The organism is Solibacillus sp. iso_87, assembly GCF_056173085.1.
In genome coordinates, this window is sequence record NZ_CM149656.1 from 57,501 (window position 1) to 115,171 (window position 57,671).

General features: G+C 39.8%; 56 protein-coding genes, 2 tRNA genes and 4 rRNA genes (2 of these 62 cut by a window edge). 57 read left to right on the forward strand and 5 right to left on the reverse strand.

Annotation, left to right across the window (positions count from 1 at the left end; genetic code table 11):
• The 13 genes from AC0VXV_RS00250 to rsmI form a co-directional block, all read left to right on the forward strand.
• Window positions 1–37 (forward strand): 16S ribosomal RNA (locus AC0VXV_RS00250); it begins 1,520 nt to the left of the window's first position.
• Window positions 38–270: 233 nt separating this feature from the next.
• Window positions 271–3,199, forward strand: a 23S ribosomal RNA gene (locus tag AC0VXV_RS00255).
• 186 nt (window positions 3,200–3,385) lie between these two features.
• Window positions 3,386–3,501: ribosomal RNA gene (rrf, locus tag AC0VXV_RS00260) — 5S ribosomal RNA — on the forward strand.
• The 16S, 23S and 5S rRNA genes sit together here, the layout of an rRNA operon.
• Window positions 3,502–3,813: 312 nt before the next feature.
• A complete protein-coding gene (locus AC0VXV_RS00265; protein WP_475529867.1) occupies window positions 3,814–5,235 on the forward strand; it encodes an aminotransferase class I/II-fold pyridoxal phosphate-dependent enzyme in 1,422 nt (473 codons plus the stop codon).
• Between the two features lie 20 nt (window positions 5,236–5,255).
• Entirely contained in the window at window positions 5,256–5,885 is a 630-nt protein-coding gene (gene tmk / locus AC0VXV_RS00270) for a dTMP kinase (RefSeq protein ID WP_475529868.1), read from the forward strand.
• A gap of 69 nt (window positions 5,886–5,954) precedes the next feature.
• Window positions 5,955–6,284, forward strand: a complete 330-nt coding sequence (locus AC0VXV_RS00275) for a cyclic-di-AMP receptor (protein ID WP_079523149.1) — start codon at window positions 5,955–5,957, stop codon at window positions 6,282–6,284.
• Between the two features lie 135 nt (window positions 6,285–6,419).
• Entirely contained in the window at window positions 6,420–6,860 is a 441-nt protein-coding gene (locus AC0VXV_RS00280; protein WP_475529869.1) for a YaaR family protein, read from the forward strand.
• A 104-nt stretch (window positions 6,861–6,964) separates the two neighbouring features.
• A complete protein-coding gene (holB, locus tag AC0VXV_RS00285; RefSeq protein WP_475529870.1) occupies window positions 6,965–7,987 on the forward strand; it encodes a DNA polymerase III subunit delta' in 1,023 nt (340 codons plus the stop codon).
• Window positions 7,980–8,795, forward strand: a complete 816-nt coding sequence (locus tag AC0VXV_RS00290) for a PSP1 domain-containing protein (RefSeq protein WP_008408311.1) — start codon at window positions 7,980–7,982, stop codon at window positions 8,793–8,795. Before holB ends, AC0VXV_RS00290 begins: the two co-directional genes overlap by 8 nt.
• Window positions 8,796–8,818: 23 nt before the next feature.
• On the forward strand, window positions 8,819–9,178 hold the full coding sequence (gene yabA / locus AC0VXV_RS00295; RefSeq protein WP_079523146.1) for a DNA replication initiation control protein YabA: 360 nt from the start codon (window positions 8,819–8,821) through the stop codon (window positions 9,176–9,178).
• An 88-nt stretch (window positions 9,179–9,266) separates the two neighbouring features.
• Window positions 9,267–10,016, forward strand: coding sequence for a tRNA1(Val) (adenine(37)-N6)-methyltransferase (locus AC0VXV_RS00300; RefSeq protein WP_475529871.1), 750 nt, complete (start codon window positions 9,267–9,269; stop codon window positions 10,014–10,016).
• Window positions 10,000–10,278 carry a GIY-YIG nuclease family protein gene (locus AC0VXV_RS00305; RefSeq protein ID WP_475529872.1) on the forward strand — a complete coding sequence of 93 codons (279 nt, stop codon included), beginning with the start codon at window positions 10,000–10,002 and terminating at the stop codon, window positions 10,276–10,278. The genes AC0VXV_RS00300 and AC0VXV_RS00305 overlap by 17 nt, the downstream gene beginning before the upstream one ends.
• Window positions 10,259–11,131, forward strand: coding sequence for a 16S rRNA (cytidine(1402)-2'-O)-methyltransferase (gene rsmI / locus AC0VXV_RS00310; RefSeq protein ID WP_475529873.1), 873 nt, complete (start codon window positions 10,259–10,261; stop codon window positions 11,129–11,131). The genes AC0VXV_RS00305 and rsmI overlap by 20 nt, the downstream gene beginning before the upstream one ends.
• Window positions 11,132–11,246: 115 nt before the next feature.
• On the opposite strand, the gene AC0VXV_RS00315 is transcribed toward rsmI, so the two are convergent.
• Window positions 11,247–11,525: an AbrB/MazE/SpoVT family DNA-binding domain-containing protein gene (locus AC0VXV_RS00315; protein ID WP_285848974.1), complete on the reverse strand. Its 279-nt coding sequence runs from the start codon at window positions 11,523–11,525 to the stop codon at window positions 11,247–11,249.
• Window positions 11,526–11,867: 342 nt separating this feature from the next.
• Between AC0VXV_RS00315 and metG the strand changes: the two genes are divergently transcribed.
• The 18 genes from metG (at window position 11,868) to mfd (ending at window position 31,146) form a co-directional block, all read left to right on the forward strand.
• Complete coding sequence (gene metG / locus AC0VXV_RS00320; protein ID WP_475529874.1) at window positions 11,868–13,829, forward strand: methionine--tRNA ligase; 1,962 nt, start codon at window positions 11,868–11,870, stop codon at window positions 13,827–13,829.
• A gap of 250 nt (window positions 13,830–14,079) precedes the next feature.
• The gene (locus AC0VXV_RS00325; RefSeq protein WP_475529875.1) at window positions 14,080–14,853 is read left to right on the forward strand and encodes a TatD family hydrolase; all 774 of its coding nucleotides are present in this window, start codon (window positions 14,080–14,082) and stop codon (window positions 14,851–14,853) included.
• A 213-nt stretch (window positions 14,854–15,066) separates the two neighbouring features.
• Entirely contained in the window at window positions 15,067–16,266 is a 1,200-nt protein-coding gene (locus tag AC0VXV_RS00330) for a ubiquitin-like domain-containing protein (RefSeq protein ID WP_475529876.1), read from the forward strand.
• A gap of 406 nt (window positions 16,267–16,672) precedes the next feature.
• Window positions 16,673–17,236, forward strand: a complete 564-nt coding sequence (gene rnmV / locus AC0VXV_RS00335) for a ribonuclease M5 (RefSeq protein WP_475529877.1) — start codon at window positions 16,673–16,675, stop codon at window positions 17,234–17,236.
• Window positions 17,229–18,116 carry a 16S rRNA (adenine(1518)-N(6)/adenine(1519)-N(6))-dimethyltransferase RsmA gene (gene rsmA, locus AC0VXV_RS00340; RefSeq protein ID WP_475529878.1) on the forward strand — a complete coding sequence of 296 codons (888 nt, stop codon included), beginning with the start codon at window positions 17,229–17,231 and terminating at the stop codon, window positions 18,114–18,116. Before rnmV ends, rsmA begins: the two co-directional genes overlap by 8 nt.
• A gap of 139 nt (window positions 18,117–18,255) precedes the next feature.
• Window positions 18,256–18,513 (forward strand): biofilm formation stimulator Veg, encoded by a 258-nt coding sequence (gene veg / locus AC0VXV_RS00345; protein ID WP_008408296.1) that lies wholly within the window; start codon window positions 18,256–18,258, stop codon window positions 18,511–18,513.
• A gap of 107 nt (window positions 18,514–18,620) precedes the next feature.
• Window positions 18,621–18,809, forward strand: a complete 189-nt coding sequence (locus AC0VXV_RS00350) for a small, acid-soluble spore protein, alpha/beta type (protein WP_079523137.1) — start codon at window positions 18,621–18,623, stop codon at window positions 18,807–18,809.
• Window positions 18,810–19,064: 255 nt separating this feature from the next.
• Window positions 19,065–19,931 carry a 4-(cytidine 5'-diphospho)-2-C-methyl-D-erythritol kinase gene (gene ispE, locus AC0VXV_RS00355; protein WP_475529879.1) on the forward strand — a complete coding sequence of 289 codons (867 nt, stop codon included), beginning with the start codon at window positions 19,065–19,067 and terminating at the stop codon, window positions 19,929–19,931.
• A gap of 71 nt (window positions 19,932–20,002) precedes the next feature.
• Entirely contained in the window at window positions 20,003–20,830 is an 828-nt protein-coding gene (gene purR / locus AC0VXV_RS00360; protein ID WP_079523135.1) for a pur operon repressor, read from the forward strand.
• A gap of 1 nt (window position 20,831) precedes the next feature.
• A complete protein-coding gene (locus AC0VXV_RS00365; RefSeq protein ID WP_251691549.1) occupies window positions 20,832–21,206 on the forward strand; it encodes a RidA family protein in 375 nt (124 codons plus the stop codon).
• Window positions 21,207–21,526: 320 nt separating this feature from the next.
• Window positions 21,527–21,826, forward strand: coding sequence for a septation regulator SpoVG (gene spoVG, locus AC0VXV_RS00370; protein WP_475529880.1), 300 nt, complete (start codon window positions 21,527–21,529; stop codon window positions 21,824–21,826).
• A 284-nt stretch (window positions 21,827–22,110) separates the two neighbouring features.
• Window positions 22,111–23,481 carry a bifunctional UDP-N-acetylglucosamine diphosphorylase/glucosamine-1-phosphate N-acetyltransferase GlmU gene (gene glmU / locus AC0VXV_RS00375; RefSeq protein WP_475529881.1) on the forward strand — a complete coding sequence of 457 codons (1,371 nt, stop codon included), beginning with the start codon at window positions 22,111–22,113 and terminating at the stop codon, window positions 23,479–23,481.
• Between the two features lie 26 nt (window positions 23,482–23,507).
• The gene (locus AC0VXV_RS00380; RefSeq protein ID WP_079523132.1) at window positions 23,508–24,467 is read left to right on the forward strand and encodes a ribose-phosphate diphosphokinase; all 960 of its coding nucleotides are present in this window, start codon (window positions 23,508–23,510) and stop codon (window positions 24,465–24,467) included.
• A gap of 166 nt (window positions 24,468–24,633) precedes the next feature.
• Window positions 24,634–25,287 (forward strand): 50S ribosomal protein L25/general stress protein Ctc, encoded by a 654-nt coding sequence (locus tag AC0VXV_RS00385; RefSeq protein WP_413080035.1) that lies wholly within the window; start codon window positions 24,634–24,636, stop codon window positions 25,285–25,287.
• Window positions 25,288–25,414: 127 nt separating this feature from the next.
• Window positions 25,415–26,626, forward strand: a complete 1,212-nt coding sequence (locus tag AC0VXV_RS00390) for an MFS transporter (protein ID WP_475529882.1) — start codon at window positions 25,415–25,417, stop codon at window positions 26,624–26,626.
• A gap of 72 nt (window positions 26,627–26,698) precedes the next feature.
• A complete protein-coding gene (gene pth / locus AC0VXV_RS00395) occupies window positions 26,699–27,262 on the forward strand; it encodes an aminoacyl-tRNA hydrolase (protein WP_039967424.1) in 564 nt (187 codons plus the stop codon).
• A 59-nt stretch (window positions 27,263–27,321) separates the two neighbouring features.
• Window positions 27,322–27,549, forward strand: coding sequence for an anti-sigma-F factor Fin family protein (locus tag AC0VXV_RS00400; protein ID WP_079523129.1), 228 nt, complete (start codon window positions 27,322–27,324; stop codon window positions 27,547–27,549).
• Window positions 27,550–27,633: 84 nt separating this feature from the next.
• Window positions 27,634–31,146 carry a transcription-repair coupling factor gene (gene mfd / locus AC0VXV_RS00405; protein ID WP_475529883.1) on the forward strand — a complete coding sequence of 1,171 codons (3,513 nt, stop codon included), beginning with the start codon at window positions 27,634–27,636 and terminating at the stop codon, window positions 31,144–31,146.
• A gap of 73 nt (window positions 31,147–31,219) precedes the next feature.
• On the opposite strand, the gene AC0VXV_RS00410 is transcribed toward mfd, so the two are convergent.
• Complete coding sequence (locus tag AC0VXV_RS00410) at window positions 31,220–31,531, reverse strand: hypothetical protein (protein WP_475529884.1); 312 nt, start codon at window positions 31,529–31,531, stop codon at window positions 31,220–31,222.
• A gap of 246 nt (window positions 31,532–31,777) precedes the next feature.
• Here AC0VXV_RS00410 and spoVT point away from each other — a divergent pair, with 246 nt between their 5' ends.
• From spoVT to AC0VXV_RS00450, 8 genes are all read left to right on the forward strand, one after another.
• Entirely contained in the window at window positions 31,778–32,314 is a 537-nt protein-coding gene (spoVT, locus tag AC0VXV_RS00415) for a stage V sporulation protein T (protein ID WP_079523126.1), read from the forward strand.
• A 114-nt stretch (window positions 32,315–32,428) separates the two neighbouring features.
• Complete coding sequence (locus AC0VXV_RS00420) at window positions 32,429–34,033, forward strand: putative polysaccharide biosynthesis protein (RefSeq protein ID WP_475529885.1); 1,605 nt, start codon at window positions 32,429–32,431, stop codon at window positions 34,031–34,033.
• Window positions 34,034–34,042: 9 nt separating this feature from the next.
• Window positions 34,043–35,509, forward strand: coding sequence for a bifunctional methyltransferase/pyrophosphohydrolase YabN (gene yabN / locus AC0VXV_RS00425; protein WP_475529886.1), 1,467 nt, complete (start codon window positions 34,043–34,045; stop codon window positions 35,507–35,509).
• 5 nt (window positions 35,510–35,514) lie between these two features.
• Window positions 35,515–35,805 carry an RNA-binding S4 domain-containing protein gene (locus AC0VXV_RS00430; RefSeq protein ID WP_475529887.1) on the forward strand — a complete coding sequence of 97 codons (291 nt, stop codon included), beginning with the start codon at window positions 35,515–35,517 and terminating at the stop codon, window positions 35,803–35,805.
• A gap of 44 nt (window positions 35,806–35,849) precedes the next feature.
• Complete coding sequence (gene yabP, locus AC0VXV_RS00435) at window positions 35,850–36,191, forward strand: sporulation protein YabP (RefSeq protein ID WP_051032350.1); 342 nt, start codon at window positions 35,850–35,852, stop codon at window positions 36,189–36,191.
• Entirely contained in the window at window positions 36,188–36,649 is a 462-nt protein-coding gene (yabQ, locus tag AC0VXV_RS00440) for a spore cortex biosynthesis protein YabQ (RefSeq protein WP_079523122.1), read from the forward strand. The genes yabP and yabQ overlap by 4 nt, the downstream gene beginning before the upstream one ends.
• 46 nt (window positions 36,650–36,695) lie before the next feature.
• Window positions 36,696–37,130: an FtsB family cell division protein gene (locus AC0VXV_RS00445; RefSeq protein WP_475529888.1), complete on the forward strand. Its 435-nt coding sequence runs from the start codon at window positions 36,696–36,698 to the stop codon at window positions 37,128–37,130.
• Window positions 37,131–37,369: 239 nt separating this feature from the next.
• Window positions 37,370–37,798 carry a S1 domain-containing RNA-binding protein gene (locus tag AC0VXV_RS00450; protein WP_008408265.1) on the forward strand — a complete coding sequence of 143 codons (429 nt, stop codon included), beginning with the start codon at window positions 37,370–37,372 and terminating at the stop codon, window positions 37,796–37,798.
• 122 nt (window positions 37,799–37,920) lie between these two features.
• Here the strand turns inward: AC0VXV_RS00450 and AC0VXV_RS00455 are convergent, their stop codons facing one another.
• The 3 genes from AC0VXV_RS00455 to AC0VXV_RS00465 form a co-directional block, all read right to left on the reverse strand.
• Window positions 37,921–38,109 carry a sodium:potassium antiporter gene (locus AC0VXV_RS00455; RefSeq protein ID WP_475529889.1) on the reverse strand — a complete coding sequence of 63 codons (189 nt, stop codon included), beginning with the start codon at window positions 38,107–38,109 and terminating at the stop codon, window positions 37,921–37,923.
• A gap of 132 nt (window positions 38,110–38,241) precedes the next feature.
• Window positions 38,242–38,313 (reverse strand) — tRNA-Glu (locus tag AC0VXV_RS00460).
• Between the two features lie 6 nt (window positions 38,314–38,319).
• Window positions 38,320–38,396: transfer RNA gene (locus AC0VXV_RS00465), tRNA-Met, on the reverse strand.
• 255 nt (window positions 38,397–38,651) lie between these two features.
• Between AC0VXV_RS00465 and AC0VXV_RS00470 the strand changes: the two genes are divergently transcribed.
• The 18 genes from AC0VXV_RS00470 to AC0VXV_RS00555 form a co-directional block, all read left to right on the forward strand.
• Window positions 38,652–41,006: a SpoIIE family protein phosphatase gene (locus AC0VXV_RS00470; protein WP_475529890.1), complete on the forward strand. Its 2,355-nt coding sequence runs from the start codon at window positions 38,652–38,654 to the stop codon at window positions 41,004–41,006.
• A gap of 21 nt (window positions 41,007–41,027) precedes the next feature.
• On the forward strand, window positions 41,028–42,434 hold the full coding sequence (gene tilS, locus AC0VXV_RS00475) for a tRNA lysidine(34) synthetase TilS (RefSeq protein WP_475529891.1): 1,407 nt from the start codon (window positions 41,028–41,030) through the stop codon (window positions 42,432–42,434).
• A 32-nt stretch (window positions 42,435–42,466) separates the two neighbouring features.
• Complete coding sequence (gene hpt, locus AC0VXV_RS00480) at window positions 42,467–43,009, forward strand: hypoxanthine phosphoribosyltransferase (RefSeq protein WP_251691524.1); 543 nt, start codon at window positions 42,467–42,469, stop codon at window positions 43,007–43,009.
• A 185-nt stretch (window positions 43,010–43,194) separates the two neighbouring features.
• Window positions 43,195–45,231, forward strand: a complete 2,037-nt coding sequence (ftsH, locus tag AC0VXV_RS00485) for an ATP-dependent zinc metalloprotease FtsH (RefSeq protein WP_475529892.1) — start codon at window positions 43,195–43,197, stop codon at window positions 45,229–45,231.
• A 251-nt stretch (window positions 45,232–45,482) separates the two neighbouring features.
• Window positions 45,483–46,250, forward strand: coding sequence for a type III pantothenate kinase (locus AC0VXV_RS00490; RefSeq protein WP_079523115.1), 768 nt, complete (start codon window positions 45,483–45,485; stop codon window positions 46,248–46,250).
• Between the two features lie 17 nt (window positions 46,251–46,267).
• Complete coding sequence (gene hslO / locus AC0VXV_RS00495; protein WP_475529893.1) at window positions 46,268–47,149, forward strand: Hsp33 family molecular chaperone HslO; 882 nt, start codon at window positions 46,268–46,270, stop codon at window positions 47,147–47,149.
• Complete coding sequence (locus AC0VXV_RS00500) at window positions 47,133–48,110, forward strand: peptidyl-prolyl cis-trans isomerase (RefSeq protein WP_475529894.1); 978 nt, start codon at window positions 47,133–47,135, stop codon at window positions 48,108–48,110. The genes hslO and AC0VXV_RS00500 overlap by 17 nt, the downstream gene beginning before the upstream one ends.
• Before the next feature lie 385 nt (window positions 48,111–48,495).
• On the forward strand, window positions 48,496–49,431 hold the full coding sequence (gene cysK / locus AC0VXV_RS00505; protein ID WP_475529895.1) for a cysteine synthase A: 936 nt from the start codon (window positions 48,496–48,498) through the stop codon (window positions 49,429–49,431).
• A gap of 149 nt (window positions 49,432–49,580) precedes the next feature.
• Window positions 49,581–50,990 carry an anthranilate synthase component I family protein gene (locus AC0VXV_RS00510; protein WP_475529896.1) on the forward strand — a complete coding sequence of 470 codons (1,410 nt, stop codon included), beginning with the start codon at window positions 49,581–49,583 and terminating at the stop codon, window positions 50,988–50,990.
• The gene (pabA, locus tag AC0VXV_RS00515; protein WP_475529897.1) at window positions 50,987–51,556 is read left to right on the forward strand and encodes an aminodeoxychorismate/anthranilate synthase component II; all 570 of its coding nucleotides are present in this window, start codon (window positions 50,987–50,989) and stop codon (window positions 51,554–51,556) included. The genes AC0VXV_RS00510 and pabA overlap by 4 nt, the downstream gene beginning before the upstream one ends.
• 12 nt (window positions 51,557–51,568) lie before the next feature.
• Window positions 51,569–52,432 carry an aminodeoxychorismate lyase gene (pabC, locus tag AC0VXV_RS00520; protein WP_475529898.1) on the forward strand — a complete coding sequence of 288 codons (864 nt, stop codon included), beginning with the start codon at window positions 51,569–51,571 and terminating at the stop codon, window positions 52,430–52,432.
• Window positions 52,416–53,276: a dihydropteroate synthase gene (folP, locus tag AC0VXV_RS00525; RefSeq protein WP_475529899.1), complete on the forward strand. Its 861-nt coding sequence runs from the start codon at window positions 52,416–52,418 to the stop codon at window positions 53,274–53,276. The genes pabC and folP overlap by 17 nt, the downstream gene beginning before the upstream one ends.
• Before the next feature lie 10 nt (window positions 53,277–53,286).
• Complete coding sequence (folB, locus tag AC0VXV_RS00530; protein WP_475529900.1) at window positions 53,287–53,655, forward strand: dihydroneopterin aldolase; 369 nt, start codon at window positions 53,287–53,289, stop codon at window positions 53,653–53,655.
• The gene (gene folK / locus AC0VXV_RS00535) at window positions 53,652–54,176 is read left to right on the forward strand and encodes a 2-amino-4-hydroxy-6-hydroxymethyldihydropteridine diphosphokinase (protein WP_475529901.1); all 525 of its coding nucleotides are present in this window, start codon (window positions 53,652–53,654) and stop codon (window positions 54,174–54,176) included. The genes folB and folK overlap by 4 nt, the downstream gene beginning before the upstream one ends.
• On the forward strand, window positions 54,128–54,331 hold the full coding sequence (locus AC0VXV_RS00540; protein ID WP_475529902.1) for a helix-turn-helix domain-containing protein: 204 nt from the start codon (window positions 54,128–54,130) through the stop codon (window positions 54,329–54,331). Before folK ends, AC0VXV_RS00540 begins: the two co-directional genes overlap by 49 nt.
• A gap of 21 nt (window positions 54,332–54,352) precedes the next feature.
• Entirely contained in the window at window positions 54,353–55,363 is a 1,011-nt protein-coding gene (gene dusB / locus AC0VXV_RS00545) for a tRNA dihydrouridine synthase DusB (protein ID WP_475529903.1), read from the forward strand.
• Window positions 55,364–55,538: 175 nt separating this feature from the next.
• Window positions 55,539–57,041 carry a lysine--tRNA ligase gene (gene lysS, locus AC0VXV_RS00550; protein ID WP_413080052.1) on the forward strand — a complete coding sequence of 501 codons (1,503 nt, stop codon included), beginning with the start codon at window positions 55,539–55,541 and terminating at the stop codon, window positions 57,039–57,041.
• A 565-nt stretch (window positions 57,042–57,606) separates the two neighbouring features.
• Window positions 57,607–57,671 (forward strand): 16S ribosomal RNA (locus AC0VXV_RS00555); it runs 1,492 nt beyond the window's last position.

Sequence of the window (57,671 nt, forward strand, 5' to 3'; positions counted from 1 at the left end):
TAGCCGTATCGGAAGGTGCGGCTGGATCACCTCCTTTCTAAGGATTTTTCGGAATCATTCCCTTGGGGAATGAAACATTAACGGTTGCTGTTCAGTTTTGAAGGTTCATTCTTAAATGAATGGAACACTTCAAAACACTCGTTCTTTGAAAACTGGATAAAACGACATTGAAAGCAATAAATCAAATTTCTATTTTATAGATTTTTAAACAAGTCAAGCAATTGACGTGTAAACTTAAATCTTAGATCTCTGATCTAAGTGTTAACTTTTGGTTAAGTTAATAAGGGCGCACGGTGGATGCCTTGGCACTAGGAGTCGATGAAGGACGGCACTAACACCGATATGCCTCGGGGAGCTGTAAGTAAGCTTTGATCCGGGGATTTCCGAATGGGGGAACCCACTATCTTTAATCGGATAGTATCTTCACGTGAATTCATAGCGTGTTGAAGACAGACGCAGGGAACTGAAACATCTAAGTACCTGCAGGAACAGAAAGAAAATTCGATTCCCTGAGTAGCGGCGAGCGAAACGGGAAGAGCCCAAACCAAAGAGCTTGCTCTTTGGGGTTGTAGGACACTCTATACGGAGTTACAAAAGAATGAACTAGACGAAGCGACTTGGAAAGGTCCGCGAAACGAGGTAAAAGCCCTGTAGTCAAAAGTTCATTCCCTCCAGAGTGGATCCTGAGTACGGCGGAACACGTGAAATTCCGTCGGAATCCGGGAGGACCATCTCCCAAGGCTAAATACTACCTAGTGACCGATAGTGAACCAGTACCGTGAGGGAAAGGTGAAAAGCACCCCGGAAGGGGAGTGAAATAGATCCTGAAACCGTGTGCCTACAAGTAGTTAGAGCCCGTTAATGGGTGATAGCGTGCCTTTTGTAGAATGAACCGGCGAGTTACGATTACGTGCGAGGTTAAGTTGAGAAGACGGAGCCGCAGCGAAAGCGAGTCTGAATAGGGCGAATTAGTACGTGGTCGTAGACCCGAAACCAGGTGATCTACCCATGTCCAGGGTGAAGGTGAGGTAACACTCACTGGAGGCCCGAACCCACGCACGTTGAAAAGTGCGGGGATGAGGTGTGGGTAGCGGAGAAATTCCAATCGAACCTGGAGATAGCTGGTTCTCTCCGAAATAGCTTTAGGGCTAGCCTCGTGATTGAGAATACCGGAGGTAGAGCACTGTTTGGACTAGGGGGGCATCTCGCTTTACCGAATTCAGACAAACTCCGAATGCCGGATATTTATACACGGGAGTCAGACTGCGAGTGATAAGATCCGTAGTCAAGAGGGAAACAGCCCAGACCACCAGCTAAGGTCCCCAAGTAATCGTTAAGTGGAAAAGGATGTGGCGTTGCTTAGACAACCAGGATGTTGGCTTAGAAGCAGCCATCATTTAAAGAGTGCGTAATAGCTCACTGGTCGAGTGACGCTGCGCCGAAAATGTATCGGGGCTAAACGATTCACCGAAGCTGTGGATGCATACTTTGAGTATGCGTGGTAGGAGAGCGTTCTAACAGCGTTGAAGTCAGACCGGAAGGACTGGTGGAGCGGTTAGAAGTGAGAATGCCGGTATGAGTAGCGAAACATGGGTGAGAATCCCATGCACCGTATGACTAAGGTTTCCTGAGGAAGGCTCGTCCGCTCAGGGTTAGTCGGGACCTAAGCCGAGGCCGATAGGCGTAGGCGATGGACAACAGGTTGATATTCCTGTACCACCTCCTCACCGTTTGAGAAATGGGGGGACGCAGTAGGATAGGGTAAGCACGCCGTTGGTTGCGCGTGTTCAAGCAGTAAGGCGTGTATGTAGGCAAATCCGCATACTTTAACGTTGAGCTGTGATGACGAGCTCGTATGAGCGAAGTTCCTGATTTCACACTGCCAAGAAAAGCCTCTATCGAGGTGAGAGGTGCCCGTACCGCAAACCGACACAGGTAGTCGAGGAGAGAATCCTAAGGTGTGCGAGAGAACTCTCGTTAAGGAACTCGGCAAAATGACCCCGTAACTTCGGGAGAAGGGGTGCTTCTTTGGGTGCATAGCCTAGAGAAGCCGCAGTGAATAGGCCCAGGCGACTGTTTAGCAAAAACACAGGTCTCTGCAAAACCGTAAGGTGACGTATAGGGGCTGACGCCTGCCCGGTGCTGGAAGGTTAAGAGGAGCGGTTAGCGCAAGCGAAGCTGTGAATTGAAGCCCCAGTAAACGGCGGCCGTAACTATAACGGTCCTAAGGTAGCGAAATTCCTTGTCGGGTAAGTTCCGACCCGCACGAAAGGCGTAACGATCTGGGCACTGTCTCAACGAGAGACTCGGTGAAATTATAGTACCTGTGAAGATGCAGGTTACCCGCGACAGGACGGAAAGACCCCGTGGAGCTTTACTGTAGCCTGATATTGAATTTTGGTACAACTTGTACAGGATAGGTAGGAGCCAGAGATCTCGGAGCGCCAGCTTCGAAGGAGGCGTCGGTGGGATACTACCCTGGTTGTATTGAACTTCTAACCCATGCCCCTTAGCGGGGTAGGAGACAGTGTCAGGCGGACAGTTTGACTGGGGCGGTCGCCTCCTAAAAGGTAACGGAGGCGCCCAAAGGTTCCCTCAGAATGGTTGGAAATCATTCGTAGAGTGTAAAGGCATAAGGGAGCTTGACTGCGAGACCTACAAGTCGAGCAGGGTCGAAAGACGGGCTTAGTGATCCGGTGGTTCCGCATGGAAGGGCCATCGCTCAACGGATAAAAGCTACCCCGGGGATAACAGGCTTATCTCCCCCAAGAGTCCACATCGACGGGGAGGTTTGGCACCTCGATGTCGGCTCATCGCATCCTGGGGCTGTAGTCGGTCCCAAGGGTTGGGCTGTTCGCCCATTAAAGCGGTACGCGAGCTGGGTTCAGAACGTCGTGAGACAGTTCGGTCCCTATCCGTCGTGGGCGTAGGAAATTTGAGAGGAGCTGTCCTTAGTACGAGAGGACCGGGATGGACATACCGCTGGTGTACCAGTTGTCTTGCCAAAGGCATCGCTGGGTAGCTATGTATGGACGGGATAAGTGCTGAAAGCATCTAAGCATGAAGCCCCCCTCAAGATGAGATTTCCCATTACGCAAGTAAGTAAGACCCCTGAAAGACGATCAGGTAGATAGGTTCGAGGTGGAAGTGCGGTGACGCATGCAGCTGACGAATACTAATCGGTCGAGGACTTAACCACATTTTATTGCGCAATTCAATGAAACGTTTATCCAGTTTTGAAAGAATGAAAATTTTTTCAAGGGTTTCAAGACACAAGCTAGTCGAGGAAACGACTGAGTGATTGAAGGAGCGTACTTAAGTACGTGACTGAAAGAGCGAAGGAAGTTGACGAAGGATAGCGCCGTGGATTGGAAGCCGATAATAGTGAAGTGATGATGGCAAAGAGGTCACACCCGTTCCCATACCGAACACGGAAGTTAAGCTCTTTAGCGCCGATGGTAGTTGGGGGCTTCCCCCTGTGAGAGTAGGACGTCGCTTCGCACATGTAAACCCACTGAGAAATCAGTGGGTTTTTTGTTTTGTTTAAAAACTTTTATTACGTATTATTTCAATGCTGACAGTAACAATTATACTGTGGTCAAGGGAAGTGGTTGAATTTGTAGCGAGGGGCCGTTACAACGGCTGATCATTTATTAATGATTGTGATGAAAGTAGTAATTCATTTAAGAACTTTAAGTACTCAATATTGGATTTATTATTAGCTAACAAAACTGCGTAACTAATTGCGTCAATGGTGGTCTGAAAGATGGAGGAGCCTTATAATAGAAGAACAATGAAAATGAGGTGAACGTGGTGAACAATGATCGACCAATCGTACAAGCATTAAAAAAGTTTGTTGCGGATGACCCGCAATCTTTTCATGTGCCTGGGCATAAAAATGGGTTGCTGTCGAATTTGCCAAATGAAATTAAACAGGCATTAAAATATGATGTAACCGAACTGACAGGGCTGGATGATTTCCATCATCCAGAAGAAGCTATTCAACAGGCAGAGCAGCTCCTCGCATCTACATATGGGGCGAGTCGGAGTTTCTTTTTAGTGAATGGTTCAACAGTTGGAAATTTGGCAATGATTTATGCAACGTGTGAAAAAGGAGATACAGTACTTGTTCAAAGAAATGCACATAAATCTATTTTTCATGCATTGGAACTTGTAGGAGTGAATCCTGTATATGTTTCACCAAAGTGGGATATAAAAAGTCAGACAGCGGGTTGTGTCGATCTAAAGACATTAGAGCAAGCCGTAGCGAGCTATCCCCATGCGAAAGCCGCTATTTTTACGTATCCGACTTATTACGGGGTGACAGCAAATGATTTAGCGGAACAAATTGAATTGTGCCACGCATATAAGATTCCGGTTCTAGTTGATGAAGCACATGGTGCACATTTAACCGTATCGGAGGAGCTGCCTGCTTCAGCATTGGAGCTAGGTGCAGATGTTGTTGTCCAGTCTGCTCATAAAACATTACCTGCTATGACAATGGCTTCCTTTTTACATATGAAATCATCGTTAGTAAGCGAGCAGAAAGTAAACCGCTATTTACGTATGTTACAATCGAGTAGTCCATCGTATTTATTATTAGCTTCCCTAGACGATGCAAGAAGTTATGTGGCGAATTATACGGAAGCTGATTATGCGTATTTTATAGAGAAACGCCAGCAATTTATTGAATCTTTGACAATGGCAACGGATTTACAGGTTGTTGAAGGGAATGATTCATTAAAACTCTTAGTCCGTGCTCCGGGTTATACAGGATTTCAATTAAAAGAAGCATTGGAAAAAATGCATGTATATGTAGAGTTGGCAGATGCAAAACAAGTGCTTTTAATTTTACCGTTATTAAAGCAGGGAGACTCTTATTCAATTACGGATTTATGTAACCGTATGAAAGAAGTATATACACATTTAAAAAACTTCCCCAGCATTAAAAATACAAATAAAATTGAAAACTTCGAAACGATGGCGATTACACAACCAGAGTATAGCTTTGAGGAAATAGAGAGGGCAGAAAAAGAATGGATTCCCTACAAGCGAGCTATTGGACGAATTGCAGCTACAACAATTATTCCGTATCCGCCTGGAATTCCATTACTCGTACAAGGTGAAAAAATTACGGGAGCGCAAATTAGTCAGGTAGAGGAGCTACTCGCTATCGGAGCAATATTCCAGGGAGATCACCGATTACAGGAGAAATTAATACAAGTCATAATATAGATGCAGGGAGAATATAAAAAATGCAAAGGAATTTATTTATTACGTTTGAAGGCGGGGAAGGTGCCGGAAAAACGAGTGTATTAAAGGCAATTGGCGAGCGTTTAAAAGAAAAGCGTATTGAGGCATTACTAACACGTGAGCCAGGCGGAATTGAAATCGCCGAGAAAATCCGGGCGGTTATTTTAGAACCGGCACATACAGAAATGCATGAGCGGACAGAGGCATTATTATATGCTGCAGCGCGGGCACAGCATTTCTATGAAAAAATTACGCCTGCATTGGAAGAGGGAAAGCATGTATTATGCGATCGGTTTATTGACTCGTCATTGGCATATCAAGGTTATGCACGGGAAATCGGAGTCGATGATGTACTTTCTATTAATGAATTTGCGATAGGAAAGCGACTTCCGGATGTAACGATTTTCTTTAATATTGCACCTGAAAAAGGATTGGCGCGTATTCATGCGACGCGCACTGATGAAATTAACCGATTAGATTCTGAAGGAATGGTATTTCATAAAAAAGTATATGAAGGGTACGAGGAAGCAATGAGACGATACCCTGATCGCTTTAAAATGGTGAATGCCGACCAGTCTATTGAAATGGTGATAGAAGAAGTATGGGGGATTTTAAATCCGTTATTAGGGTAAAAGTAAATGAAGTGTACCTTTTATTTATGATATAATAGAGGAACCAATTCAATGAAGGGGTGAGTACGGATGAAGTTAGTAGTAGCAGTAGTGCAAGATCAAGATAGCAACCGCTTATCGAATGCATTAACAAAAAACAACTATCGTGCGACAAAATTAGCGAGTACAGGTGGGTTTTTACGATCGGGGAATACGACATTTTTAATAGGTACGGATGATTCTTTAATTCCAAAGTTATTAGATATTATTCGTGAAAACTGCCGATCACGTGAGCAAATGGTTGCTCCTGTATCTCCAATGGGGGGTAACGCAGATTCTTACATCCCGTACCCTGTTGAAGTTGAAGTTGGAGGAGCGATTGTATTTGTATTACCAATCGAACAATTCCATCATTTTTAATTTCTTTCAACAGACTGAAAGAAATTGAAGCCCCTGTCGGTATTGGTAAATTTGCGCAGCCATCATTATTGCGTTAATAAAGCCTAGTTCGGTAGTAAGTATAGTGGGGCGTTATTTCTTGGAGGCGAATGGTAAATGAAGATTAATCAAGATCTCCGAACAAATCTAAATGCGAATCGCAATGATTTGCGTCCGGCAAATCAAAACGGAAATCGCTTTGGTGACATGATTGTAAAGCAAGAGTCGAAAATGCAGTCAGAGCAGCTCACAAGATTAATGGGTGATATATCTACAGCGGGAGACCGAGTAGCACGATCACGGAATTTACGTGAATTAGCACGCTTTAAAATGCTTGTGAAACGTTTTTTACAGGAAGCAGTAGATTATGGACTTGAGACGAAGCAATCACATACATGGAACCGTTTTGGAGAAGGTCGCCGCTTAAAAATTGTTGAAACTATTGATGAGCGTCTTGTCGAATTGGCAGAAGATATTTTAAATGAAGAAAAAGAGTCTATTGAGTTATTAGCGAAAATTGGCGAGATTAAGGGACTTTTAATAAATCTGTATATGTAAAAAATGCCCGTGTCTTTGTTGTGCACTAGACACGGGCATTTTTCCAAGCAGAAAATATATTGTTTGAATTGTACATAGGGGCATTCAAATAAATAGAAGCGGAAATGAAAAAGGTGAGGGAATTGACACGAACTATTGAAGAGCTTACGAAGCTGCAACCTGTAGTGATGAAGCAATTACAAACAATTGTAGATAAAAATCGTTTAGCACATGCCTATATATTTGAAGGTGAAAAAGGTACGGGTAAACGAGATGTCGTCTCTTTTTTTATGAAACTTCTTCTTTGCGGAAATTTGTCAGAAAATGTTCCATGTGAAACATGTCGAAATTGCAGACGAGTCGATTCGGGAAATCACCCGAATATTTGGCAAGTAGAACCTGATGGACAATTTATTAAAATTGATCAAATAAGAGATTTAGTTGCTGAAATGAAGATGACAGGTGTAGAGGAAGGCAAGAAAATTTATGTGCTTCATCATGCAGATAAACTAAATATTGCTTCTGCTAATATGCTTTTAAAGTTTTTAGAAGAGCCGGACGGACAGGTCGTGGCGATTTTATTAACCGAGCAAATCCAATCTATCATTCCGACAATTCGTTCTCGTTGTCAGCATATTAAATTTGCTAAAGCGCCTCGTACTACACTGATGGATCAGCTGGTAGAAAAGGGAATTACAAATTCAATGGCATCGACAACAACCATGGTGACAAATGATCTTGAAACAGCTATTGCACTTGCAAATGATGAGCAATTTGTACTTGCACGAAAAACAGTGTTAAAATTAGTAGAGATTGTTCATCAAAATGTTCATGAAGCACTATTATATATTCATGAAGAATGGCTTCCACTTTTCAAAGAAAAAGAAGATATGGAGCTAGCACTGGATTTGCTGCTGTTTGCTTACCGTGATATTGTAGCGATTAAAGCGAACCAGCAAGCAAAGTGCACGTATCCCGATATGTATCAACGATTTAATGATATGGCACTCGTATTGACATATGAAAAGCTGTCACGCCAAATGCAGTCTATTTTGCAGGCCCGAACAAATTTAAATCGTAATATGAATCGTACGTTATTGATGGAACAGCTTATGCTGAATCTTCAGGAGGGGTATACATTTGTATAATGTAGTCGGAGTTCGCTTTAAAAAAGCGGGTAAAATATATTATTTTGATCCAGCCGCTTATATTTTGGAAGTTGGCGAATATGTAATTGTTGAAACTGCTCGGGGAATTGAATATGGCAAAGTCGTTGTACCAATGCGACAAGTCGGGGAGAATGATGTTGTTTTACCATTAAAACAAGTAGTTCGACCAGCCGATGAACGTGATCGTTTCCAGGTAGAAGAAAATACTATTGAGTCAAAACGTGCATTTGAATTAGCGAATACGAAAATTGTTGAGCATTCGTTGGATATGAAGCTCGTTGACGTTGAATATACATTTGATCGCAATAAAATTATTTTTTATTTTACAGCAGAAGGGCGTGTAGATTTCCGGGAATTAGTAAAGGATTTAGCTAGTGTATTCCGTACGCGAATCGAGCTACGTCAAATTGGTGTTCGCGATGAAGCGAAACTGCTTGGCGGAATTGGTCCATGTGGAAGAATGCTTTGCTGTTCGACATTTTTAGGTGATTTTGAACCTGTGTCGATTAAAATGGCAAAGGACCAGAATTTATCGCTGAATCCGACAAAAATCTCCGGGTTATGCGGACGTTTAATGTGTTGTCTAAAATACGAAAATGATGATTATGAAATTGCAAAAGAAGGCATGCCAGACATCGGTGATTTATCAATGACACCAGAAGGCGAAGGCAAAGTCGTCGGATTAAATGTATTAGAGCGACTCATTCAAGTATATTTGACGAAGCAGGAGCGTATGGTTGAATATACGCTTGAAGAGCTTATGCAATATGAGAAAAATCTGATATAGATAGAATTAATGGGGTGGCTTGAGTGAAGGACCGTAATTTTTTGGATACTGTTATGGAGTTCGAACAACAGCTTGAATCAATGCAACAGCAATTTAGCGCACTTAAGCAATTTGTTGCGCATATGATGGAGGAGCATCAGACGCTTCAAACAGAAAACCTTCACCTACGTACGCGCTTAGAAGAACTATTAGCGAATGAAGCAACTGCAAGTAAACGAGTAGAAGAGCTGAAAAAAGAACCAGTAGATATTGGCGAAGGGTACGATAATTTAGCAAGGCTTTATAATGAAGGTTTCCATGTATGTCACGTGCATTTTGGAAGCTCACGTAAAGGTGAAGATTGTTTGTTCTGTCTATCATTTTTAAATAAACAAAATGGTTAAAAACAAAAGGCTGAATCTGCTAAAGTAGATATCAGTCTTTTGTTTAGAAAAGACTGATTAAAATAGCAGTTAAGTGGAGGATTTAATAGTGGAACAATGGTTGAAGGATGATGAGCGATTAGATTATTTACTGGCGGAAGATTTACGAATTATTCAAAGCCCATCCGTCTTTTCGTTCTCATTAGATGCAGTATTACTGGCGCGATTTGTACAAGTCCCGAAAAGTAAAGGACATATTATTGATTTATGTTCAGGCAATGGGGTAATCCCGCTCTTTTTGAGTGCGCGGACAAATGCAAAAATTACAGGTGTAGAATTACAGCCGCGGTTGCATGATATGGCAACACGGAGTATTGCATACAATAACTTGGCACAACAGATCGACATGCAGCTTGGTGATGTGAAAGATGCACCTGGAACACTTGGTATTGAACAATATGATGTTGTGACATGTAATCCTCCTTATTTTTTGGCGCATGAGTTGAGCGAAAAAAATACGAGCGAGCATTATGCGATTGCTAGGCATGAGCTGTATTTAACGCTTGATGAGGCAATCGAAGCAACAAGCCGTCTATTAAAACAAGGCGGAAAGGCGGCCTTTGTACACCGACCAGGCAGGCTTTTGGATATTGTAAGTGCGATGCGCGCAAATCGGCTGGAGCCAAAGCGCATTCAGTTTGTTTATCCAAAACGCGGGAAAGAAGCGAATACATTACTGATTGAAGCAATTAAAGACGGCAAGCCGGACTTAAAAGTTTTGCCACCATTGTACGTATATGAGGATAATAATGAGTATACGCCAGAAGTGAGGGCACTTTTATATGGAGAAGGAAACTAAACATTACTTTTATGTGTTAGAGTGCAGTGATGCTACACTATATGCAGGCTATACGAATAATTTAGAGAAGCGAATTGCAACACATAATGCAGGTAAAGGGGCAAAATATACACGAGCACGAGTACCAGTAACGTGTATTTATTTTGAGACATTTGAAACAAAACAGCAGGCAATGTCCGCTGAATATGCATTTAAACAACTAAAGCGTCCCCAAAAAATAAAGTATATAAGGAGTGCTACAGATGAATTCACAAAAAAGTAGCCAGCATGAACAAGGGAGCTGTCTATACTTAGTAGCAACACCAATTGGCAATTTAGAAGATATGACGATGCGTGCACTGCGTATTTTAAAAGAAGTCGATATTATTGCTGCAGAAGATACCCGCAATACGAAAAAGCTATGTAATTATTTCGATATTCAAACACCGCTTATTAGTTACCATGAGCATAATATTGAAGTAGGCGGCGAGAAACTGCTAGGCTATTTACAAGAAGGAAAATCCATTGCATTAGTAAGCGATGCAGGTTTGCCTTGTATTTCTGATCCTGGTGCAGATATTGTCGTAAAAGCAATTGCTGAAGGATTTGCTGTCGTACCAATCCCTGGAGCCAATGCCGCGTTAACTGCTTTAATTGCATCCGGTCTTTCTCCACAGCCGTTTTATTTCTTCGGCTTTTTAAAACGAAGTAAAAAGGAACGCAGAGAACAGCTGGAAAAATTGTCGAAGCGAGAAGAGACACTGATTTTTTATGAAGCACCACATCGTTTAAAGGAGACATTGAAAGACTTACAGCTCGTATTAGGTGACCGCAAAATTACACTGGCACGGGAATTAACGAAGAAATTTGAAGAGTTTTTGCGAGGCACAATAGAAGAAGCGATCATTTGGGCAAGTGAAAATGAAATTCGCGGGGAGTTCTGTATCGTGCTGGAAGGAAATACTTCCGGTGAAACTGAAGATGACGAAGATGCTTACTGGACAACAATGTCATTGGATGAGCATGTTACTTATATAATAGAAGAAACTCAATTATCTTCAAAAGAAGCAATTAAAGAAGTAGCCAAATTGCGAAACATACCAAAACGTGACGTTTACCAGGCGTATCACCAATAAAAAAGCGTTGAAAAGTCATCATACTTTTCAACGCTTTTTATATTTGGTAAAATAATACTTTACTTTACATAAACTAGTGAACGCGTAACCGCTTCAGTTGTTTAAATAAGTGATATTATTTTTTTAAGTTTTCTTGAATTTCTTTCACTAATGCTTCTGCACCTTCAGAAGACAAGATTAATTTACCGCCTACTAAACGCATGTTTTCATCAGAAACTTCACCAGTTACTGCACATGTCATGTTAGGCATGTATTTTTTTAAGATGATTTTGTCGTCGTCCACATAGATTTCTAAAGCGTCTTTTTCAGCAATACCTAATGTACGGCGTAATTCGATTGGAATTACTACACGTCCTAATTCGTCTACTTTACGTACGATACCTGTTGATTTCATATTAATATTTCCTCCTATATAAGAAAAGTTATTTAAATTCGTCAAAATTCGACATTCATCCTGATCTAGTTAAAATCATAACAATTAATACCATAAACGTCAATAATTTAGCATTCATATTTCCTTCGTTTAGGAAACTTTTTTGTCATATTTGTACTTTTTAAGGAAATTATAAAAAAATTTTACCATGGAATATTTAGAATAGTCGGAATGATTTAAGTAATTACCAAGATTTAGTTAAGATTATTCGACAAATCTTAAATCCAATAAACTTTCATTGAAACAATTTTCGTACTTCGTTAGAATAAGACTTATACTTAACAAACAAATGGAGGCACTTTCGTGAGTGAACAACAAACATTCTATATAACAACCCCAATTTATTACCCGAGTGGAAAGTTCCATATCGGTACTGCATATACGACAGTTGCATCTGATGCAATAGCGCGATATAAGCGTCTAAAAGGATTTGATGTTCGTTTTTTAACAGGCATGGATGAGCACGGACAAAAGATTCAGGAAAAAGCACAAGAAGCTAATATGCATCCACAAGATTATGTAAATGAAATTGCAGAAGGCGCCAAAAAATTATGGAATACTATGGATATTTCCTATAATGACTTTATTCAAACCACTGAATCGCGACATAAAGATTCTGTAGAGAAAATTTTCCAGAAATTTTTAGACAACGGTGACATTTACAAAGGCGAGTATGAAGGACTTTATTGTGTACCTTGTGAGTCTTATTATACTGAGACGCAATTAGTCGATGGAAAATGCCCGGATTGTGGGCGAGATGTGCAAAAAGTAAAGGAAGAGTCATATTTCTTTAATATGAAGAAATACTCGGACCGCTTACTTGCTTATTATGAAAATAATTTAGAGTTTATCGAGCCGGAATCTCGTAAAAATGAAATGATCAATAACTTCATTAAACCGGGTCTGGAAGATTTATCTGTTTCCCGTACATCATTTGACTGGGGAATAAAAGTACCAGGGAATCCGAAACATGTTATTTACGTATGGGTAGATGCATTATCGAATTATATAACTTCTTTAGGATACGGTTCTGACAATGAAGAGCTATTCAATAAATATTGGCCGGCAGATGTCCATGTAGTAGGGAAAGATATTGTTCGTTTCCATACAATTTATTGGCCGATTTTCTTAATGGCATTGGACTTACCATTACCAAAGAAAATTTTTGCACACGGTTTCATTATGATGAAAGACGGAAAAATGTCGAAATCTAAAGGTAATGTCGTGTATCCGGAAATGTTGATCGAGCGATACGGTTTGGATGCAACACGATATTTCCTATTGCGTGAGCTGCCATTTGGTCAAGATGGCGTATTTTCACCTGAATCATTCGTCGAGCGTACAAACTTCGATTTGGCAAATGATTTAGGAAACCTTTTAAACAGAACAGTTTCAATGATGAACAAGTATTTCGATGGGGTAATTCCTACTGAAAACTTGGAAGCGACACAATTTGATGCAGCATTAAAAGAGCATGCTGAAAGTGTACGTATTAGATATGAAGAAAGTATGGAAAAAATGCAGTTTAGTGTCGTACTTTCTGAATTATGGTCTTTAGTTTCTCGTACGAATAAATATATCGATGAAACATCTCCTTGGGTATTGGCAAAAGAGGAAGCCGACAAAAACAAACTTGCTGCTGTAATGAATAATTTGGCAGAGAGCTTACGTCATATTGCAGTTATGATTCAGCCATTTATGACAAATGCGCCAAAACAAATTATTGAACAATTAGGTCTTGATGAAAAATCATTACAATGGGACACAATTGAAACATTCAGTAATGTTATTCCGAAAAACATAAAAGTTGCGGAAAAAGGAACACCGATCTTCCCGCGTCTTGATACAGAAGTGGAAGTAGCTTACATTCGTGAACAAATGCAAAGCTCTGTTAAAACAGTACAGGAAGAAGAAACGCCAACAGTTGAAGTACCGGATACAGAAGAAATTACAATTGATGATTTCATGAAAGTGGATTTACGTGTTGCGACAGTATTGGCATGTGAACCAGTAGCAAAAGCCAAGAAATTATTAAAGCTGCAAGTTGATTTAGGTTATGAACAACGTCAAGTTGTATCAGGCATTGCAGAACATTATAAACCGGAAGAACTTATCGGTAAAAAGGTAATTGTCGTGGCCAATTTGAAACCTGTTACATTACGCGGCGAATTATCGCAAGGGATGATTTTAGCAGGCTCACATGATGGAGTTTTAACGTTGGCTACTGTTGATCCGAAATTAGCAAATGGCGCACAAGTGAAGTAATTGGGAAAGAGTCTGTTGGACCGGAAAAGTTCAGCAGACTTTTTCATTATTTTACAAATAATATATATAAAACTATCTTAATATAATTTATATATGGTTGAAAAAGGATGTTTAGTGGTTTTTTGGCACCTTATATCCCAATTTTTAACGCTTAAACAATAATAAATTTGTATTTTGTAATCTATATGTAATAATACTGAAAACTAAGAAATATGATCTATGAGTACAATACACGATAGGAGAAATGAATATGAGCACATTTATAGATACACATGTCCATTTAAACGCAGATCAGTATGATGAAGATTTACAGGAAGTAATTGACCGTGCTATTGAAGCCAACGTTGAAAAGATGGTTGTCATCGGCTTTGACAAAAAAACGATAGAGCGTGCGATGCAACTAGTAGAGGATTACGATTTTATTTATGCAGTAATTGGTTGGCACCCGGTAGATGCAGTTGATTGTACAGATGAGTATTTGAACTGGATCGAAGACCTGGCAAAGCACCCTAAAGTTGTCGGGATTGGTGAGACAGGACTGGATTATTACTGGGATAAATCTCCAAAAGATGTTCAACAGTATTGGTTCCGTAAGCAGATCCAATTGGCTAAAAAACTCGAATTACCAATTATTATTCATAATCGCGATGCAACAGGAGATGTTGTGCGAATTCTACAAGAGGAAGACGCAGCAGTTGTTGGCGGGATTATGCATTGTTTCGGCGGTAGTGTTGAAACAGCTCGCGAATGCATAAACATGAATTTCATGATTAGTCTTGGAGGACCGGTAACATTTAAAAATGCACGTCAGCCAAAAGAAGTCGCGGCAGAAATTCCGCTGGAGCATTTGCTCATAGAAACAGATGCGCCTTATTTAGCCCCACATCCATTTCGAGGAAAACGAAATGAGCCGGCATTCGTTACATTGGTGGCAGAGGAGATTGCCCGTCTGAAAGAATTGCCTGTGGAAGAAGTTGCTAATAAAACAACGGAAAATGCAAAGCGCTTTTTTAAAATTCAATAATGAAATCGTCAAAATAATGGTAGAAATTCATTGCGGATTTTTACGTTAAGATTGTTTTTTAAAGTGCAAAAGGTTCATGATGAAAAGTCGCCTCCAATACTAGTTGCAGTACGAGTTCAAGCAAAATGCCCAATTTTTGATAAATTCTTTTTTATTGACAGTAAGAAAACTAGTACGTATAATCCAACTTTGTATTAAGGAGGCGTTATTTTCATGTCAAATCAATCCATGAAAAGCCAGTTCTTAGGATCATTGAGGAGTAAGCAAACAGGGGTCCGAATTCTTTCTGTAGTCCTGTTTGTATCTGTAATTGCATTTGTTCTATACCACGGAACTAAAACTCCCGTTACGTTAACAGCTGACGGAGAGACCACAAAAATTTATACACACGCAACTACGGTTGATGAGCTACTTACAGCTCAAAATATAGATTATACAAAATATGATAAAGTATCACCCTCACTGAGTACCAGTATTGATAGTGGAATGTCAATAGAATGGGAACAGGCAAAAGAAGTAGTAATTTCAGTTGATGGAAATCAGTCTAAAGTTTGGACAACTGAAAATGTAGTGAAGAACATTTTGGAAGAAGCAAATATTGAAGTAACAGAGCATGATCTTGTATCACAAAGCTTAGATACAGAAGTAGGAGCCGATAACAAAATCGATATTCAAAAAGCGTTTCAGTTAACGCTTGTCGATGGCAAAAAAGAGAGACAAGTATGGTCCACTTCGACTACGGTCGCTAACTTTTTAAAACAACAAGAGGTTCAATTAGGTGAATCAGATCGTGTCGAGAAAGGTTTGGAGGAAGTTATCGCTCCAAATGATAAAATCGCAGTTGTTCGCGTAGAAAAGGTTACCGATGTAGTGGAAGAATCAGTAGATTTTGCAATTGAAAAGAAAAATGATTCTTCTTTATTAAAGGGCAAAGAAAAGGTTGTTTCAGAAGGTAAAAAAGGTAAGGTAGAGCGTACATACTCTATTGTTAAAGAGAATGGTAAAGTCGTTTCGAAAAAACTTGCTTCTGAAAAAGTAATTAAAAAACCAAAAACAAAAGTTGTATCTGTAGGGACAAAAGTTGTCACTGCAAATGTTTCCCGATCCAGTGAACCAAGTTCAGGGAAAGAGTTTTATGTAACAGCAACAGCATATACACCAAATTGTGCAGGCTGCTCAGGTATTTCGGCAGCAGGTCTTAACCTGCGCGCAAATCCGGATATGAAGGTCATTGCAGTAGACCCTAAAATTATTCCATTAGGAAAAAAAGTATGGGTTGAAGGCTACGGGAATGCAGTAGCTGCTGATACAGGCGGTGCTATAAAAGGTAAAAAAATCGATGTTTTAGTACCGACAACGTCCAAAGCAAAAAGTTGGGGGCGTAAAAAAGTACGTATTAAAGTACTGAACTAAATTTTATCTCCATGCAGCAAATTCTTTTTATACCGAAAGAATAGCAGCAAGGACAGAGAACATTCACCTTTTATTTGGGTGATGAATGCTTGTTCTGTTCGTTTCAGCTGGGTTTTCAAACGCCTGCTGAATGTAGGGGAGCTCCTTGGCAGGTGTCATAGACTTTCTAAAGGGACAACGGCTGACTGACCCGCATGATGTATGCCTAAAAATTTGAATATCAATTACGCCGAGGTGTAATTGATATTCAGTTGTGTTATTTAATCAATAATCCAAAATGTATATCGGCTTTCTCGCTTTTTGACTGATGGCGAGGGAGCTTTTTTCATTGAAGTTAGCACAGCGGTAACAAAGTGCAATCTATGGTAAAATAGCGAAAGACTAAGTTAGAAATGAGGAACGTTTCTTGGATATACAAGAGATTATTGTTGTTGAAGGAAAAGACGATACAACAGCGATTAAGCGTGCGACAGGAGCAGATACTATAGAAACAAACGGTTCTGCAATCTCGGATGAAGTACTGCGCCGTATTGCACATGCCCAGAAAAAGAGAGGCGTCATTGTATTTACGGACCCTGATTACCCGGGCCGCCGTATTCGCGCAATTATAGAAGAGCGGGTACCAGGTGTGAAGCATGCGTTTTTAGCAAAGGCGAAAACAATTGCCAAGAACGGCAAAAGTTTAGGGATTGAACACGCAAATAATGAGGATATCCGTGAAGCATTAAGCAATGTTTATACATTGGCGGATTCCCAAATTGAAGAAAGAATTACATTGGAAGATTTAATGACAGCTAAACTGATCGGACACCCGCAATCAAAAAAACGTCGGGATCAGTTAGGGGAAATTTTAAATATAGGAATGACAAATGGTAAACAGCTTCATAAACGATTGATGATGTTTCAAATAACAATCGAGCAGTTTGCAGAAGCAATTTCGCAATTAGATCAGGAGGATACGCATGCATAAAGACATTGCTACACCGGTACGTACAAAAGAAATTTTAGAAAAATACGGATTTTCATTCAAAAAGAGCTTAGGACAAAACTTTTTAATCGACCCGAACATTTTACGTAATATCGTCAGTCACGCTAATTTAACAGAAAATAGTGGAGCGATTGAAGTTGGACCTGGGATAGGTGCATTGACAGAACATTTAGCCCGCGAAGCAAAAAAAGTCGTATCGTTTGAAATCGATCAACGCCTTTTACCTGTTCTGGAGGATACATTAAGTCCTTATGATAATGTGAAGATTGTCCATTCAGATATTTTAAAAGCGGATGTCGCACAAGTAATCGAGGAAGAAATGCCAGGTATTGGAGATATTATGGTCGTGGCTAATTTACCTTATTATGTGACAACACCGATCTTAATGAAGCTTTTAAATGATCGTTTACCGATTCGCGGCTTTGTCGTGATGATGCAGAAGGAAGTAGCGGACCGTATTACCGCAAAACCGGGTACGAAGGCATATGGCTCTTTATCAATTGCAATTCAGTATTACGTAACAGCGGAAATCGCAATGGTTGTACCGAAAACGGTATTTATGCCGCAGCCAAATGTGGATTCGGCAGTAATCCGCTTAATCAAACATGAAAATCCTCCGGTGAAAGTAATTGACGAGGACTTCTTATTTGAAGTATCCCGTGCTTCGTTTGCACAACGTCGTAAAACAATTTTAAATAATTTACAAAACGGACTTGTTAATGGTAAGCAAAATAAAGAGCTTATCCTTCAAGCATTAGAAGAAGCCGGAATTGAACCATCACGTCGTGGTGAAACATTGTCAATTCAAGAATTTGGCAAATTAGCAGACTGCTTATATCCTCACTTTTGTGTACGACAATAAAGAGAATATCACATCAAAAAATTTTAAGAAATCTTAAGAAAAAAGTTGACGACATTGTATCACGGTGATAAAATATTATATTTTATTGACATTTCAACTACATCATGGTACACTATTTTATAGTGAGGTGTATGCGAAAATGCCAAAAACGTTAGCAGACATTAAAAAATCATTGGATAGTCATTTGGGTAAACGTTTGCAATTAAAAGCAAATGGTGGTCGCAAGAAAACAATTGAATGCGAAGGCGTCTTAAGTGACACTTACCATGCAGTGTTCGTTATTGAACTAAAGCAGGAAGATAATGCGTGTAAGCGCGTATCTTACAGTTACACAGATATACTTACCGAAGCAGTAGAGATTACTTTTTTAGATGATGCTGTAGCTACCATCAAATAGTTTTTCTAGTACTTATTTTAATATTTTTAAAAAAGCGCTCATTTAAAGTGAGTGTTTTTTTCTTTTTTGCACATGCTAAAAGCGTCAACGAAAAGGAGGTTTTTTGCATGGCAAGACAAAAAATCATGTCGAGTCGTCTAAAGGAAGAGATTGCAAAAGAACTTGGATTTTACGACGTAGTTCAACGTGAGGGTTGGGGCGGTATTAAAGCCCGTGATGCAGGAAACATGGTAAGACGTGCGGTTGAAATGGCTCAAGAAAACTTAGCTAGACAATCGCAGAACAACCAAAAATAAGTTGACACAAAGATGGCACCATCGTAGGTTCTCGCTTACGGTGGTGTTATTTTGATTGCAGGAAAGCAATTTACTTAATCCTTAGAATGTCTTACTGCTGAATTGTCCGGCATGCATTTTTTTTACGATAATTAGCCAAGAAAAGTGAATGTTTTCGTGCATAATACAAGGCTTCCGTATGGTAAAATAGGGGCAATAGAATTTTAATCGCGTATTACATATTATGCGTGCCTTATATAGTAGGAGGAATTTTTAATGTTATATGTAAAAGCACCCGCAAAAATTAACTTAACACTCGATGTGCTTTATAAACGTCCGGATCATTATCATGAAGTGGAAATGATTATGACAACGGTCGATTTGGCAGATCGAATTGGACTGGAATCACGAGCAGACGGCCAAATTAAAATTGCTTCGACAGATAATTTTGTTCCGGATGATCAGCGGAATTTTGCTTACCAGGCAGCAGAGCTTTTAAAAAATACATACGGTATTAAAGAAGGCGTAACCATCTCAATTGAGAAGCAAATTCCTATAGCTGCGGGTCTAGCGGGTGGAAGCAGTGATGCAGCGGCTACATTGCGCGGTTTAAATGAGCTTTGGAATCTAAATTTAACGTTGGACGAGCTTGCGGAACATGGAGCGAAAATCGGTTCTGACGTATCATTCTGCGTCTATGGCGGTACAGCTTTAGCAACAGGGCGCGGGGAAAAGATTAAAGAACTATCCGCACCTCCAACTTGCTGGGTCGTTTTGGCCAAGCCGAAAATTGGCGTATCGACAGCGGATGTATACGGTGGCTTGAATATTGAAGGGCTACAGCATCCAAACACGAAAGAAATGATTAAGGCAATTGAAACGGAAGATTATGAGCTAATGTGCAATTCACTTGGAAATGTTTTGGAAACTGTAACATTTAAGCTTCATCCGGAAGTTATAACAATTAAAGAACAAATGCAGCGCTTTGGTGCCGACGCGGTACTAATGAGCGGAAGTGGTCCGACAGTATTTGGGCTAGTGGAAAATGAAGCACGTGTCAGCCGAATATATAATGGGTTACGTGGTTTTTGTGAGGAAGTTTATGTAGTACGTATGTTAGGGGAACGAAATCCACTTGCATAAATACGTATAATTATGGTAATTTGACTATTAAATATTCGTATTTTAATAATTAGTGTTTAGGAGAGGGTCGCATGAAATGGAAGCGCAGTGAACGCCTTGTAGATATGACTTACTATCTACTTGAGCATCCACATCAGTTGATCCCGCTAACTTATTTTTCTGAGCTTTACAGTTCTGCAAAGTCTTCGATCAGTGAAGATTTAACAATTGTAAAGGAAACATTCGAAGAAAAAGGAATTGGGCTTTTAATTACCGTACCTGGTGCAGCAGGCGGTGTTAAATATATCCCTAAAATGGCGGAACAAGAAGTTCGTGATATAATTGGGGAATTTATGGGAGAACTTAGTCAATCCGATCGACTATTACCGGGTGGCTATTTATTTATGACGGATCTTTTAGGAAATCCGGAATTGATGAATCGCGTAGGTAAAGTATTTGCGAGCGTGTTTGCAGATCGTCAAATTGATGTCATTATGACCGTAGCGACAAAAGGGATCTCAATTGCACATGCGATTGCAAGACATTTAAATGTCCCGGTTGTTGTTGTACGTCGTGACAGCAAAGTGACTGAAGGTTCAACAGTGAGTATTAATTATGTATCAGGATCTTCTCGTCGTATTCAAACGATGGTTTTATCAAAACGTAGTATGAAAAGTGGCCAGCGTGTATTAATTACCGACGACTTTATGAAAGTCGGTGGCACGATGAATGGTATGAAGAACTTACTGGAAGAATTCGAATGTGAGTTGGCGGGTATCGCTGTATTAGTAGAAGCACAGCATGCTGATGTTACATTAGTAGATGATTACTATTCTTTAGTAAAACTACAGGAAGTAAATGAGAAAGATCGCACAATTGCATTAAGTGAAGGTAATTTTTTTCAAAAGGAGAGAAATTAAAATGAAAACAGTTTCAACAACAAATGCACCAGCAGCAATCGGTCCATATGCACAAGGTATTGTAGTAAATAACATGTTTTATTCTTCAGGCCAAATTCCACTGACAGCTTCAGGGGAACTTGTAGAAGGCGATATCGAAGTACAGACAAATCAAGTATTCGAAAACTTAAAAGCTGTTTTAGCAGCAGCCGGTTCTTCTTTAAACCAAGTTGTTAAAACAACAGTATTTATGAAAGATATGAATGATTTCGCTATAATGAATGAAGTGTATGCAAGCCATTTTGGTGAGCACAAGCCAGCTCGTTCTGCAGTAGAAGTTGCCCGTTTACCAAAAGATGTAAAAGTTGAAATTGAAGTCATTGCATTAGTAAAATAATAATTTCTTTGTTCTAATTTTGAATAATATTGTTTATAGCTTAAATCCACGGCTTTCTAATTTTAGAAAAGACGTGGTTTTTTTTTACTAAAAAAATATTTTGACTCTATTTACAGCAGTTATAAAGAAAATCCTCATAAATAAGTAGAATATTTAGTTTATTTTAATAATTATAAAAATTGTAGATAGAAAAAAATTACATTATATTGTATTCTATTGATAAATGATGTATTTTTAGAAATTTTCTGGATGATAGAAGGATTATAATCTTTCATCCCGAATACTAAAAATTACACATCAAACTACAGGGGGTATAAATAATGGAAGTAACTGACGTAAGACTACGACGTGTTCAAACAGAAGGACGTATGCGTGCAATTGCCTCAATTACGCTAGATGATGAATTTGTCATCCATGATATTCGTGTAATTGACGGGAATACTGGTTTATTTGTAGCTATGCCTAGCAAAAGAACACCAGATGGCGAATTCCGCGATATTGCACATCCGATTAATTCGAATACGCGTAATAAAATTCAAGAAATCGTTTTGGAAGCTTTCCATACATCTGCTGAGGAAACTACAGAGGAAACTTTGGAGCTTGAAGAAGTGAATGTTTAATATTAATTAGGGTCACTCATATGAGGAGGCTCTTTTTTTTATGAAATATTTTATATGCAGAAATGTTCTATAACAGAAAAGAAAAAACAACAATAAGGTCGAAAATATACTGATTATTTACTTTTTAACGTAAAATTTTGCTGAATTAGTACACAAAAGAAAATGTGTCAAACTATTATAGATATTTTAAATTCAAACATTTGTCAAGTCTGAATACCTTGAAAAGATTATGAAATTGCTTTATAGTCATAAGAGAAAATGAGCTAAATTGGAGGACTTGTAATATGACGAATATTTTTGCGGTCGTGCTAGCGGCTGGTCAAGGTACACGAATGAAGTCCAAATTATATAAAGTGCTTCACCCAGTATGCGGAAAGCCAATGGTGGAACATGTAATCGATCATATCAGCTCATTAAATGTTGAGCGTGTCGTAACTGTTGTAGGACATGGTGCAGAGCTGGTAAAAGAAACACTTGGAAATAAGAGTGAGTATGTTTTACAAGAAGAACAACTAGGTACAGCGCATGCAGTTCAGCAAGCTGAGCCGATTTTAAGCGGACTTAGCGGAACTACACTTGTCGTATGTGGTGATACTCCTTTAATTCGCCCTGAAACAATGCAGGCACTGCTTGATCAACATGCATCTCAAAATGCAAAAGCAACTATTTTGACAGCGGTTACAGATGACCCGACTGGCTATGGTCGTATTTTACGTAACGAACATGGACAAGTGTCGCAAATTGTTGAACAAAAAGATGCTACATCTGAACAGCAGCTTGTGAAAGAAATTAATACAGGCACGTACTGCTTCGATAATGAAGCATTGTTTGAAGCACTTAAGCTCGTAAAAAATGAAAATGCACAAGGTGAATTCTATTTACCGGATGTTATTGAAATTTTACAAAAGCAAGGTGAAACAGTTGCAGCTTATGTAACAGAAAACTTTGATGAAACGCTTGGCGTAAATGACCGCTTTGCTCTGTCTCAAGCTGAGGAGCTTATGCGTGCACGTATTAACGAACGTCATATGCGCAATGGTGTAACGATTATTAATCCGATTTCCACACATATTAGTGCAGACGCTGTAATCGGAAGTGATACGGTTCTTTTACCTGGAGTGATCATTGAAGGAAATACGGTTATTGGCGAAGATTGTAAAATCGGTCCGAATAGCCATATTGTAGACAGTCAAATTGGTAATGCAACAACGATTCATAGTTCAGTTGTGTTAAACAGCCAAGTCGGCAATGAAACAGCAGTAGGTCCGTTTGCACATTTACGTCCGGAATCTTCATTAGGAAACCATGTGAAAATTGGTAATTTCGTTGAAGTGAAGAAGAGTACTTTAGGTGATGATACGAAAGTGTCTCATTTAAGCTATATTGGCGATGCAGACGTCGGCAGTAACGTAAATATTGGCTGCGGTTCGATCACTGTTAACTACGACGGTAAAAACAAATATAAAACAACTATTGAAGACGATGTATTCATTGGATGTAATTCGAACTTAGTTGCTCCGGTAACATTGAAAAAAGGTTCTTTCATTGCTGCGGGGTCGACAATTACTAAAGAAGTTCCGGAAGATGCATTGGCGATTGCACGTGCTCGTCAGGAAAACAAATTAGGCTATGTAAGTAAATTAAATTCAAAATAAAATTAACTAAAATACAGGAGGCCATCATGCCGTATCAATACGCTGACTCAAAATTAAAAATCTTCTCATTAAATTCTAACAATCCACTTGCCAAAGAGATTGCCGATGAAATGGGTCTAGAACTAGGGAAATCATCTGTTAAACACTTCAGTGATGGAGAAGTCCAAATTAGCATTGAAGAAAGTATTCGAGGAATGGATGTATTTATTGTTCAATCTACTTCTGCACCTGTTAATGAGCATTTAATGGAACTTTTAATTATGATTGATGCTGTTAAACGTGCATCTGCTCGTACAGTAAACGTTGTTATGCCTTACTATGGCTATGCACGTCAAGACCGTAAAGCAAAAGCGCGTGAACCAATCACTGCTAAATTAGTGGCAAACTTACTTGAAACTGCAGGTGCAACTCGTGTAATCGTATTGGATCTACACGCACCTCAAATTCAAGGTTTCTTTGATATTTTAATCGACCATTTAGTGGCTGTACCACTACTTGCTGAACATTTCGGGACAAAAGGATTTAATGAAGAGGAATTAGTTATTGTTTCTCCAGACCATGGTGGTGTAACACGTGCGCGTAAATTAGCAGAGCGCTTAAAAGCTCCGATCGCAATTATTGATAAGCGTCGTCCAAAACCAAACGTGGCAGAAGTAATGAACATTGTTGGTAATGTAGATGGTAAAGTATGTATTTTAATCGATGATATTATCGATACGGCAGGTACGATTACGATTGGTGCAGAGGCATTAATTAAGAGCGGTGCTAAAGAAGTTTACGCATGTTGTTCACACCCTGTATTATCAGGTCCAGCAATTGAGCGTATTGAAAATTCTCCAATTAAAGAATTAGTTGTAACAAACACAATTCAATTATCCGAAGAAAAACTTTCTCCAAAAATTCAGCAATTATCAGTTGCTAAATTAATGGCAGATGCAATCTCTCGTATTTACGAAAATAAATCTGTTAGTACATTATTTGACTAATCAATAGCAAAACAGCTTAGGAATATTATTTCCTAGGCTGTTTTTTTATTTCCTAGTATCTTTACAGGCAAATATCTTCAAAAAATCTGACAATTTATTAAGTTTAGGGTGGACAAAGATAGGGTAAATGTATCTTTGTATAATTATTTAAGGGGGACGATGGAATATGACTACAGTATTACAAGCAACGAAGCGAGAAACTGGGAAACGTTCGATATTAACCCAACTTAGAAATGAAGGCCAACTGGCAGGCGTGCTGTATGGCTATGAAACTGAAACAACACCAATTTCGTTGGATTATAGAGACACTGCTAAAGCAGTTCAAACATATGGTTCAACAAGCGTGTTTAAAATTGAAGTAGGCGGGAAAAGAGTAAATGCAGTACTTACTGATATCCAACGTGATGCACTAAAAGGACATGTCAAGCACGTTGACTTCCTTGCTATCAATATGAAAGAAGAACTTGAAGTGGATGTTCCAATCGCATTTATCGGAACTTCAGTTGGTGTAAAAGAAGGTGGAGTAATTACTCAACCTAACCATACATTGAAAATTAAAGTGAAGCCAAGCGAAATTCCAGACACAATTGAAATCGATGTATCCGAATTAGCAGTTGGTGAATCGTTATCTGTGGGTAATGTTCGGGATCAATTTACAGCGTTTACGATTGTAGATAATGATGACTACACATTAGCAACGGTAACACCGCCAGCAGCACCAGTTGAAGATGTTGATGCAAATGCAGATAATGTAACAGCCGATGATCTTGATGCAACGGGAGAAAAATTATCGCCTGAAAAACCAGGTAGAGAAGATTAAGCAATTGGACAGGCCGCTCTATTATATAGAGCGGTTTTTTAATGCTAAAAAAATACTTCGACATCCGAAAGAAAATAAGTATAATAAAATGGAGATGAGTAAATATTAAGAAAAATTAGAGGTCTTTATGAGAACACATAATGAAAAAATGAGTATTTACCATGGGATGGCATCTGCTGTTGCACAAAATACTTCAAACAGCTATATTCCGATTTTTGCAATGACGATTCTTGGTGCGACAAATTATCAGGTCGGTTTGATCAGTTCTTTGCCACCGTTAATTACATTGCTAATGACGTTGCCGGCTGCCATTTTACTAAACCGTGCATTTGAACAAAAAAGGCTTGTTGCTTTCTCCGTATTGGCAGCACGCTTTGTTTTCCTGCTAATTGCTTTTATTAGTTATGTACCAGGCAGTTTTGGTTCATGGCTGCTGCTTGGCCTGATTGCTGCGATGAGTGTACCGAATACGATGGCTAATATGGGCTGGCAGTCTTTTATCGGCAATATTATTGAGGAAACGCGTCGAGCCCAGTTTTTCAGTGACCGTAATCGATTGCTTACAGTAGTAGGCCTATTTGTTACATTAACGATTGGCATCGTTATGAAAGACATGACCGCTAATCGGATAGCTTATCAAATACTATTCATGTTTACGTTTGTTATCGGGGTTGTTGAACTGTATTTTTTATTAAAGCATGATGAACCGGCGCGTGAACTAAATGTGGAAAAGAAACGTGCAATGGATTGGTCGATTTTTAAAGACAATAAATATGTCCTGTTTTTAATTGTTGCGCTTGTTTTTAACTTTGGCTGGCAAATGGCATGGGGTGTTTTTAATATTTATAATGTTCGTTATGCAGAAGCGACAATCTTTTGGATTAGTATGTTCAATGTTGCAAATATGATTGCCCAAATTTTTTCATTTTCACTTTGGCGAAAATGGTCGCAAAAATATGGCAATATGAGTGTATTCGTCTGGGTTGCTTTTGGTATGTCGACAGCACCATTACTGATGGTTTTATCGACTAACCTTTATTATTTAGTCGCAATGTCCTTTCTTTCCGGATTGTTTGTTTCAGGAACGGTTTTAATATTATTTAATTTATTGCTGGAAAATTCACCGCAGGAAGTCCGCACATATTGTATAACAACTTATAATGTGCTGCTGGCAGTCATCGCGTTTTCTTCTCCGCAAATCGGAATTTGGCTGCTCGAAACTTACTCGATGGAAACAGCGATGTATTTATCGACAGCAGTTCGCTTTTTTGCAGCAGTAGGCTTTTTGGTGCTCTTCATTGTAAGGAAAATGCGCGAGAAATCATTGTCACAATACTAGAGGACGATACATACTTTTCAGGAGCATATATGATAAAATAAAGGCGATTAGAGAAAAAGGATGCGATTACTAGTGAAATTAATTATTGGTTTAGGAAATCCGGGAAAACCATATGAACATACACGCCATAATATAGGTTTTGATGTGATTGATGAATTAGCCAATCGATGGAATGCACCATTAAATCAAACTAAATTTAATGGTATGTATGCAACGGTTCATCGTCCTGAAGGAAAAGTCATTTTATTGAAGCCGCTAACATATATGAATTTATCAGGAGAATGTGTTAGACCTCTAATGGATTATTTTGATATAGAAATTGAAGATATTATTGTTATTTATGATGATTTAGATCTGGAAACGGGTAAGTTAAGATTACGCGGCAAAGGAAGTGCTGGGGGACATAACGGGATTAAGTCATTAATTCAGCACTTAGGGACACAGGAATTTAACCGAATCCGTGTCGGAGTCAGCCGCCCGCCAGCAGGTATGAAAGTCGCGGATTACGTATTGGCCAAATTTTCAAAAGAGGATCAGCCAATTGTAAAAGAAGCTGTAGAAAAGAGCTGTGATGCTGTGGAAACAGCTTTAACAAAGCCGTTTTTAGAAGTGATGAACAAATTTAACGGCGCATAAATTAATCAAAAAATGGTTAGACTTTAATATACATAAGTGTTTAAAGGAGGCCATGGGAGATGCCTGTACGCTACCGCTGTAGACATTGTGAGGTAGAGATTGGTACTTTGCCTTTCGATGCAGAAGAAACGGTTCAAAAGCTTCATTTGTTTGAAATAGGTGAAATTGATGAATTCATTAAAAAAAATGAGCGGGGAGAAACGACCGTTTACAGCATTTGTGAGCATTGTGAAGATTCATTGCGTCAGTTTCCCGATTACTATGCGTTAAAAAGATGGTTACAGTAGAGGAGTTGCTTTGGTCGCATAAACTGCGCCAAGGCTTTTTCCATTTCCGTTTTCATTTATCGAAAAAGAGAAGGGGGACTAGACGTGGATACGATACATCAAATATTTAAAAAAGATAAACAGATTGATAATATGATAGAGCAAATTCAAAAGAATCAAGCAAACGATCACCTGATTACGGGGTTAACGGGAAGTGCAAGACCTTCATTGATCCATACAATCTATCAAGAGACAAATAAATCGATTTATATCGTGTCCTCAAACCTATTGCAGGCGCAAAAGTTGGTAGATGATTTGACTGCATTAGTTGGTGAAGGGCATGTCCATTATTACCCTGCTGAGGAGTTTATCGCAGCAAATATGACGACTTCTTCCCATGAGCTGCGTGCACAGCGTATTGCTACATTAGGGCGTTTAGTCAATCAGGAACGCGGAATCTATATTATTCCGGTTGCAGGTATGCGCAGTATGTTAAGCTCACCTCAAAAGTGGCTTGGATACGAACTTTACACTTCTTTAGGTCAGGATGTCGACATCAATATTTGGTTAGATAAGCTTGTTGAAATGGGCTATACGAGAAGTGAAATGGTTACAACACCAGGTGAGTTTGCGATGCGCGGCGGGATTTTGGATATTTATCCGCCATATGAACAGGATCCGATCCGTATTGAACTATTTGATACGGAAGTAGATTCAATTCGTACTTTTTCAGCCGATAATCAGCGCTCAATTGAAAAATTAAATGAAATCAAAATTTTCCCTGCCACAGAGCTTCTTTTAACGAAGGAAGAGCGTATAAAACTTGCAGAACGCCTGGAAGTGTCATTGGCAGCTAGTTTAAAAAAGGTGCGTAAAAAGGAGACGCAGGAATTGCTCATGCAAAATATTCAACATGATATTGAGCTGCTGCGTCTTGGCCATCTGCCGGATCATATTGCAAAATATGGCTCGCTTTTATTTGAGCAGCCGTACTTTTTAGGCGATTACTTTAAAGAGGACGGTCTTGTTTTATTTGATGAATTGGGCCGTATTCAGGAAGTGATGGAAGCCTGGGAACGTGAAGAAAATGAATGGTTTATTTCATTGATTGAAGGGGGCAAAATGCTTCACGATGTAAAGCCATCCCATTCATTAAAAGAAGTGCTTTCAATGCTGAAACAGCAGAAAATGTATTTCGCATTATTCACAAGATCATTTGCAGGCATCACCCTTAAAAAGACAATCAACATCTCCTGTAAACCGATGCAGCAATTCCACGGACAAATTGCTTTACTGCAAAATGAAATTGAACGTTGGTCAAACGAAAAATTCATCGTGTTATTTACGGCCAGTTCAGAAAGCCGGATAAAGGCGATGCAAAATTTACTGGATGATTATCATATTGCGTCAACAATCGGTTATGTTGATGCACCGGGTATTTATTTAGTCAATACGGCATTGTCGTCAGGTTTTGAGCTGCCATTACAGAAAATAGCGGTTGTTACGGATGATGAACTCTTTAAACAACAGGCTAAGAAAAAATCACGACCACAGCAGATGACAAATGCAGAGCGAATAAAGTCTTATACCGAAATTAAATCAGGCGATTATGTTGTACACGTACATCACGGGATCGGGAAATATATTGGCATTGAAACACTTGTTGTGAATGGTACACATCAAGATTATTTGCATGTACGCTACCGTGAGGACGATAAGTTATATGTACCTGTAGATCAAATCGAACTAATTCAGCGTTATGTGCCATCAGGTGAAAAAGAACCGAAACTTCATAAACTCGGCGGTACGGAATGGAAGAAAACACATAAGAAAGTATCGAATGCAGTACAGGATATTGCAGATGATTTAATCAAACTTTATGCAAAGCGAGAAGCAGAAAAAGGTTATGCCTTTTCTCCGGATTCCGATGAACAACGAAGCTTTGAGGCGGCTTTCCTATATGAGGAGACAGAAGATCAGTTACGCACAATCGCTGAAGTGAAAAAGGACATGGAACGGGAACGTCCAATGGATCGCCTCGTTTGCGGAGATGTAGGATACGGAAAGACAGAAGTAGCAATTCGTGCTGCATTTAAAGCTATTTTAGATGGCAAACAAGTGGCTTTTTTAGTGCCGACTACGATTTTGGCGCAACAGCACTATGAAACGATTTCGAAGCGTTTTGAAGACTATGCAATCAATGTAGGGCTGCTTAGTCGTTTCCGCACGAAAAAGCAGCAGACAGACACATTAAAAGGTTTAAAAGAAGGTACAGTTGATATGGTGATTGGTACACACCGTATTCTATCGAAGGATGTAGTATATCAAGATTTAGGCCTGCTTATTGTCGATGAGGAGCAGCGCTTTGGTGTAACACATAAAGAGAAGATTAAGCAGCTGCGGACAAATGTCGATGTACTGACGTTAACTGCAACACCTATTCCGCGTACACTGCACATGTCAATGGTAGGAGTGCGTGACTTGTCGGTTATCGAAACACCGCCACAAAACCGCTTCCCTGTCCAAACGTATGTAATGGAACATAACGGAGCCCTTGTACGTGAAGCGATTGAACGTGAAATGGCGCGCGGTGGACAAGTGTTTTATTTATATAATCGTGTAGAGGATATTACAAGAAGAGTAGAAGAAATTCAGATGCTTGTTCCGGATGCACGAGTTGCCTTTGCGCATGGGAAAATGACAGAGGCGAAGCTTGAATCGGTTATTTTATCATTTATAGAAGGTGAGTATGATGTACTTGTCACAACAACGATTATCGAAACAGGTGTAGATATTCCAAATGTAAATACTTTAATTGTTCATGATGCCGATCGTATGGGTCTTTCCCAGCTGTATCAGTTACGAGGACGTGTAGGGCGTTCAAATCGTATTGCCTATGCGTATTTTATGTATGAACGTGATAAAGTTCTTACTGAAGTGGCAGAGCAGCGTTTGCAGGCAGTAAAAGAATTTACGGAATTAGGATCAGGCTTCAAAATTGCGATGCGTGACTTATCGATTCGTGGTGCCGGGAATTTACTTGGTGCTCAGCAGCATGGCTTTATCGATTCAATCGGTTTTGATTTGTATTCTCAAATGCTGGAAGAAGCAGTTGAAGAACGTCGTACCGGAGTGAAGAGAGAAGAGAAGCAGGATGTCGAGATTATGCTGCATGTTGATGCGTACATTCCAGACGCGTATATTCCGGATGGCTACCAAAAAATCCAGATGTATAAACGGATTAAGGCGATGGAACGCATAGAGGATTATTTGGAAATTATCGATGAACTGCAAGACCGCTTTGGAGATTTACCGGTTGAAACAGAGCGTCTGATGCGAGTGGCCCGTATGAAAGTCTGGGCGAAAGAGGCAGATGTGCTTTCAATAAAAGAAAAGCAGCAGGTTGTATCTATTATTCTTTCAGAAGAAGGAACGGCCAATACAAACGGTGCGCAAATCGTTGAGCAATCAATGGAGTTTGGTCGTGCAGTCGGCTTTGGAATGGAAGGAACACAGCTAGTAATTACAGTAGATTACAATAAGTGCGGGAATCACCTGCCATTTGATGTAGTAGAAAAAATGATGCAAATTATTGCGTCTGCGAAAAAAGATTCATAAAAAAAGAGAGGGAATGTTAAAAGTTTACGACTTTTAACATTTCCTCTCTTTTCGTTTGGATACAGAAAATGAATTATAAGAAGGAGTGTTGCACACTATAATGTACTCCATTCGAATAATTTAAGCGTTGGAGCAGTTCTTCGCGGTTACGGTGTTCTTCACGCATCTCTAATAGCTGTTTTTCTCTTGCCATGGAAGCAGAAACTAAATCGCGCTGGCCATTTGGCTTTTCTAAGTAACGTTTAAAAATACCGTTTTCAAATTTTGAAATAGCTGTAGACCGTTCCTTCGATAAATCCGGGTAATAGGCTAAATGAGTGCCTGCATAATATTGTTGCTGGCGATATGCATCCGGTGTTGATGTAATACGATCGACTCTTACCATTACTGCACCTCCAAAAAGATTGTTTTATTTTGTCTATTGCCTCTTTCATAAAAACAAAACATAAAATGAACGAAAACGTTGTAATTTCCTATAACAGGTTACATAAAAATAGGTACTTCATCATATTTGTATCAGCATATGCGAAATATTATTTTATCCTTATCGAACAATGCATAGTTTCATGTATTTCTTTCCATACTAGGAGCATCATGCTGTGAATTGATGGAAAGTGAGGGAACATGAACGATGAAAGCAACAGGAATAGTTCGCCGCATCGATGATTTAGGTCGTGTTGTTATCCCAAAAGAAATCAGAAGAACACTTCGTATCCGTGAAGGGGATCCCCTTGAAATTTATACGGATCGCGAAGGAGAAGTGATTTTAAAAAAATATTCGCCAATTAATGACTTAGGCGAATTCGCACAACAATATGCGGAATCATTATTTGAAACATTAGGTACCCCAACTTTAATAAGTGACCGAGATGAAGTAATAGCCGTTGCAGGCGTTTCGAAAAAAGATTATGTGACGAGACGTTTAACAGTATTTGCAGAAGATATTATCAAAAACAGGTCACCTGTAAGTGAGAAGCTGGAGATGTCGATTGAACTTGTAGCAGGACAGTATGAACAAGTGAAGTCGTATTGCATCGTACCGATAGTTTCGAATGGAGATCCGATTGGTGCAATTTATTTAATATCACGGGCCCATTTTATCGGTGAAGTCGAACAAAAAACTGCTGAAACAGCAGCCAACTTTTTAGCAAAGCAAATGGAAAACTAAAATCACTTCAAAACGTCCATATTAATGGGCGTTTTTTTAATTCCTCGAGTAAAATTAGCAAATGGTTTTCATGATATAATTAGTTCATTGTATGAAATAGAGGAAGGAAATAGAATGACTTCGCAAAGTTATGGTATGAAAAATTATATGAAGGGCGCTCTTCTTCTGACAGTAGCGGCGCTATTAGTAAAAATATTAAGTGCCATCTACCGGGTTCCTTATCAAAACTTAGTAGGTGACCAAGGGTTTTATGTGTATCAGCAAGTGTACCCGTTTATCTCATTTTTTGTCGTATGGACATCAAGCGGATTTGCTGTTGCCATTTCAAAAATGCTCGCTGATATTGAAGGGCGTGGTGGTACATATGAAGATAGACGATCTGTATCGCGCATTATCTTTTACTATTTAACAGCATTGGCCCTTATCTTCTTCTGTCTGTTATTTTTTGGTGCGCAGCCGTTAGCTAATTTGATGGAAGATCCTCAGCTGGCAGGGCTATTGCAAGTTGGCTCTTTTATTACGTTATGTATGCCACTGCTTGCTGTCTTAAAGGGCAACTTCCAATCGGAAAGTAAAATGCAGCCGGTTGCCTATGCTCAAGTGTTCGAACAGATGATTCGGGTATCGATTATATTAGTCGGAACAATTGTTTTGCTGCAGTACACACAATCTGTTTACGCAGCAGGGAAAATGGCGATGCTCGGTACAGTTGTCGGGGAAATAGCAGGTATTGTCCTGCTGCTCTACTTTTTGAAACGGCAGTATCAGCCATCCGGAAAAATAGTCCGTGTAAAAATATGGCCGATTTTAAAAGAGGTCACATTATACAGTATCGCGATCAGTATGAGTGCGCTGCTATTATTATGCTTCCAGCTTGTAGATTCCTTTACGATATATAAAATGCTTGTTCATTCGGGAATGCCTGCACTAGAAGCGATGCAAGTGAAGGGGATTTATGACCGCGGACAACCGCTTGTACAGCTTGGAATCGTTATTGCAACCTCTTTATCCCTGGCCATTGTGCCGCTCGTTGCATTAAAGGCAAATCAGCCTCATGGTCGCGGTGCAAAGCCGTTTATCCAATTGACTTTCCGGAGCTCCCTCATATTTGGAGTTGCTGCGGCATTCGGATTAATACTTGTTATGCCTTATGTGAATCAAATGCTGTTTAAAACGGATGCCAATTCAAATGTGTTGAAGCTTTATTCGTTTCAAATTATTCCATTATCGATTATTTTAACGTTTACAGCAATTTTACAGGGTTATAGTAAATTAAAGGGGCCTGCCGTTTTTTTAGGGCTCGGAATCGTATTAAAATGTATAGGGAACATTATTTTAATCCCGCATTATGATGTGTTAGGCGCGGCAATAGCGAGTAATATCGGACTGATTTTTACAGCTGCTGCACTTATAATTTATTTAAAAAAATTGACGGCGATCCGCCTGGCGAATCGCGCGTTTTATAAAAAACTGGCCATTGCCTGTCTTGTCATGATCGTCGTCGTACAAGGTGCTGTTTACAGCTTAAACAGCTTGTTTACCGGCTTGTTTAGTCGCTTTGATGCACTTATATACAGCGGTGTGCTCGTCATGCTTGGCGCAGGGGCTTTTATTACAGCAGTCGCGAAAATGCGTATATTAACAGAAAAGGATTGGTTTTTAATCCCGCTCGGCAGGAGAATGGCTGCATTTCAACTATTGTTAAATCGAAAGAAGTAGGTGTATAACTTGAATCAATTAACCGTTATTGGCTTAGGAGCAGCCGATTTTGAACAAATGCAAATGGGTGTTTATAAAAAAATTAAAGCAGCCCAAAAATTATATGTCCGAACAGAGGACCATCCTGTCATCCAGGACTTAAAACGGGAAGGAATCGAGGTTATGAGCTTTGATGATGTGTATATCAAACATGGCTCATTCGGTCCCGTATATGAAGAAATTGCAAAGCGTCTTATCGAAGCTGTAGCACGAGAGGACATTATGTATGCTGTTCCGGGACATCCGCTCGTAGCAGAACAGACGGTCCAGCATTTAATTGAAGCGGACCGCAACGGGCAGATCAAGCTTATAATCGAGGGCGGGCAAAGCTTTTTGGACCCGATTTTCGGCGCTTTAAAAATTGATCCGATTGAAGGGTTTCAACTATTGGACGGGACGAGCATGTCTATTCATGATATGAACATGCGTCAGCACATTTTGATTGCCCAAGTGTATGATTCGTTCAGTGCGTCAGAAGTAAAGCTCACATTGATGGAAAAATACCGTGATGACTACCCGGTAACGATTGTTACAGCAGCGGGGTCTTCACAGGAGTCATTGCGTACTGTGCCGCTTCATGAGCTAGATCAGGCAGCTGAGATCAACAATTTAACGACGGTATATGTGCCGCCTGTTCAATCTGATGAGGAGGCATTACGGGACTGGACAACATTCCGTCAAATTATTGCGACGTTGCGTGGCCCAGACGGCTGTCCTTGGGATCAGAAGCAAACGCATGAATCATTGAAAAAATACTTATTGGAAGAAGCGCATGAGTTTTTAGCAGCGGTCGATGCCGAAGATGACTTTGCTATGGTTGAAGAGCTTGGCGATGTCCTTTTACAAGTGTTTTTACATGCGCAAATTGGGGAAGATAATGGTTATTTCACATTGGAAGAAGTGCTTGCATCGATTAGCGAAAAAATGATTCGCCGCCACCCGCATGTTTTTGGGAATGTGACTGCAGAAGATGCGGAAACTGTAGTAGCCAATTGGGAAGCAATTAAAAAGCAGGAAAAAGGCAATGCTGATGACGAACCATTATTAAAGAACGAATATAGCCCGTACTCTTCGCTTCAAACATCATACAACTACCAGAAAAAAGCGGCGACAGTTGGTTTTGATTGGCCAAATGCTGACGATGCATGGGAGAAGTTTACGGAAGAATGGCAAGAATTTCGCGACGAAATAACGCAAGGTAACGAAATAAGCCGTACCGATGAATTCGGGGATGTACTATTCACACTTGTGAACATCGCACGCTTTTATAAAATATCACCTGAAGAAGCGATGCTACATGCCAACGAAAAATTTGCACGTCGTTTTCATTTTATTGAGCAAAGTGTAGCTAAGAGCGGCAAAGCGTTCAGTGATTTTACTTTAGAGCAGCTGAATGCATTTTGGAATGAAGCAAAACAACTGGAAAAAGGGGAGTAAATGGGATGCGCTTAGATAAATTTTTAAAAGTTTCACGTTTAATTAAACGTCGGACATTAGCAAAGGAAGTAGCGGTGCAAGGCCGTATTACGATCAATGATAAAGTAGCAAAAGCAAGCAGTGCCGTAAAAGTAGGAGATGAGCTGGCAATTCGTTTCGGTCAAAAAATCGTAACGGCACGTGTAGAGGAAATCCGTGAAAATGTGAAAAAAGAAGATGCATTAAAAATGTTCACAATAATAAAAGAAGAGCGTTTAGAGAAAGTTGAGCCTGAATTTATTGATGATGAAGAATAAGAATAGGGCATGACCAACTTTTTGAGTCATGCTTCCTTTCGTTGATGCATATAGTGTACAACTATAAGCTCAAAGGGGGACTTGCATTGACTATTCATCAAGAAAGCGCACGCTATACCATTTCGTCAGGAGATCACTTAGTAACGGTACGTAATCGTAAACGGATGGACATGACATCTGTTAAAAGTATCGAACGATTTGATCAGGAAGAATTTTATGTGAATACATCACAGGGTCATTTATTGATTCGTGGTGAGGAACTGCGTATTGTTCATTTAGACGTGGACAAGGGATTACTTACGTTAGAAGGGGAAGTGAAGCAATTCCAATACGATGAAAGCGAGAGTGGCTTATCGAAAAGTTTCCTTCATAAATTGTTTGGATGATGATGAGTGCGCAGCTTATAAGCATTCTTGTCATGTTTATAAGCGGAGTTGCTGTAGGTGCAATAATCGATTGTATCCGAATTAATGTAAATCGTATCCCTCTAAAAAATATTCGACGTATTACCTGGATTTTAGAATGGATAGTCTGGTTAATACTAGGGGTTACTACATTTTATTTATTATTTATAGTAAAAGGAGGGCAATGGCGGGTAGTTGATCCACTTGCCCAAATCGCCGGAATTGCAACTTATGAATTGCTGTTCCAAAAAATTATCCGCTTTATTGGAAGAGTGTGTATAAATTTATTTGTGAAGCCGGTTTTTTTTATTGGACATGTAGTAGTTAAGCTGGTTAAAAATATTATAAAACTATTAATAGGGATCGTATTATTTATTTGCCGTCCCTTTATTAAGTTTTTCAAGAAATATTTGTTAAAAAACTTTAAAACACAGCAGTGAACTCGTATAATGATAACAACTATTGATTGTGAGGGAGGAGACGGAAATGGGAAGAAGAAATGTGCAAGAAGAGCTACATAACCATAATGTCCAATCGTTGAATAACGATTATGTCCGCTCAAATCCGCAAGCAAAAGCTCAAATTAAAGCAAAAATTGCTGTACGTCGTCGCAGAAGATTAGCAGTATTTTTCATTTTAGCAACTGTAGTAATAGCCGTATTAGTAAAAGCGAACATGGTCCAAAGTGATCGCCTCGCCGCAAAGGAAGAAACGAAAGCCGCGGTTGAAGAACGATTGGAAGAAGCGCTTCACAGACAAGAGCTATTAAATTTGCAGATTGCGAAGCTGGAAGATGATGAGTATATTGCGAAGCTGGCAAGAAAAGAATTTTTTCTTTCTGAAGAAGGCGAAATTATTTTCACAATACCGAATAAATCGGACAAAGAAAATAAAGACAAGCCTGAAGATGACAAAGAATAATGTAAAACACGTTATATAAAGAAAAATGTGACTTTGAAATTTAATAAAAAACCAGTCAGTATTGTAATTTTGCGATAAAATTTCTGGTATTAATTGCCTTTAGGTAGAGTGTCTTGTTGACACTCTTTTTATGTTAGCTATAATTAGAGAAGAAGCTATTGAACAAAAGTTTCATTATAATTGATAAATGGCTTTTCAATCGAAGAGTCTCTTAAAATTTAAGGAGGAGCATTTTTTTTATGTCAATTGAAGTAGGCAGCAAAGTACAAGGTAAGGTAACAGGAATCACAAATTTCGGTGCATTCGTTGAGCTTCCAGATGGGAAAACAGGTTTAGTTCACATTAGTGAAGTGGCAGATAACTACGTAAAAGATATTAACGAGCATCTTAAAGTAGGCGATGAAGTCGAAGTTAAAGTGATGAATGTTGAAGCGGATGGAAAGATCGGTCTTTCAATTCGTAAAGCAAAGCCTCAAGCTGAGCGACCAGAGCGTCCACAGCGTCCTCGTCGCGAAAACAACCGTTCTAACGATCGTAATGATCGTCAACCAAAAGAGAACTTTGAACAGAAGATGGCGCGTTTCTTAAAAGACAGCGATGAGCGTTTAACTACATTAAAGCGTGCAACTGAGTCTAAGCGCGGTGGCCGTGGAGCTCGCAGAGGATAATTTTGCTGGCTGTTTGAACGTAGAAAAAGTGTCAAATAGATGATAAAGCGATGGACTGTAAGTGCAAATCTTACAATCCATCGCTTTTTTTCGTGAAGAAGGGTGTGGGATCCGTAATTAAATCATCCTTTTTCAGTATTATGCCTGATGAGAACACGGATAAGGGTAACAAAGCAAAAAATGCCTCCAATTAATCCGATTGCAATCATAATTATTTGTAATGGGAGCGGCAGGTTTGTCAATATGACGCCTCCAACGACTAGAAGCATGCTAATACCGCAAAGAAAAGCTAAATATGTAAAGTTTTGCACCAAAAAAAACGCCTCCTCTTATTTAATAAGTATAATGTATAAGGGAGAGTGTGTGTCACGAATTTACAGAATACGAATAGAGACAAAATAAAAGCCGCCTAGGAATACTAAGTTCCTAAACAGCTTTTGAGATGACCCGTACGGGATTCGAACCCGTGTTACCGCCGTGAAAGGGCGGTGTCTTAACCACTTGACCAACGGGCCTATAAATGGTGGCGGCAGAGGGAGTCGAACCCACGACCTTTCGGGTATGAACCGAGTGCTCTAGCCAACTGAGCTACACCGCCAAAATTAACAACAAAACTAATAATACATTGCAGTCTATTTAGTGTCAACACTATTTTTTTAATATTTCCCCTCTCATAATAAGCAGAAAATTACTGCGTATTATTTTTTGTGATTTCTGCTAAAAAAAGCGTAAAAACGCGCATATTATCGTAAGAAAACCGTCGAACAATTTTTTGATGTCAACCCTACAAACAGACAAAATTCACTTTTTCAGCTTTATATAATAGCGTTAAAAAGAAAAGGTGATAGTAAAAATGGTGACATTAAATAATCAAAATGAGTTTCAAACACTAAACTTAAGCTTATTCTTATATAAAGAAAAATCGAGAATGATAATAGCGAGTGTTATAGCGTTTGCAGCTTTCTGTTTTGCTCAGGCAATTTTCTTTGAAGCTGTTGCTCCGTTGTTTTTACCTTTTTGGCTTGTTATTCGAACGAGATTTGTCTCATTTCAGAAGAGTGCTTTACTAGGGGGAATACTCGGAACGCTCTTTCTTGGCTTTGGACAAGCAGCTGTTGTTTTAGTGCAGCTTTTCTTCATGGAATGTCTCGTCCGGTTTAAGTTTATAAAAATATCTCCTTACTTTTTACTAGCCAGCACGATTATTGCTATTCAACTAGCATGGCAGATGATGCTTCATAGCGGTATGCCATCTGTCATGACATTATTTTATATCGTATATGAATGCTTTTTTGCTGTTTCGATTTTGTTTTTTATGCGTATTTTGACATTGCCGAGTAAAGAAAATGGAAATATCGAGTGGACAAGAGAAAAAATAACGGCAATTATTGTCGTATTAGCCGGTATGCTGATCGGCATGGAAAACTTGACTCTTTTTTACTTTTCAATGGCGCTGATCGTTCTTCACTTCCTCATTTGCCTTGTAGCCTATGCCTCTACGGTTGGAGCTACGGTCATCTTTTCATTATCTCTTGGCTTTTTTATCGGCTTAGCAAACTTATCTTTCACAGGAATGATGATTTTATATGCTTGTACGGGGCTGGTCGCTGCTTTTGTACAAAATCAGGGACGTTATGTCGTTGCGCTCTTTAGCTTTCTGCCAAGTATCTTTTTCTTCTTTTATGATGCGACATTACCTATCGATAGTGTTTATTTTATGTCAATGCTTACAGGTTCCATAATTTTCCTTCTTTTGCCGAAAAATATACTTGAGTATTGCAAAATGTACTATAAACAAACCACAGTCAGCATCATTCAAGTGAATCGCAATGAAGTGGTGGAAGTACAGCTTAAGCAGTTTCAGCAGTTTGTATCTTTTATGAAGGAGCTTGTGTTTGATCATTTCACACAAAATAAGACCAAAAGTAAGACAACTGCAGAACCGTTTCTAATTTGCTCCAGCTGTTTCAAATATGAAGAATGCTGGGGGAGAAAAGGGGAGATGGAAGGAATTATCGATTCGTGGCGATTAGCGAAAAGAAGTACGAAACCGGTCAGCTGGATTCGGGTAGAAGAGCAGCTGAAGGGAAAATGCATTAAATCTTCTAAATTGCTGGAAGAACTAGAGTCTGCTTTACACAAAGAGCATATGGAAAGACAGTTCTATCATGGCAAAAAAATGATAGCCTTACAGCTTCGTGATTTAAGCAGCCACTTTGAAAAACTGTTAAACAGCCAGCGATTAGAAATCGGCACATCGGAAATGGATGGAGAGATGCAGCAATTCTTAAAAGAACATGATATTCACTGTTTGCATATTCAGTGGATAAAAAATGAAATAGGGAATCGAGAGTTCGTTTGTTATGTCGCAGATCATCGTGATGCACATGTCGTTATCCAGCAACTAGAGCAGCAACTGTTTGAGTTTTTGCATGAACCATTGAAAGGTGAACAGATTTACGAGCAGCACTCGCCTATTTTTTACCGTCAAATTAAGTTTACTTCAGCAATTCGTTATCAGTTGGAGTATGATATATATACGTATTCCCATGCAAACCATGCAATTTCCGGTGATTCTTACCGTGTATTTCCGATTCATCCGGGACTTATGGCGATTATGCTGTCGGATGGAATGGGGACAAATGTTCGAGCGAATCGTGAAAGTGAACGCTTAATACAAATGATGCAGGATTGCCTTACGTACAACATGGATCCTGAAACAGCGATGCACACAATGCATTATGTTATGTCGCTGAAAAACGATTCGGACATGTATGCAACAATGGATTTTGCGCTTGTCGATTTACAGTTCGGACATTTATGGTGTTGGAAAGCGGGAGGCATGACGACATATGTGTTAAGAGGGAATGATTTATTCAAAATAGAAAGTACAAGTGCCCCTATCGGTTTTTTACCTAATTTCGCAATTGATACGGAAATGACGCAACTATTGTCAGAGGATGTTATTTTAATGATTTCTGACGGGTTATTTTCACCATCTGCTCAATGGGATGCACAGGAGCAATTATTTATCAGGCTGATTCGTCAAGGGCTGGATAATGGAGCTTCCATCCAGGTTGTACTATTCGATGTTATGACGCAATTCAAACAAAGATACCCGATTGCAGACGATTGCACCGTCATGCTATTCCGTTTGCAGCATGTAATAAAACCGTGGCAAGTATTCAGACCAGCAATCACACATTGAAATGTATTATGAGGTGAGTAAATGCACACTTTAGAACATCAAGTATTAGCGTATATAAAAGAGCAGCAGCTTATTAAAAGCGGAGATAAACTATTAATTGCTTGTTCAGGAGGCGTTGATTCAATGGCGCTTCTTTCTTTTTTTTACCATTTCCGGCACTATTTTAAAATTGAGATCTCCGTGGCGCATGTTGACCATATGCTGCGCGGCGAACAATCAGATCAAGACCGTCAATTTGTTGAGCAAGCATGTAATGACTGGGCGATTCCTTTCTATAGCTGTGCGATTCCCATTGCGGAAATCCACAAAAAAGAAGGCGGAAACATTCAGGCTATTTGCCGGAAGGAACGCTATCAATTCTTTGAAACCGTCATGCATACACATAAGTTTTCAAAATTAGTAACTGCACATCATGCGGACGATCAGCTCGAATCAATGTTAATGGCCTTGACGAAAGCGAATTCACTAAACGGATTAAAAGGTATTTTACCGTCACGTAAATTTCAACAATTTACCGTAATTCGTCCTTTTTTGATGGTTACAAAAGACGAAATTGGGGAATATTTACATAGTAAAGGTCATTTATACCGTGAAGATCCAAGCAATGCAAAGAATGATTATACCCGCAATCGTTTCCGTCACAATGTCGTCCCAGTCTTGAAGGAAGAAAACCCCCTTGTTTCCCGGCACGCAGTCCACATTGCACAACAGCTTTTAGATGATGATTCGTATTTAATGGAGCTTGCAGAAGAGCGTTTTTCGAAGCTTTTTCTGAAAGTCGACAAAGATTGTTATAAAGTGAAGGTATCGGAACTACAAAAAGAGCCACTTGCTTTACAAAGAAGGCTCGTTTTAATACTATTAAGTTATCTTTATAACGATTCAAATACGATTCAAAGCTACGCACTTTGTACGGCGATTTTGACGTTATTCTCAACGTCGGAAGGAAGTCGTACACTTGATTTACCGGAGAATTTTATTGCGCGTCAACAATACGATGAAGTTGTATTTGAATACAAGCAGCAGGACTTGCCGACATCAAATCAACAAATTGCTTTGAATGAGTGGTGTGTGCTTGGAACGATGCGCATATATATTGGGGAACTTGCACAATGTGATGAGGATTTACTGCAAAAGTATCCGCATCACTTTTTCACCGCATCAACTGTATCGTTTCCCTTATTCGTAAGGGCTCCCAAACAAGGGGATCGTATTTTGCTACAAGGTATGCAGCATCAGAAAAAAGTATCTCGCATTTTTATTGATGACAAGATTCCTTTAACAAAAAGAGCTAGCTGGCCATTGTTAGTCGATGCTAATGATGACCTTTTAGCGATAGTAGCTGTACGCGTTAACAATAAATTTTCTAATGTAAAGTCGGCAGTGCATGAAATGGTGCTTCTTGTCGATAGCAATGAACGTCTTTAGAAAGTTTGAACAATAAAAGGAGGAATCTACTCATGATTCAAAATGACATCGAAAAAATTATGATTACAGAAGAACAAATCCAGGAACGTATTAAAGAGCTTGGCGCTCAACTGACAGAGGAATACAAAGACATGTTCCCATTAGCTGTCGGGGTGCTAAAAGGTGCAATGCCATTTATGACGGATCTGATGAAACGTTTCGATTCTTATGTAGAGCTGGACTTTATGGATGTTACTTCATATGGGAATGCAACTGTTTCATCCGGGGAAGTAAAAATTCTTAAAGACTTAAATACAAGTGTGGAAGGTCGCGATGTCATTATTATTGAAGACATTATCGACAGTGGTTTAACGTTAAGCTATTTAGTAGATTTATTTAAATACCGTAAAGCAAAATCGATTAAAATCGTAACGTTACTGGATAAGCCATCTGGTCGTAAAGTGGAATTGAATGCAGACGTTGTTGGCTTCGAAGTTCCGGACGGTTTTGTTGTAGGCTACGGTTTAGATTATGCAGAGAAATATCGTAACTTACCTTACATTGGAATTTTAAAACGTGAAGTATACTCATTTTAATATTTTCTAGATTGTACAAACCTTCAATTTTGAGGCAAGCATCCAGACATAAGTAGTAAATGAGCGCATTTTGTCATAATTCGTTTTAACGTTTAAAATGTGCGGTGCTTTTTATTGTATGAAAATTTCAACGTATGTTAAGATTTTACTTATAGTTTTTCTGTAACGTTGTGAGGAGGCTGGGGATGAATCGAATATTTCGATACACCATATTTTATTTACTAATATTTCTCGTGATTATCGGGATTTTTGGAACATTTAATGGTGGAAAAAAGACAACTGAAAACCTTGATTACTATGCGTTTTTTGAGGCTTTAGAGAGCAATGAGATTGCTTCTATGGATATACAGCCTGAAAGAGGCGTGTATAAAATTGTAGGTCAGATGAGAGGCGCTGAAGAAGGCGAAACTTTCACAGTAAACGTTTTACAAAATGACCAAACTTCTGTAGACCGCATTCTGCAAATTGAAGAACAAGTTGCAAACGGCGAATATCCAGGAGTGGAAATTTTAGAACAACCGCAAACAAGTGGGTTCGTAACATTCCTTACGAGCATCATTCCATTTGTCATCATTATTATTTTATTCTTCTTCTTACTAAGCCAATCGCAAGGTGGCGGTAATAAGGTGATGAACTTCGGGAAGTCAAAAGCAAAACTATTTGATGACACGAAGAAAAAAGTTCGTTTCAATGACGTGGCAGGTGCTGACGAAGAGAAACAAGAACTAGTTGAAGTAGTAGATTTCTTAAAAGATCACCGTAAATTCACTGATATCGGTGCACGTATTCCAAAAGGGATTCTATTAGTAGGTCCTCCAGGTACAGGTAAAACATTACTTGCACGTGCTGTTGCCGGTGAAGCGGGCGTACCATTCTTCTCGATTTCAGGTTCTGATTTCGTAGAGATGTTCGTCGGTGTCGGTGCATCTCGTGTTCGTGACTTATTTGAAAACGCTAAGAAAAATGCCCCATGTATCATTTTCATCGATGAGATTGATGCAGTAGGTCGTCAACGTGGTGCAGGTCTTGGTGGTGGACACGATGAGCGTGAACAAACATTAAACCAATTACTAGTTGAAATGGATGGTTTCGGTGCAAACGAAGGTATTATTATCATCGCTGCAACAAACCGCCCGGATATTCTAGATAAAGCATTATTACGTCCTGGTCGTTTTGACCGTCAAATTACAGTTGGTCACCCAGACGTAAAAGGCCGTGAAGCAATCCTTAAAGTACATGCACGCAATAAGCCGTTATCAGATACAGTTGATTTGGCTGCTGTTGCACAACGTACACCAGGATTCTCAGGTGCAGATTTAGAAAACCTGTTAAACGAAGCAGCGCTTGTAGCAGCCCGTAAAAACAAAAAAACAATTAACATGGCTGATATTGATGAAGCTTCTGACCGCGTAATTGCCGGTCCTGCAAAAGCAAGCCGTGTATACTCTCCAAAAGAGAAAAAGCTTGTTGCATTCCATGAAGCTGGTCACGTAGTTGTCGGTCTTGAATTGGATGAAGCAGACACTGTTCATAAAGTAACGATTGTCCCACGTGGTCAAGCTGGTGGTTATGCCATCATGTTACCGAAAGAAGAGCGCTTCTTCACAACAAAGCAAGAGTTACTTGACCGTATTGCCGGATTACTTGGCGGACGTGTTGCGGAGGAAATTGTACTTGGCGAAGTATCAACAGGTGCACATAATGACTTCCAGAAAGTAACGAGCATTGCACGTGCAATGGTAACAGAATACGGAATGAGCAATAGTCTTGGGGCAGTTCAATACGGTTCAAACCAAGGCGGCAACCCATTCTTAGGTCGTGATTTCGGTTCAGACCAAAACTATTCTGATACAGTAGCATATGAAATTGATAAAGAAGTTCAGCGTATCGTTGATGAGCAATATGCTCGTACGAAACGTATTTTAACAGAGCGTCGTGATTTACTAGATTTAGTCGCAAATACGTTAATTGAAAAAGAAACGTTAAATGCTCAGCAAATCGAACATTTACGCGACCACGGAATATTACCTCCTGAAGAGGCGGTAGTAGAATCAGAGCTTCCAAAAGAACAAAAAGAAGCAACACCAACAATTGAAACTGCTGGTAATGTTTCGATCAATGAAGAAGTTCAAGGTGAAAAGAAATCACCAACAGTTGAAGATTTACCGAAAGACGTTTCAGATGATCGCCCGCAAGGCATCGATGAAGACCGTCCAAAATAATACAACGAAACTGACTATTTCCTGGGAAAAGGAGATAGTCAGTTTTTTCTTCTTAATATGTTGCCTTTTGACATAACGGGAGATGATTAAAATGGAGGGCGCAGAGTCTAGTAGGAAAGCGTCTGTCCGCTTGACAAATCAACGGATGTTGTTGAAAGGGAAGGATTGCCGGCTAAAAATACTGAATACTGTATAGTAGATGGCCAAATATGGTATGATTTTTTTCAGAACAGGAAAAGTAGGTGCCACTTGTGATTTTAGTAATGAATGCAGGTAACTCCAATATCATTTTAGGAATTTATCATCAGGATAAACTTATCCATCATTGGCGGACAGAAACAAACATACGAAAAACTGAAGATGAATATGCGATGCAATTTAAGGCGTTTTTTGCTCACGAAGGCATTTCATTTGAACAAGTAAAAGGGATTATTATATCCTCAGTTGTGCCACCTATCATGTTTGCACTTGAATTAATGTGTAAAAAATATTTTAATATCCAGCCTTTAATTGTAGGGCCCGGTGTAAAAACAGGCTTGAATATAAAGTATGAAAATCCGCGTGAAGTTGGTTCAGACCGTATCGTGAATGCGGTTGCCGCATTACAGCAATATAGCGGCAGACCACTAATTATTATCGATTTTGGTACAGCGATTACGTATTGCTTTATTAATGAGCGCGGCGATTATGTTGGGGGCGCCATTGCACCCGGTATTGCCATTTCAACAGAGGCGCTCTATACACGTGCTGCCAAACTACCTCGCATAGAAATTGCCCATACATCACAAGTTGTGGCAAAAAATACGGTAGCTGCTATGCAAGCAGGTGTTTTTTACGGTTTTTTAGGACAAGTAGAAGGCATCGTCAGTCGTATGAAGGCTCAAAGTAAAGAAGAGCCCCTCGTAATTGCAACTGGCGGGCTGGCAAAGTTAATCGCTAATGAAACCCAGATGATTGATGTCGTCGATCCATTTTTGACACTCAAGGGACTTGCGACGATTTATAAAAGAAATCAATAGAAAAGAGGAATTTCAACATGAAAGACTACTTAGTAAGAGGAATTGCATATGACGGACAAGTTCGTGCATTTGCAACAAATACAACTGAAACTGTAGGAGAAGCACAACGTCGTCATAATACATGGCCCGTCGTATCTGCTGCACTAGGCCGTTCAATGACAGCATCTGTAATGATGGGTGCGATGTTAAAAGGGGACGACAAAATTACGGTAAAAGTCGAAGGGGACGGTCCAATCGGTCCAATGGTTATCGATGCAGATGCTAAAGGTGATGTGCGCGGCTTCGTAACAAACCCACATGTTCACTTTGAATTAAATGAACAAGGAAAATTGGATGTACGTGCAGGTGTCGGTTCTCAGGGTGCACTGACAGTTGTTAAAGACTTAGGTTTACGTGATATGTTCTCAGGTCAAACACCGATTGTCTCAGGAGAAATCGCTGAAGACTTCACATACTACTTCGCTTCATCTGAACAGGTACCTTCTTCAGTAGGTTTAGGTGTATTAGTAAATCCTGATAATACAATTTTAGCTGCAGGTGGCTTTATCATTCAATTAATGCCAGGCTGTGATGAAGAAACGATCGAAGCAATTGAAAAACGTTTGTCTTCAATTGAGCCTGTATCAAAAATGATTGAAAAGGGATATTCACCTGAGCAGATTTTAGAGGCGGTATTAGGAGAAGGAAATGTTCAAATTCTTTCATCAATGCCTGTACAGTTCCAATGTCAATGTTCAAAAGAGCGTTTTGGTGCGGCAATTATCAGTTTAGGTGTCGGTGAGATTCAGGAAATGATTGACGAAGATGGTCAGGCAGAAGCGCAATGTCACTTCTGTTTAGAAAAGTACCACTTCGATAAAACTGAACTTGAAGGCTTTGTGAATGAAATCCAATCGTAATTTACACCAAACACCACAACCAACACAAAATAATTTACCGTACACACAACGACGCTTAAAAACAAAACCTACGTTAATGTTATTGCTGCTATTGTTAATCGGAAATCTATTTTGGTTTGTGTTATGGTTACTCCCATCTGATGAAAAATCATCAGAAAAAGAAGATGGCGGCGGCGAAAAAATTGCTGCCGTCGAGGGAGATCCAATTACACGCCAACAATGGCTTGCTGAAATGGAAAACCGATACGGAAAAGAAACATTGCAGAGTTTAGTAAATGAAGCTGTTATGGAAAAAGCGGCGAAAAAATATAAACTCGAAGTAAAAGAAGAAGAGATTGATTTAGAAATTGCCTTATTACGTTCGGCACAAGATTCAAACGATACAACTCTACATAGCTTATCTCCAGAACAACTGCGTCAAAAAATGCGTGCCCAACTCATCCTGGATAAAGTGCTAACAAATGATATTGTAGTGGAAGAGGACGAGGCGAAAAAATATTATGAAGACAATAAGTCGATTTATAATATTCCAACTACACACCGAACAAGTATGATTATCGTGAATTCAAAAGAGGACGCGGAACGGGTGGAAAAAGAGCTGAAGGACGGCTCTGATTTTGCGGTTCTGGCACGTGAGCATTCATTGGATACAGCTTCGGCTAGTTTAGGCGGCGATATTGGCTTTATTTCATCAAGTCAGTCGGCAGTCGATTCTGCAATTTTACCGGTAGTAGAAAAGCTGAAGGAAAAGGAGACTTCCAAACCATTTGTATTAAGCGATGGGCGCTATGCAATCGTCAAGGTTACAGAGAACATGGAAGGGCAGTCATTCAGCTTTGATGATGTAGAAGGTCATGTAAAACGCCAGCTCGCTTTAGAACAGCTGCCGCCCTCCATTACACCGGAAGCTTTCTGGGCAGAATTTGATGCAACATGGGTCTACGGAGAATCCAAAAATTAACGCAAGATTTTAGACAGGCAAGGACAGAAGTTGTTTTTAGTGAAAGAAGAACTTTTATTGAGAAACTGCTACTTAATAAAATTGATTGGAATGGAGGGGCGACGCCTGGGGGAATAGCGCGAGCCTGAAACTAGGAACAAAAGCTAAGAACGCCACGTCCTGTGGCAACGCTTTTGTGACCAACATCGTGTTGGTCTTGGCTCCCGGAAAGCGTCCCCGGAATGGAAATCAATTTTGCTGTCCCTGCTTTTTTTATAAAGCGAAATAGTCAGAAATTTCCCAAAAATTTTGTTTCAATTAATTGACAAGTAGTATTAAAAATTGATAAGATACAAATTAAGTAAAACCTATTGAATTGGTAGGGATTTGGAGAGGAATGGATAAAATGAGTAAATTAGCAAATTCAGTGGCGGACTTAGTAGGTCGCACACCAATCGTAAAATTAAACAATGCAACAAGTGAAAATGAAGGTACTGTTTACGTAAAACTTGAATACTTTAACCCAGGTTCTTCAGTAAAAGACCGTTTAGCTTTAGCTATGGTTGAAGCAGCAGAAAAAGACGGCACATTAAAGCCAGGCGGTACAATCATCGAGCCGACTTCTGGTAACACAGGTATAGGTTTAGCAATGATTGCTGCAGCAAAAGGCTATAAAGCAGTTTTAGTAATGCCTGAAACAATGTCATTAGAGCGCCGTAATCTTTTACGTGCTTATGGTGCTGAATTAGTTTTAACACCAGGTCCAGAAGGTATGAAAGGTGCAATTGCAAAAGCAGAAGAATTATCTAAATCAGAAGGCTACTTCTTGCCACAACAATTCAAAAACGAAGCAAACGCGGAAATTCACCGTTTAACAACAGGTCCTGAAATTGCGGAAGCATTCGAGCAAGATGGCTTAAAATTAGATGCATTTGTTGCAGGTGTAGGTACTGGCGGTACAATTACTGGTGCAGGTGAAGTATTAAAAAATAAATTCCCTGAAATCGAAATCATCGCTGTTGAGCCTAAAGATTCTCCAATTCTTTCAGGTGGTAACCCTGGCCCACATAAAATCCAAGGTATTGGTGCAGGTTTCATTCCGGACGTATTAAACACAGAAGTATATGATTCTGTATTACCGGTTGAAAACGAAACGGCATTCGAATATGCACGTAAAGTAGCGCGCGAAGAAGGTATTTTAGCTGGTATTTCTTCAGGGGCAGCGATTTACGCAGCAATCGAAACAGCAAAACGTTTAGGTAAAGGCAAAAACGTATTAGCGATTATCCCATCAAACGGAGAGCGCTACTTATCAACACCTTTATACCAATTTGAAGACTAATCAAAATTTATCTAAGAGATCTTTAAAAGCCATTTTGCGAGAATCACTCTCGTAAAATGGCTTTTTTTCTTAGAAACTGCTAAGTTAAAAATGGATTTTTACAGCGTTATCGAGTTTAATTAAGAAAAAGGTAAAGCAGGTGTAAATAGATGAAACAACTAGAAACACATACATTTTACATGACAAAAGATGAATTTTATTATAGTTTCCAGGAACAGACGGCAACGGAAAAACAGCGGGCGTTTATGGAAAGCGGTCGTGGAGGGCAATACTCAATCGCCGCATGGCAGCCTATTGCAACCGCAAAGTCAGTGGCTCAAGGTCTTGAACTGACTTGGAAAAGTGGAGAGACAAAGCTGAAAACAGGTGAAGCACTCGCGGAGCTGGAAAAAGTGATAGCCGAGTACAAGCTTGAAGCGAACCCGAAGCTTCCTGATTTCCAAGGTGGGGCAATTGGATTTATTTCATATGATTATGCGCGCACGATAGAATTCCTTCCAAATGAGGCGGAAGATGACTTAGAAGTACCGGATCTTTATTTTTATTTATTTGATCATTGGGCAGTACATAATGTCCAAACAGGTGAAGTGACATTGATGAAACTGGTTACTAGTGAAGTCGATTTACTTTCATGGCAAACGGATTGGCAACAGTATGCGGCAGTCGGGTTGGAAAAGCGTCATTTTAATCAGGAAACAGCGAAAAACATGCAGCAGGATGAAGCGGAATTACAAGTTTCTTTCAGCGGGGATGCATTTGAAGCTGCTATACATAAAATTCAGCACTATATTGGACAAGGTGATGTGTTTCAGGTGAACTTGTCTGTGCGTCAGGCAAAAAAGCTTTCGGCTGCACCGATTGCGATGTATGAGGCAGTTCGTTCGTTTAATCCTTCGCCGTATATGGCTTATATTGAAAGTGAAGATTTTGCGGTTGTTAGTGGCTCACCGGAGTTGCTTGTAAAACGTAAAGGGAATGAGCTTTCAACAAGACCGATTGCAGGAACACGTCCGCGCGGCGCATCTGAGGAGCAAGATTTAGCATTGGCCAATGAACTTATTGAACATGAAAAAGAACGCGCAGAACATGTCATGCTAGTTGATCTGGAACGCAATGATTTAGGACGGGTGAGCAAATACGGAACGGTGGAAGTAAATGAGTTTATGGTCATCGAGCATTACTCGCATGTTATGCATATTGTTTCGAATGTACGAGGGGAAATTGCGCAAGGGAAAACAAATGCGGATGTCATTCGGGCAATGTTCCCGGGTGGAACGATTACAGGGGCACCGAAAATCCGTACGATGGAAATTATTGAAGAACTTGAGCCGGTACGCCGTGGTCTATACACAGGATCGATCGGTTGGATCGGCTATACAGGCGACTTGGAATTAAATATTGTTATCCGTACAGCGTATATTCAAGATGGCATTGCGTACATTCAGGCGGGTGCCGGAATAGTCATCGATTCGATTCCGGAAAACGAGTATGTTGAGTCAATGAATAAAGCGAAAGCAATGTGGCAGGCAAAAGCGATGGCAGAAGAGGTGAGCAAATGATTTTAATGATTGATAACTATGATTCGTTTACATATAACTTAGTGCAATACTTCGGTGAGTTCGGCCATGAGCTGGTCGTAAAGCGCAATGACGAAATTACGGTAGAAGAAATCGAAAAGCTCCGTCCGATGATGCTTGTTATTTCACCAGGGCCTTGTACACCAAATGATGCGGGGGAAAGTCTTCGTATTATCGAGCATTTCGCAGATAAGCTTCCGATTCTAGGTGTGTGCTTAGGTCATCAGGCAATTGCACAAGTGTTTGGCGGCGATGTTGTGCGTGCAGAGAGATTGATGCACGGGAAAACTTCACCTGTTCTTCATAATGGGATTGGTCTGCATAAAAAGAATGCTAACCCGTTTTTAGCAACGCGTTATCATTCGCTGATCGTAGAACCTACAACATTACCGGAATGTCTGGAAGTGACGGCTTGGACAGAGGAAGGCGAAATTATGGGTCTGCGTCATAAACAGTATCCGATTGAAGGGGTTCAATATCATCCGGAATCGATTATGACTGAAGACGGCAAGCAGCTGTTACGAACATTTATTGAGACGTATTGTTAGGAGGAATGGACAATGCTTTGTTGGATGAATGGCCAGTATATCGATGAACAGGATTTGAAAATTTCCCCGTTTGATCACGGCTTTTTATATGGACTCGGTTTTTTTGAAACGTTTCGGACGTATGAGGGGAAGGCTGTCTATTTGCATGAACATTTCAGCCGCCTGCTGGAAGCGCTAAAAGAATACCGTATTCATTTTCCATATCCGCTAAAGAACATAGAAGAGGTCATTGAAAAGCTCAATGCACAGGATGGCAAAGAAGGGTATTTCCGTTTAAATGTATCGGCTGGTGTGCATCCGATTGGACTTGCTCCGTCAGAATATAACGAACCAACCGTTATTCTGTTTCGTAAAGAACTGCCGAATATGGTGCGCGGTACAGAAAAAGAAGCGGTCTGGCTGAAAACAGCGCGTAATTCCCCTGAACAGCAGATTCGCTATAAAAGTCATCATTACGGCAATAATGTTCGAGCGCGCCTAGAATTGCCGAGTTTGGCGACACAAGAAGGTTTCTTTACTGATCAGGACGGTGTTGTTGCAGAAGGTATTACGTCAAACGTCTTTTGGATAAAAGATGGTATACTGTATACGCCTTCTACTAATTTAGGTATTTTACCGGGCATTACCCGAAAAATAGTCCTTCAACTCGCTGACGAACTCCAAATCCCGGTCCGAGAAGGCCGCTTTATGGCATGGGAATTGGAACAGGCGGATGAATGCTTTGTTACAACAGCTGTACAGGAGCTTGTACCGATTTCCCGTATTGGGAAGGTACAGTTTGCCGGCAGTGAAGGCAGACTTTATAAAAAGCTGCATCAACAATATTTACAAAAAATCATTACGCGTTTAGGAGACCGTCATGTTAGAAAACTATAAAGTACTCACATTAAATGGAATTGAACTGGATTTTCGCAAAGAAACATTCGTGATGGGCATTTTAAATGTAACACCGGACTCATTTTCTGATGGCGGCAAGTTCAATTCGGTTGAAAAAGCCGTTGCCCAGGCGAAAAAAATGGTGGCAGATGGAGCGAAAATTATCGATGTCGGCGGAGAATCTACACGCCCTGGCTATATTCGAATTTCCGATGAGGAGGAAATTGCACGTGTCGTACCGGTAATTCGAGCGCTTCTAAAAGAAGTACATGCGATTATTTCAATTGATACGTATAAATCAAATGTTGCGCGTGCCGCAATTGAAGCAGGTGCACATATAATTAATGATATATGGGGCGCAAAAGCGGATCCGGAAATGGCAAATGTTGCAGCAGAACTGGATGTGCCGATTATTTTAATGCATAACCGTCTGTCTGATCAGTACGATAACTACTTTGCCGATTATATGGCAGATATGCAGGAAAGTATTGCGATTGCAAAAGCAGCGGGAGTACGTGACGAGCATATTTTCCTTGATCCTGGCATCGGTTTTGTGAAAAGTCTAAGTGAAAGTATTGAAACGATGCAGCGCCTCGATGAGCTTGTTGCATTAGGATATCCGGTATTGCTTGCGACATCACGCAAGCGTATGATTGGGTCAATTTTAGAATTACCTGTAGAGGAACGAGTGGAAGGGACAGCCGCTACTTGTGCATTTGGTGTCCAAAAGGGCTGCCATATGATGCGTGTTCATGATGTAAAGGAAGTGGCGCGTACAGTGAAAATGATGGATGCGCTTGTAGGGAAATTTGAAGTACAAGGTGAATTGGCACCGAGACATTAAGGAGTTTGCAATGGATTATATTCATTTAAAAGAAATGCAGTTTTTTGGTTATCACGGTGTATTACCGGAAGAGAACGTATTAGGACAACGCTTTCGGGCCAATGTTTCGCTTGCTGTTGACATGAAGCGGGCGGGTGAGACGGATGAGCTGAATCATACGGTAAGCTATGTTGGCGTTTATGATATTTGTAAAGAAGTGATTGAAGGTAAACCGTATAAATTAATTGAAGCGGTTGCGGAAAAAGTTGCTTCAAGTATTTTAACGCAGTATGAAGGTCAGATTTTTGGGTGCCGCGTCGAAATTATTAAGCCAGATCCTCCAATTCCGGGACATTATAAAGAAGTCGCAGTCGAAATTACAAGAGGGCAATTCGTATGACGACGTTAGCATATTTATCGATTGGTACGAATATCGGTGAGCGTGAGCAAAACTTGCAGGACGCGGTAAAGCTGCTCATTGCACATGAGGCCATTTCAGTAACAGCGATTTCTTCAATTTACGAAACAGCAGCAGTTGGTTATACAGACCAGGCCGATTTTTTAAATATTGCCGTTGCTCTTGAAACGGAGCTTGATGCCTATGAGCTTCTTGCGCAATGCCAAAAAATCGAAAATGATCTTGGTCGCGTTCGTGAATTCCGCTGGGGACCGCGAATTATCGATTTGGACATTTTGTTGTATGGGCGAAAACAGTATGATACAGAAAAATTAACGATTCCACATCCTCGTATGTATGAGCGTGCATTCGTGCTTGTACCGTTAGAAGAGATTATGACGCAAAACTATGATATGCTTGTAGGCGTGCAAAAAGCGTTACATGCACTTGATATAGAGAAAGAAGGCGTCAATCTGTGGAAGGAAATCAATACGGTCGCAGAATTCGTGCCTTTCGAAAACTGAAACGAATTCAGCAAACCGAATTTGCAAAACATATTGGTATATCTGTAACAATTTTAGGACGTATTGAACGAGGCGAGAAAAATGCCTCTGAAGAACAACTTCAAACAATTGCAGATGTATTACAAATAGATATTAACGAATTAAAAGGTGAATAACCTAGTGGAGGGAACATAAAGGTGTCAAACATCGACCAAAAGCCATTCCAAATAGGCGATATTATTATGGATAACCGTGTCGTTCTTGCCCCGATGGCTGGAATTTGCAACTCGGCTTTCCGTTTAACTGTAAAAGAGTTTGGTGCAGGATTAGTGTATGCCGAAATGATCAGTGATAAAGCGTTGAATATCCGCAACAAAAAAACATTGGACATGCTTTATATCGATGAGCGCGAAAATCCGATGACACTACAAATTTTCGGAGGAGACAAAGAAAATTTAGTAGAGGCAGCGAAGTTTGTAGACAAACACACAACAGCGGACATTATCGATATCAATATGGGGTGTCCTGTAAACAAAATTATTAAATGTGAAGCTGGCGCAAAGTGGCTTCTTGATCCGAACAAAATTTACGAAATGGTTTCAGCTGTTGTCGATGCAGTCAATAAGCCAGTTTCAGTAAAAATGCGTATCGGTTGGGATGAAGAGCGTGTATTCGCTGTAGAAAATGCCCAAGCAGCAGAACGTGCAGGTGCTGCCGCTATTGCAATGCATGGCCGAACACGTGTGCAAATGTATGAAGGTAAGGCAAACTGGGATGTCTTAGCTGAAGTGAAGAAAAATATTAGCATCCCGTTTATCGCAAATGGGGATGTGGAAACACCGGAAGATGCAAAGCGCATTCTGGAACATACGAATGCAGACGCGGTTATGATTGGTCGTGCTGCTTTAGGGAATCCGTGGATGATCTATCAAACGGTGAAATACTTGGAATCAGGTATTCAAATTCCAGAGCCTTCTATTCGTGAAAAGATGGATGTTTGTTTACTTCATTTTGAACGTCTAAAAGCACTTAAAGGTGAAAAAGTAGCGGTAAGAGAAATGCGTAAACATGCATCATGGTATTTAAAAGGAATTCGCGGAAACGGGAAAATTCGTAATGCCATCAATTTAACAGAGACTGAGCAAGATTTACGTATACTTTTAAACAGTGTTGCAGATGAATACGAAGAAGAAGCGGTTATTGTATAAACAGTAGTGAAAGGCATCAGCTGATGATGCCTTTTTGTTATGTAAAGAAAAAGCGCTTAACAGAATTATCTGATATTTAAAATTAATTCGAAACAGGTGAATCGCTAAAAGAAATGCTGTACAATGGAAATATTATGGACTATTGTGCCGTTTTGGAGCGCAAAAACATTAAGGAGTGAAATACGTGTCAAATATCGAAGAATTAAACGACCAACTTTTGGTGAGACGCCAGAAGATGACAGATATTCGCGAAAACGGTATGGACCCATTCGGCAGCCGTTTTGAACGCACACATTTATCGAACGAAGTTATTGCAGAAAATGAGCAATTTGATAAAGAACAATTAGAAGAAAATCCACGTCAAGTTGTAATCGCTGGACGTATTATGACAAAGCGCGGTAAAGGTAAAGCAGGTTTTGCGCATATCCAGGACTTAGCAGGCCAAATCCAAATTTATGTACGTAAAGATGCAATCGGTGAAGAAGCATATGAATTATTCAACAAAGCAGATCTTGGGGATATCGTAGGGGTAAAAGGAAACGTATTCCGTACGCAAGTTGGAGAGCTATCTGTTAAAGCGACAGAGTTCACTTTCCTAACAAAAGCGTTACGTCCGTTACCTGATAAATTCCACGGCCTGACAGATGTAGAACAACGCTACCGTCAACGCTATGTAGACTTAATGACAAACGATGAATCAAAAACAACATTCATCCAACGTTCAAAAATCATCCGTGCAATCCGCAACTATTTAGATAACAATGGTTATTTGGAAGTTGAAACACCAATGTTGCATACAATTGCAGGTGGTGCGGCGGCTCGTCCGTTCATTACACACCACAATGCATTGGATATGGAATTATATATGCGTATCGCTATCGAGCTGCATTTAAAACGTTTAATCGTTGGCGGCTTGGAAAAAGTGTATGAAATCGGCCGTGTATTCCGTAACGAAGGTATTTCAACTCGTCACAATCCGGAATTTACAATGATTGAATTATATGAAGCGTATGCAGACTATAACGATATTATGGATTTAACAGAAAACCTTATTGCACATGTAGCACAAGACGTTCTTGGTACGACATCTGTACAATACGGTGAAGATACAATTGAATTAGGTGTTGGCTGGAAACGTGTGCATATGGTAGATGCAGTTAAAGAAGCAACAGGTGTAGACTTCTGGGCACCGATGACTGTAGAAGAAGCACGCAAACATGCTGCTGAACACGGTGTGGAAATTAAAGATGCACACGAAGTAGGTCACATCATCAATGAATTCTTTGAGCAAAAAGTAGAAGAAACATTAGTACAACCTACTTTCGTAACAGGTCACCCAGTGGAAATTTCTCCATTAGCGAAGAAAAATCCTGAAGACCCACGCTTCACGGACCGTTTTGAGCTATTTATCGTTCGCCGTGAGCATGCAAATGCCTTCACAGAATTAAATGATCCAATTGATCAACGTGAGCGTTTCGAAGCTCAAATGGCCGAAAAAGAAGCAGGAAATGACGAAGCACATGAAATGGATAATGATTTCATCGAAGCATTAGAATACGGTATGCCGCCAACTGGTGGTTTAGGTATCGGTATCGACCGTTTAGTAATGTTATTAACGAACTCACCATCAATTCGTGATGTTTTATTATTCCCGACAATGCGCCATACAACGAAATAAGTTTAGTTTAAAAAGAGCCCTGCGTTATTCGCAGGGCTCTTTTCTTTATTATAGAAAGAAGGGTGTATTGACTTGTTTGTGGTGAGCGGTGAGAGTGTGTTGGGGGTTAGGGTTATAGAAGGATAGAAAGAGATAAGGGAGCTATTAGGCCTTCCTTTCTATATGTATTGGAAAGGAATCAAGAGAAGCAATATAGTTTAATAAAAAGTATAATATTTTTTGAAATAACTATTGCAATATAGTTGTAGGGGTGGTATATTATTTCTTGTCGCTAAAACGTGACGCAATAAATTACAAAGTTCTTTACTTTTCGACTTTAGAGTGGTAAAGTATAAGAGTTACCGAATTTACAGTGAAATATGAGTTAAAACTTTTTGAAAAAAGTTGTTGACATTCACATCGCATAAATGGTAAGATATAAAAGTTGTCACAACGACAACGCAATGAACCTTGAAAACTGAACAAGCAACGTTAATGAAACAAGCTTCTTAAATGAAGCAAACAATAGATTTCAACTTCTAACGAAGTTGGATCGCTAGCAAAGCAAATGAGCTTTCAAACTACTTTTATGGAGAGTTTGATCCTGGCTCAGGACGAACGCTGGCGGCGTGCCTAATACATGCAAGTCGA

What these genes read in the sequence shown, in the direction of transcription:
- tmk (WP_475529868.1), top strand. Translation starts at nt 5,256, where the DNA reads ATGCAAAGGAATTTATTTATTACGTTTGAAGGCGGGGAAGGTGCCGGA.
- AC0VXV_RS00275 (WP_079523149.1), top strand. Translation starts at nt 5,955, where the DNA reads ATGAAGTTAGTAGTAGCAGTAGTGCAAGATCAAGATAGCAACCGCTTA.
- AC0VXV_RS00280 (WP_475529869.1), top strand. Translation starts at nt 6,420, where the DNA reads ATGAAGATTAATCAAGATCTCCGAACAAATCTAAATGCGAATCGCAAT.
- holB (WP_475529870.1), top strand. Translation starts at nt 6,965, where the DNA reads ATGAAAAAGGTGAGGGAATTGACACGAACTATTGAAGAGCTTACGAAG.
- AC0VXV_RS00305 (WP_475529872.1), top strand. Translation starts at nt 10,000, where the DNA reads ATGGAGAAGGAAACTAAACATTACTTTTATGTGTTAGAGTGCAGTGAT.
- rsmI (WP_475529873.1), top strand. Translation starts at nt 10,259, where the DNA reads ATGAATTCACAAAAAAGTAGCCAGCATGAACAAGGGAGCTGTCTATAC.
- AC0VXV_RS00315 (WP_285848974.1), bottom strand. Translation starts at nt 11,525, where the DNA reads ATGAAATCAACAGGTATCGTACGTAAAGTAGACGAATTAGGACGTGTA.
- AC0VXV_RS00325 (WP_475529875.1), top strand. Translation starts at nt 14,080, where the DNA reads ATGAGCACATTTATAGATACACATGTCCATTTAAACGCAGATCAGTAT.
- AC0VXV_RS00330 (WP_475529876.1), top strand. Translation starts at nt 15,067, where the DNA reads ATGTCAAATCAATCCATGAAAAGCCAGTTCTTAGGATCATTGAGGAGT.
- rsmA (WP_475529878.1), top strand. Translation starts at nt 17,229, where the DNA reads ATGCATAAAGACATTGCTACACCGGTACGTACAAAAGAAATTTTAGAA.
- veg (WP_008408296.1), top strand. Translation starts at nt 18,256, where the DNA reads ATGCCAAAAACGTTAGCAGACATTAAAAAATCATTGGATAGTCATTTG.
- AC0VXV_RS00350 (WP_079523137.1), top strand. Translation starts at nt 18,621, where the DNA reads ATGGCAAGACAAAAAATCATGTCGAGTCGTCTAAAGGAAGAGATTGCA.
- ispE (WP_475529879.1), top strand. Translation starts at nt 19,065, where the DNA reads ATGTTATATGTAAAAGCACCCGCAAAAATTAACTTAACACTCGATGTG.
- purR (WP_079523135.1), top strand. Translation starts at nt 20,003, where the DNA reads ATGAAATGGAAGCGCAGTGAACGCCTTGTAGATATGACTTACTATCTA.
- AC0VXV_RS00365 (WP_251691549.1), top strand. Translation starts at nt 20,832, where the DNA reads ATGAAAACAGTTTCAACAACAAATGCACCAGCAGCAATCGGTCCATAT.
- spoVG (WP_475529880.1), top strand. Translation starts at nt 21,527, where the DNA reads ATGGAAGTAACTGACGTAAGACTACGACGTGTTCAAACAGAAGGACGT.
- glmU (WP_475529881.1), top strand. Translation starts at nt 22,111, where the DNA reads ATGACGAATATTTTTGCGGTCGTGCTAGCGGCTGGTCAAGGTACACGA.
- AC0VXV_RS00380 (WP_079523132.1), top strand. Translation starts at nt 23,508, where the DNA reads ATGCCGTATCAATACGCTGACTCAAAATTAAAAATCTTCTCATTAAAT.
- AC0VXV_RS00385 (WP_413080035.1), top strand. Translation starts at nt 24,634, where the DNA reads ATGACTACAGTATTACAAGCAACGAAGCGAGAAACTGGGAAACGTTCG.
- AC0VXV_RS00390 (WP_475529882.1), top strand. Translation starts at nt 25,415, where the DNA reads ATGAGAACACATAATGAAAAAATGAGTATTTACCATGGGATGGCATCT.
- AC0VXV_RS00400 (WP_079523129.1), top strand. Translation starts at nt 27,322, where the DNA reads ATGCCTGTACGCTACCGCTGTAGACATTGTGAGGTAGAGATTGGTACT.
- AC0VXV_RS00410 (WP_475529884.1), bottom strand. Translation starts at nt 31,531, where the DNA reads ATGGTAAGAGTCGATCGTATTACATCAACACCGGATGCATATCGCCAG.
- spoVT (WP_079523126.1), top strand. Translation starts at nt 31,778, where the DNA reads ATGAAAGCAACAGGAATAGTTCGCCGCATCGATGATTTAGGTCGTGTT.
- AC0VXV_RS00420 (WP_475529885.1), top strand. Translation starts at nt 32,429, where the DNA reads ATGACTTCGCAAAGTTATGGTATGAAAAATTATATGAAGGGCGCTCTT.
- AC0VXV_RS00430 (WP_475529887.1), top strand. Translation starts at nt 35,515, where the DNA reads ATGCGCTTAGATAAATTTTTAAAAGTTTCACGTTTAATTAAACGTCGG.
- yabP (WP_051032350.1), top strand. Translation starts at nt 35,850, where the DNA reads ATGCATATAGTGTACAACTATAAGCTCAAAGGGGGACTTGCATTGACT.
- yabQ (WP_079523122.1), top strand. Translation starts at nt 36,188, where the DNA reads ATGATGATGAGTGCGCAGCTTATAAGCATTCTTGTCATGTTTATAAGC.
- AC0VXV_RS00445 (WP_475529888.1), top strand. Translation starts at nt 36,696, where the DNA reads ATGGGAAGAAGAAATGTGCAAGAAGAGCTACATAACCATAATGTCCAA.
- AC0VXV_RS00450 (WP_008408265.1), top strand. Translation starts at nt 37,370, where the DNA reads ATGTCAATTGAAGTAGGCAGCAAAGTACAAGGTAAGGTAACAGGAATC.
- AC0VXV_RS00470 (WP_475529890.1), top strand. Translation starts at nt 38,652, where the DNA reads ATGGTGACATTAAATAATCAAAATGAGTTTCAAACACTAAACTTAAGC.
- tilS (WP_475529891.1), top strand. Translation starts at nt 41,028, where the DNA reads ATGCACACTTTAGAACATCAAGTATTAGCGTATATAAAAGAGCAGCAG.
- hpt (WP_251691524.1), top strand. Translation starts at nt 42,467, where the DNA reads ATGATTCAAAATGACATCGAAAAAATTATGATTACAGAAGAACAAATC.
- ftsH (WP_475529892.1), top strand. Translation starts at nt 43,195, where the DNA reads ATGAATCGAATATTTCGATACACCATATTTTATTTACTAATATTTCTC.
- hslO (WP_475529893.1), top strand. Translation starts at nt 46,268, where the DNA reads ATGAAAGACTACTTAGTAAGAGGAATTGCATATGACGGACAAGTTCGT.
- AC0VXV_RS00500 (WP_475529894.1), top strand. Translation starts at nt 47,133, where the DNA reads ATGAAATCCAATCGTAATTTACACCAAACACCACAACCAACACAAAAT.
- cysK (WP_475529895.1), top strand. Translation starts at nt 48,496, where the DNA reads ATGAGTAAATTAGCAAATTCAGTGGCGGACTTAGTAGGTCGCACACCA.
- AC0VXV_RS00510 (WP_475529896.1), top strand. Translation starts at nt 49,581, where the DNA reads ATGAAACAACTAGAAACACATACATTTTACATGACAAAAGATGAATTT.
- pabA (WP_475529897.1), top strand. Translation starts at nt 50,987, where the DNA reads ATGATTTTAATGATTGATAACTATGATTCGTTTACATATAACTTAGTG.
- pabC (WP_475529898.1), top strand. Translation starts at nt 51,569, where the DNA reads ATGCTTTGTTGGATGAATGGCCAGTATATCGATGAACAGGATTTGAAA.
- folP (WP_475529899.1), top strand. Translation starts at nt 52,416, where the DNA reads ATGTTAGAAAACTATAAAGTACTCACATTAAATGGAATTGAACTGGAT.
- folB (WP_475529900.1), top strand. Translation starts at nt 53,287, where the DNA reads ATGGATTATATTCATTTAAAAGAAATGCAGTTTTTTGGTTATCACGGT.
- folK (WP_475529901.1), top strand. Translation starts at nt 53,652, where the DNA reads ATGACGACGTTAGCATATTTATCGATTGGTACGAATATCGGTGAGCGT.